This is a genomic window from Lacihabitans lacunae, from assembly GCF_042649125.1.
In the GTDB taxonomy this organism is placed as follows: domain Bacteria; phylum Bacteroidota; class Bacteroidia; order Cytophagales; family Spirosomataceae; genus Leadbetterella; species Leadbetterella lacunae.
Genome location: NZ_JBHRYQ010000001.1, coordinates 1,960,830 through 2,018,500 on the forward strand (window position 1 = coordinate 1,960,830; position 57,671 = coordinate 2,018,500).

Consider the following 57,671-nt stretch of genomic DNA (forward strand, 5'->3'; position numbering starts at 1 on the left):
AGCATTGGCTTATCGTTCGCTTTTTTAAAGTCAGTATCAGACTCTAAATAATAAGGAGCGTTTTTCCAAACTTTGTAAGCTTCAAAGTGATAATATGCACGTAAAAAAGTAGCTTGACCTATTACTGAATTAACAAATTTAGTATCAGCTGGATTATTTTTCAAATAGTCATTTGCTGTATTGATGGCCGAATTGGCTCTAACAACACCTTCGTAAGTTGCAATCCATTTTGATCTGATATCGCCATCAGATGGGTTCCACTGATACAACTCAAATGCAAGCTGTGAATCGCCATCACCAGGCTCAGATCCTTTATGAAATTCGTCAGATGCAATGTTAAACACCCAGTTAGAAGGAGCAGTACCCCAAGCAGTTTCGTTCCAGTTACCAGTCCATCCTACTAAACCTTTGTATGCAGAAATCAAAGTTGAGTTTACTCCATTTTGATTTGAAGCAAGGGTTGAGTTTGAAAGAGATGCCTGTGGCGGAGTGTCCAAAAATGAATCTTTACACGCGTAAAGCCCTGTTGTGAGCACTACCGCGGTTAATGATATTTTTATTAAGTTTTTCATTTTTATGTAATATTTTTTTTAATTAAAATTCAAGTGATACACCAACGTTCACCATCTTGTTTGATGGATAGTTACCATTATCAACTCCCATACTTGTATCATTGTATTGACCTGAATTACCAATGTTTGCGTTAGATATCGCAGGGTCAGTACCTATGTATTTCGTGATTGTTAATAGGTTTTGTCCTTGAACATAAACTCTTGCATTTGACATTCCAAGTTTCTTAACTAAATCATTAGAAAGGTTATAGCTTAACTGTAAGTTATTCAGACGTAAATAAGAACCTTTCTGAATATAGAAGCTAGATGAGTTACGAGAAGAAGCATCCAATTGGTTGATTTTTGGATAGTTTCCAGTTCCTTCTTTCTCTAAGATATCGTTCAATACGTTAGAGTTAAAGTTCATGAAATAAGATTGAATCCAATATCCAGTAAAGATATCGTTACCCAATGATCCAAATACGAATGCACTTAAATCGAAGTTTTTGTAATTAACAGCTAAGTTAACACCACCAGTAAGTTTTGGATGCGGATTACCAATGATCGTGATATCATCAGAGTTTACTTTTCCATCTCCATTAATATCCTTAAACTTCAATCCACCGATATACGCAGCACCTGTACCTGATTGAGCAGCTACTTCAGCTTCTGTTTTAAGTAAACCATCAACTACGTATCCATTGAATGAAGAAATTGGATATCCAACTTTGTTTATGATTGAGATACTACCGTTTGGTAAACGACCGTTTAGACCACCTGAACCGTCAGAATAGAAGAAGTCGTTGTCACCTGAAACGCTTTTTACAGTGTTTTTGTAGTGTGACAAGTTAACTGAAGCATTAAAGCCTAAATCGTTGTTAACTTTCTTTCTGTATGAAATCGAAAGGTCAAAACCTTTATTTTCCATTGCACCTACGTTAACAAACGGAGGCGAAGAAGAACCTGCTGTCCCTGGAAGTTGAGGGTTAAATAATAAGTTATTAGTAGATCTGGTGTATACATCTAAAACAACATTAATTGCATTGTTAAACAAAGAAGCGTCAAAACCTATGTTTTTGTTTATTGACGACTCCCAAACTGTTCCAGCATTACCTCTTGATCTTAAAGCATAACCTGTTGAAGGGCTTGAGTTTGTTCCGTTGATATCATAGAAAGTACTACCAACTGAACCACCGTAGATACTTGCAAAGTTGTAATCTCTCAACTGTTGGTTACCTAGTTCACCATACGATGCTCTAAGTTTCAAGTCAGATAACCATGTAAGATCTTGCATAAAGCTTTCTTGAGAAATTCTCCATCCAGCAGAGAATGCCGGGAATATACCGTATCTCACATCAGATAAGAATCTTGAAGATCCATCTCTACGAACTGTAGCAGAAAGGATATATTTGTCATTAAAGCTGTAATCCACTTTAGTGAAGTAAGAAGATAAACGTGACTCACCACCGCTAGAGTTAACCGATCTTGATGCAGGATCCGCAAGTGCAGTTTGTAAATACCATGCGTTAATATCCGTAACGAAGAAGTTTGCAAGTGAACCTGAAATACTTCTACCTTTACTAGCAACTGCCTCTTGACCAACTAAAACACCTACGTTATGCTCACCAAAAGCTTTGTTGTATTGTAATGTATTTGTCCAGTTCCAAGAATAGTTTTGGTTCCAGTTTTCATTAAATGAGTTAGCAGTCTTGTTACCCTCTACTCTGTAAGGTTGTGGATATGTAAAACCTCTGCTCCATCCATTTCCTAAATCACTACCAAAGTTTGTTCTAGCTTTTAAGCCCGATATGATATCAAACTCAGCATAAATGTTACCCAATAGTCTTCTGTAGGTATTATTGTTGTTTTTGTTATCAATTAATCTTTGAGTAGGGTTTGTAAAGTTACCTGTCTGTGCAGTCAAGTGACCACCGGGACCTCCGTTAATATCATATACTGGTACAACTGGAGTTGCTTTGATCAATTCTCCTAAAATACCACCTTCGTTGTTATTACCACCTGATGAACCAATACCTACACCATAGTTACCCGCATACATTAGGTTTTCGCCGATTTTTAATCTTTTCCCTATTTTGTGGCTTGAGTTGGCACGGATAGTTCCACGATTAAACACTGTATGGTTCAAAATACCTTCTTGGCTTAAAAATGATGCTGAAACGTTAAATACAGACACTTCATTTCCTCCTGAAAGGTTAATGCTGTGATCATGTACTTGAGCTATTCTTGTCATTTCATCCCACCAGTTAGTACCTGCTTGGTTTGTCAAACTGATTTGGTTTGTCAATGGATCGTATGTATTCAAATCCACTGAGTTAGCCATTGGCTGAATGTACGTAGTCAATTTACCTGGAGTTTGAGCAAATGCAGGAACTGCAGTTGGATCGTTACCAAACTTACGTCTCATTGCTTCAGCATAATATTCTGAAGACGTATTCAATACTTTGTCATAACCTTTTACAGCTGTAGCGAAACCGATTGAACCGTTGTAAGTCAATTTTGCTTTTCCTGACTTACCTTGTTTTGTTGTGATTACAATTACACCATTCGATGCTCTTGATCCATAGATAGAGGCTGCAGAAGCATCTTTCAAAACCTGCATAGTCTCGATATCATTTGGATTGATTGTGTTCTGGTATTTATCCAAAACTGGAACTCCATCAATTACATATAAAGGATCATTTGAAGTAAATGAACTTATACCACGAATACGAACGTTGGTGGCATCACCAGGAGATCCTGATGTAGAAACCGTAAGACCAGTAGCTCTACCTGCAAGGTTCTGAATAAATGAACTTGATTTTACTCCTTTCAATTCATCCGAATTTACAATAGTTACAGCTCCTGTGATATCTTTCTTTCTTAATTGCTGATATCCAGTAATTACAATCTCTTGTAGAGCTTGTGCATCTGTCAAAAGCGAAACATTAAGGATTGATTGATTTCCAAGAACAATTTCTTGAGACTTGTATCCAACGAAACTGAATACCAATGTAGACCCACTGTTAGCCTCGATTGAATAATTACCATCTGGATCCGTTGCCGTTCCTTTGGTAGTGCCTTTTACTAATACTGTAGCCCCAGGAACAGGAACACCATCTCCTGCGTCTACTACCTTCCCACTAATTTTCCTTGCTTGAGCAAATGCAGAAGTTGACCATGTGGCCGCACTGAGCATTACTACCAAGAAGGCTCTCAAATAAAGTTTTACTTTCATAGAACTTGTTGGTTAAAATGATTAAATAAAGATTGAAATCTTCAAACTTATTGTTTGAATAGTGCAAGATAATATTAAAAAATGAATTGTTAATATAACAATTAAAAAAAAATGCACTTTTATTAGAAAAAAAGTGATTTAACTTAAAAATGAATGATTTAAGAAATAAAAATTAAGACTTTTTTAATTTGACAATTAATAAATTATTTTAATAAATAAAAAATAATCCTAATTCAAATCAATATTTTCATAGATTAATAGTAAAAAATTTATTACTATTTTAGCATGTATTTGATTGTAGAATCTATAATGAGCCCAACACTACTTTTGAAAAATAAGTAGTAATATTATTACGTGTAAGTTTTGTGATTTTCGCCAGATAGTATCCGACAGGAAGTAGTTGACCCGCGTTATTTTTTCCATCCCAAACAAAGGCACCTTTGGTGGACAATAATGCTGACTTGGCTAAAGATTTAACTAATACGCCATTTTTGTCGAAAATCTCAACTGTTGCTTGTCCTCCAGGCTCGGCAAGTACATAGGTAAGATTTGCAACTTCATTTCCAATACCATTATGAGGATTAAATATAGGGGGCTCAAAAACAAAGCTATCTTTACTAACATTGATTGAATCTGCCTTTTGAGAATTTTCAAAACCAGGAGTTGCAAAATTAAATTGGGCAGAACTTGAAAGCCAATTACCAGGAAAGTTAGTTGGACTAAAAAATGAAGCTCTTTCTAATGAAACACCTTTCGGATTTTTTATCATTATATTATGTAAAGATTCCGAATAGTCTAACTCATCCATTATTTCTTTGCTGGCATTCATCAAAATCACCGAGCCTGCATCTAAATTATAGGCAGGCAAACTCGCTATCTCAATAATATTCTCTTTCCCGATTCCAGAATAAGTAGAAAGCAATTCGTTTTTGTTTGTGGTAAAGGCTAAATATGATTTTGGATTTAAATACAAATCTGAAGTACTAAGTGTTTTTGTACTCGATATTTCGCCTAGGTTATTTTTATTTGCCAAATACCAATTTTTAAGATTTAGTTTTTTGCTACTTACATTATATATTTCCACAAAATCATGATTTCCAGAAAAAGGATTAAATAAAACCTCCGACAATAAAACGTCGCCACTATCCGCCGGCACCAAATTAAAAAGTGAGATTTTGATGTCTTTTGCCAAATTCCCTACACAATCTTCAATACCGGAAATCTGAACTTCAAAAGAATCGTTTAACCGAATTTGATTTTTTAAATTTAGGGTAAGAGTCTTCCTTTCATATTTATCAAAAGAGATATCTTCCACTTGGTAGTATGAATCTGAAGAAACGAAACTTGAATTATCAATTGGTAGCTTTAACTTTTCATTGAAAAATAACTGCAAGTTTCTACCTCCTAAACTAAAACTATTTAATTTAGGCCCTTCCATATCTATTACTATAGATTGGTTCGAATTTACTTGCCCCGGCGTGCCGCCTAATGGGTTTACAGAAGACGACCAATTAGATTTTTCTAAACAAGGTTGATTCAAATCTTTCATTTCTAAAGAAACACCCTGGTCCAAACCTGGTGAATACCAAGAAAAATCATAATTTACAAAATGTGAAAGTGTTTTGTCCGCTTGTTCTAAGACTAATAAGGTCCCAGAATTTAAAAGCGAAAAATTTAAAAGGGGAATAACTTTGCCATAGGAGCTAAATTCAGACTCATATCCTTTGCGGCAAACAATTGCATATTCTGAGGGATTTAAAACAACATCTGGAAAAACAGCATTGGAACTGCTGTATCTTAAAGTATATCCGGATAATGAGATTACGGAGTTGGTATTGTTATAGATTTCGATAAACTCTTTTTCAGGGAGACCTTTGCTTGGTGTGGGATCGGCAAATATTTCGGTAATAAGAACGGAATTATTTTGGGCATTAGCTAATGATAGGTTAGCAAAAATCAGTACCCAAAATAAAACCTTAATATGAGTCATCAATAATTTCGAAAATTTACTTTGAAGCCTTTTTTTCTTCTTTCTTCCAAACCTTTGGCTCTTGCTTTTTTGTAGCTTTCAATGCTTTCTTCGCATTTTTATCTTCTTTCTTTTTAACTTTAATTATTTTCTTAGCAATAATTTTAGCAGCTTTTTGTACCGCTTTCTTTAAATCTTTTTTGTGTGCACCGATTGAGCCCAAAGATTCTAATTCCTTTGTTACTTCTACCTCGATTTGTTTGAGTTTATTTTTCATACTGAACTTATTTTATTTGTAATCACAAAGAATTAACAAAAAAGTAATATTAGCAAAAAATACGTGTTAAGTTTTTTATCACTTTCCAAAAAAAGGAAGATTTTGCTATTGAACAAAAATTAGACCAAAAACTTATTAAACGGGCACAAAGCCCTCATTTCTTCAAAGAACAAGGCTAATTCTCTCTTTTGATTACTTTAAATTAACCGCAATTTAGATATCAAAATCAGGCATGATTTTTGATTTATTATTATCATTCACAGTTATTGAGTTGGAATATAATAAGTTATCATAGAGCATGTCCTACAAAAATATATTAAATAGCATAATCGGTTTTACTGCACTAATGGTGTGCAGTCACATTGTTAATGCACAATATGTTACGCCTCCAAAGCCATCAATTTGCACACCTACAGGTAAGCCTGCGGGATACATAATTGCTGGTAAATTCTCATTAACACCCGGTGTAGCTTGTTATGACGGCAGTAACCCTTTATCCGTTGAGGCGGAAGTAATTAAAGACCCTAATTTCAATAATATTATTTTGGACAATCCAGTACTTTATACAAATATTGACAATAATTTTAATTTAACCACCGCGACTGGCACACCATTTCCAGCAAATAAAAAATTAAGTGTTGTACCACAAATTGGAATTAATTGGTATTTAGTAACTGGTGAAAAAAATGGTCAAAAATATTTAACTTGTCTAACACACAAGATGTTTAACACATTAGCACCAAAGGTAACTACTAAAATCTGCCCTGGCCAACCTGCCCAAATAACAATTGAGCCAGCATACGAAAACAGCTATGATAGATATCAAATAGATTGGGGAAATGGTAGTTTTGGACCTGAAATAAATACTGCTTCAGAAAGTTTACCTATTACGAGAGTCCAAAGCATTCTTTTACCATCATCTACTTCTCAAGTAACAGTTACTGGCAGGTACAACAATGGAGAGTGTCAAAATAGTATCAAAACTTTTCAAGCACCTGCTGCAGGAGCACAAGTACCTACGCTAATAACCACCTTAGAAGGTAAAAACTTAGGTGAAAGTGCTTTAATTACATTCAAAAACTCAATTCCTCAACCAGGAAAGGTATTTAAAATAGAAGGAAAAGTAGATGATGGACTAGGCGGCGGAACTTGGTCAGAATTGGCCGATGGCGTTAACGAAACTGCCACCCTAACTGGCTTAGATCCAACCAAAAGATATTGCTTCAGAACCAAAGTAATAAATACTTGTAATACCGCAGAGTATTCGAAAAATGAAATTTGCAGTATAAACCTCAAAGCAACGCTAAATAGTACCACAGAGGCGGACTTAAGATGGAACTTACCTACTTCTCCAGCTGGAATACCTCTAACATTAAAATTACAAAAAGACCAAGACGGATGTACCACATGCGGAAGCTCCCCACCATTGGCTACAAAAACTACTCTTAATTACACGGATAAATTTATTAATTGTACCAATAAATATAAATATTTTATCTCGGCAACCTATCAAAACATTGCTTTGGGAACAACTAGTTACCCAATAAAAGTGATTTCACCACAGATAACGGTAGACCCAAAATCTATGGCTACTTCAATAAAGCCTGATTACTTATTTAATGTATCTTATGATATAATAAATGACAAAGACGTTAAAGCCATTATTAATATCCCCACTAGTAGCAGTACTGGAGCGAATAAATACACATTTTTCAGAGCAGAAAATAATAGCCAAAATTTTATACAATTAACTACAACTAACGTCAATTCATATTTGGATGTATCTATTACCGATACAGAAAAAGCGTATTGTTATAAGTACAAAATTGAAGACCAATGTGGAATCACTTCTGATTTTTCAGACCCTGCTTGTACAATCCTTCTAACATCACAAACAAAGAATTTCGTTAACTGGACTCCTTATGAAATTCCAGCTTCTATGTTTACAAGTGCTACACCTCAAACTTATGATGTGGAACTATTTGATGAAGATGTGAATGCTTTCGTAGTAAAAGGAATTACAGGTGATTTAATTTACGATATTGCAAAAATTATAGAACTATCAAAATTTTCGGAAGTAAAATTCAGAGTAAGGGGTGTACAATATTATGACACAAAATACGGTAGTAACCAACAGACATATTCGTACTCAAACACTATAACCGTAAAAGTACCACCGGGCATATTTGCACCAAATGCATTTACTCCAAATGGAGATGGCAATAACGAGACTTTTAAAATATACACGAAATTCTTAGCAAGTGGTTCGTATACCATTTATGACAGATGGGGAGGCACTATTTTTAATGCCAATGCATTGACAGACGAATGGGATGGGTCAGAGAAAAATGGTGTAAATAAGGCTCCTGCTGGTGTATATAACTACGTTATTAAAGCTACGAGTGATACAGGAGACGCTGTTAAATTAGCAGGCTCTCTCCTACTATTGAGATGATTTCTTAAAGCGAATGTAGCTTTAGCTGATAAGTCTTAGGATTGATATTTGTCTTTTTAAAAAATTGTCGGTTAAAATTAGACATGTTTTGAAAGCCACTTTCATACGCCACATCGGTGATTGACTTTAGCGGATCTTGTAAAAGTGAAAGTGCGTGAGATATACGGACTTCATTTAAAAAATTAACATAAGTTTGCCCTGTATTTTTCTTAAAAAACTTACAAAAAGCATTTTCAGAATAGCCCGCTAAATCAGCCACTTCGCTAAGAGATATCTTGGACTTGAAGTTTTCAAAAGTAAACAGATACAACTTCTCCATTTTTGGATTGGGCTCTTCCATTTTATAAAGCACGTCTATTGCTAAAGCTTTATTTTTGGAAGCAATTAGGCTTTCTATAATTTCAAGAAAACATACGATTCTAGAGAAACCTTCTTTTTGTGGCAAATCACTCAGTATTTCTTTTTTGCTAAAAGAATTAAATTGCAAACCTGCTTTTGTAAGGCTTATGAAATCTTTGAATGCCGAAAGTTCTTCAATAAAAAGAATTTTATCAGAGAAAAAATCGGGAGTAAAAAAAACATTTACTGACCGAACACCCAACTGCTGGTCAGTAAAATATTTATCATCAGACATAAAAACATGGGGCAAATGACTGCCTAAAACAAACATATCGCCTTCTGCAAATCTACCGATTTTGTTTCCAATCAAATAAGTACCCGTGCCTTTTTCTATATATGTGAGCTGATTTTGAGGGTGATAATGGTATTTATTATAAAAATAGGGCAGCTCGTCCACTTGCACTCTAAATGGAACCTCAAACTGGTCTATTTTAAAATAATGTGCCTTCAAAAATCAATAATTATCTATTTCGTCATTTAAACCAAAATCATCGCTTCCTAACATACTATCGAGCAAATCCTTGAAGACCAAACCTTCATCTAACTGTTGTTTTGAAATCAATGAAAACTCTGCAATTCCATGCAGAGCAAACTCCATTAAAAATACTTTTTCGGCAGGAGTAACTTTCCCAACTATGTTATCTACCAAGTCAGAAAGCCCAGTAACGCTATTCAACTTTTTGAGGAAATCTTTCTGTGGTTCATTCGAAAGCAAATCCAAGGTATTGCCTGCACCAAACCACTCTACTACGTTTTTATACAGATTGACGCTATTCTTTGCTTTTTTGTTTTTTTCAATATCAGGAAAAACCTTCAGAAACTCTTCCCTAACAGCCTTTCCTATCAAACTTTGAGCTACGTAAGTTGGTCCTTCTAATTCACCTTCATAAACCAATTCTATTTTTCCATTTATAGCAGAAATAGCACCATAAACATCCGCCACACGAGCAATGGCCGTCTTTTCGTTATTTTGAAGTGCTCGTAACTCAGCCGAACTCAAAAGGTTTTCGAAAGCAGAAATAGTCATACGAGCCGAAACTCCTGACTTTCCATCTACATATTCGCTGCTTCGGGCCTGAATAGCCACTTGTTCTATGAGGTTATGTAATATTTCATGTACTTGCACCGTCTTTTGACCTTCTTTTACTTTGGCCTCTTGACGGGTTATATGCTTCCCTATTTCTAGCGTTTTAGGATAGTGAGTTATAATCTGCGAATCTATCCTGTCTTTAAGTGGGGTAACTATGCTCCCACGGTTGGTATAATCTTCAGGATTGGCCGTAAACACAAACTGAATATCAAGCGGTAATCTTAGTTTAAACCCTCGTATTTGGATATCACCTTCTTGCAAAATATTAAACAATGCAACTTGTATACGAGCCTGTAAATCAGGTAATTCGTTGATTGCAAAAATACATCTATTTGAACGAGGAATAAGTCCGAAATGAATAACACGTTCGTCAGAATAGGGAAGCTTTAAAGTGGCTGCTTTGATTGGGTCCACGTCACCTATTAAGTCTGCCACTGATACATCAGGCGTGGCTAATTTTTCATTGTATCTTTCTGAACGATGCACCCAAGCTATTGGAGTTTCATCACCCATTTGATCTACCGTATCTTTTCCAAATTTAGAAAGTGGAGCAAAAGGGTCATCGTTAAGTTCGCTTCCTGCCACTATCGGCATATATTCATCTAGCAAATTGACCATCATACGGGCTATCCTAGTCTTTGCTTGGCCTCTAAGTCCCAATAAATTTATGTGGTGCATTGACAAAATCGCTTTTTGTAGCTCGGGAATAACCGTATTTTCATATCCCCAAATACCTTCAAAAACGTTTATGCCATTTTTTAGATTAAAAATGAGATTCTCTCTAAGTTCCTCTTTGATGTTTTTAGACTTATATTTTGCTTTTTTTAATTCGCCGAAAGTTTTGATAGAGGTCAAGTTATTATTTTCCACAGATTTATATTGATTTTTATTTTTAAACGCAGTCGCCCTTTAAATGGTTTAAAAATACGCATCATTCAAATGCAAATATTAAAAAACGAATGAATAGCATTAAATAAAACTGAATTCGTGGTATTTTTGCAAAAAAAATAAAAACGATGTTGACTCGAACACTTGCCAAAAATAAAAGAATAGCAATGATAGCTCATGACAATAAAAAACAAGAGCTAATGGAATGGTCCAAATACAACAAAGTCACCCTGCAAAAACACGAAATATTTGCTACTGGCACTACAGGTAATTTATTGGAAGAAACACTTGACATGCGAGTAACCAAAATGTTAAGCGGCCCTTTAGGCGGTGACCAACAAATAGGGGCACTGATAGCCGAAGGCAAAATCGACATTTTGATATTTTTTTGGGACCCCATGGCAGCTCAACCACACGATCCAGACATCAAGGCTTTATTGAGATTAGGCGTAACATGGAACATCCCCATTGCTTCTGATAGATCAACTGCTGATTTTTTATTAACCTCATCGCTTTTCCATGAAACATATGAGGTCAAAATCCCGAATTATTCAGAATATCTCAAAAGAAAATTGTGAAATGACTTTATAAAAAATTTAAGTATTAATTTTGCACAAAATTTTTATTCCTTGAAATACATAATTTCCATATTATTAATCTTTAGTAGTCTCATAAACGCCTTCTGTGAAACAGTTGGGCCGAAAAATGAATATGTGGTACTTCAAGATTATAAATATCTTTGGACTACCTACGACTCCGACTTAAAGTCATTTACGCCCTATATCAAAGAAAATTCGCAAGACACTGAGGTATATTCCCTAGAAATTCCAATTTCAGATTTTCATAAAAGTTACCTTTTAATAAAATCAGATTTAGATAACACCTATTTATTTTTAGATTACAAACTAAGCGAAAAGCTAAAGAAGGATACTTGGAAGATTTTACCAATAGAAAGTTTACTTAAAACATATAAAAAACCTAAAGTAATTTTGAGCGTTTTTGGACATCAAAATCCGGAGCGAATCCAAGTTTACATGGCCTATCCAAAAAACGAGACCTCGATAGCCGCAGCTACAGCCAAGAAAAATCCGTTTAATTTCTTACCAAGAAACATTACTCCATACTTTAGTAGTTTGGTACTAATATTCATTATCACCACCACTATGATGACCTTTTTATCAAATAACTACACCAAGGCTTTCAGAAGGTTCTACAGTTTCAAAGACCTTACATCTTTCATGATCAAAGAGACTAGTTTCTTGGTAAACAAACCTTTGGATAGACCAAACATGATGTTTGTGATATTCTTAAGTATGATTATTGGCTTTATAACTATGATGTCATCAAACAAAGGCCTTGACATATTTTCGAGTGGATTTATATTTCAAAGTGGTGATACATTTGGCGTATATATCACTAACTTTTTCAAGGTATGTATACTTATATTTACACTTTTTGTACTTAAGTATTTCTTTATAAAAATAATCGGAAAATTATTTAATATCGAAAAAGTGGTAGACATCCATTTCTTTAAACTTATCCAAACTTCTGTTTTCTTTTTCAGTGGACTACTAATTGTATTTTTATTTGCCCAAAATATTTTTATCCCCTTAAAAGAAAACTTCCTTACAATAGCCACAGCTGTAATTTCAATATTTTATTTATTAAGAGTCTTGGTAATCTATTTTACCATAAATAGAACAAGCAATATTAAAACTCTTTATTTAATTTCTTATCTTTGCATTGTTGAATTGTTACCTACTTTAATTGGTTTAAGGTACATAACAACAAGTTTAAACATAGTTAACACTTAAATTCTTAAAAAATCTGAATAATGCATTAATGCAATTCATTCGGATTTAAATTTCAAATTTTTTCTGCATGAGCGAAACGACCGAAAACCAAACAGATAGGCTTAAAAAAGTTGAAAGCATACTGATTACACTTGACAATCCTGGAGATAGCTCCTTAACATATAATGACCTAACCGAGAAGTACAACATGAAGGTGGACTTCCGTAACTTCATAGATGTCAACAAAATAGACCATAGAGAATTCAGAAAACAAAAGATAGACATCCTTGAGCATACGGCCATAATTTTCACTAGTAGACATGCCGTAGATCACTTCTTCAAAATCTGTGAAGAGCTTAGGATAGAAATACCTATTGACATGAAGTATTTTTGCGTGACCGAACAGACCGCAAACTACCTTCAGAAATACATTACAATTAGAAAAAGAAAGATATTTTCTGGAATAAAAAAAGCGGCAGACTTAGAGCCTTATTTCTTAAAAAATAAAAACGAGAAGTACCTTTTTCCATGCTCAAATATTAGAAACAACTCGGTTCCTAACATTATGGAAAAACACAAGCTTAAATATACAGAAGCTGTCATTTACGAAACTGTACCAGCTGACTTGTCAGATCTTACAGAAGTATTTTATGATATTATCTGTTTCTTTAGCCCTTCTGGCGTACATTCGCTTTTACATAATTTCCCAGAGTGGAAACAAAACAATACACGTTTGGCGGCATTTGGCTCAACCACTGCTAAAGCTATTCGTGACCTTGGCCTTACCCTTGATATAGAAGCTCCACTTCCAAATGCCCCGTCTATGGCTGGTGCATTGGAGTTATATGTTAAAAAGGCAAACAATTTGTAGATTTTGAAGTTTCGTAATAATAAAACTAAGATTTTTTAGTTCTATTTTTACGGAATTGCGTAGATTCCTAATAAACTGTAAAAAATGAGAAAAATCACATTGACTATTTTCCTCGTTTCCGTTTCTCTTTTGGGAAAAGGACAGTCTGGCATGCAGTTTACCCAATACATTTTTAATCAGTTTTATCTAAATCCGGCTGCGGCTGGTTTATCTGGAAAAACAAATATTCAAGTTATTGGGAGATCGCAATATTCTTCTTACAATGCAGACATAGACCCAGGTGGGAGCATTTTAAACTCAGTAATATCGGCAGACTTACCCCTTACCAAACTAAATGGTGGATTAGGACTTTACTTTTCAAATAACAACACAACCAAAGTACAGAGCAATCAGGAGTTTCATTTAGCGTATTCGTTTTACAAAAAACTCAGAACCAATGTCTTGAGTTTTGGCATTGCGGGAGGTCTAAATAATAATAAGCTCAACGGTGAAAATTACCGCCCGAGAGATAAAAACGACCCTCTGATTCCGAGTACTACTTTAAATTCTTTTACACCAAATTTCAATTTAGGTGTGATGTTGTTTAATCCCAATTACCAAATTGGTTTATCAGCACGGAATATTTTAAGTTCTAAACAAACAGTTGCAGACAATCAAAGTATCACCACTGATTCAAAACAATACACACTATCCGGCAAAATGGATTTTGGAGTTACTTATACGTTAGATGTTAGTCCCATGTTTATAGTTAAAAGTGACCTAAATACCGTTTCAACAGAAATTGGTGCCTTGGCTACTTACAATCAAACCTATTGGGGCGGCCTAAATTATCGTTGGCAAGACGCTGCATCGGTATTGGTAGGAGGAAATTTTTTAAGAAATACAGTCAAAGTAGGATATGCAATAGATTTTGTAACTTTTGGAGCCTATGCCAAAGCACCATTATCCCAAGAAATTTTTCTTCGATATGGATTAAATGCTCCAAAGTTTGGAAAGAAATCGATAATTAAGACGCCTAGATATAGCTTCTGATTAAACGGCATCATTTTTGCAGACTTAAGAATACTGAAAGGATTATTAACGTTATAATTTAAAAGAGGTTGGCATGATTTATGATTTACATAAATAAGGCTTTCTTTTTTTGTTGGCATATTCAGCTAAAACACAATAAATTAAAACCCAAAGTCGTTTTTAGGCAGTTATATTTTTACATATTACAATATATTAATCATCTTGTTTTCGATTATGAACAAGCAATTTTCAAAAATTCTAGTAAAGACCCTCATCATTGTCTCTCCCTTAATGATGTTACAATCCTGTAGTTTTTTCAATAAAACTATGGAAAAAGTGGGCTTAGGTAAAGGAAAAAGCGGAGGAAGTAGCACAGACCCACTAGATGGTATTCGAAATGGAGAAGTGGTTGCAACTGCAAGAAAAGGCTTTAAACAAACCACACCTAGCGGAATGGTTTTGATTCCTTCTGGCTCATTTACTATGGGGCAAACAGATGAGGATATCATGTCAGCGAGAATAACGCTTAATAAAAGAATCACTATTTCTCCATTCTACATGGACGATACAGAGATTTCTAACCATGAATACAGAATGTTTGTAAATTCTATCATGGCAGATTCAATCTCAGTATTGGGTGAAGAGTTCATTATGACAAAACTTTATCCGGACACTACAGTTTGGAAAAAAGATTTCACCTACCATAATGGTGACCAACTAACAGAAAACTATTACAACAACCCCGCTTTTGATATGTACCCAGCTGTGGGTGTAAGTTGGGATGCTGCACAGTATTTCTGCAAATGGAGAACTCAATTATACAATAACTACAGAGCTGAAAATGAGCAATTTAAATCTCCAAGATTTAGACTACCATCAGAAGCAGAGTGGGAATGGGCTGCCAAAGGCGGTAAAGACGGTGCCAAATATCCATGGGGTAACCCTTACGTAGCAAACGGAAAAGGATGCTACTTAGCCAACTTTAAACCTTACAGAGGTAACTACCAAAAAGACGGCTACCAATACACCGCTCCTGTAAACGCATTCAATGTTAACGATTATGGCCTTTATAATATGGCGGGTAACGTAGCAGAATGGACACAAGATGCTTATTCAGAATCTTACATGCCTATCACTTGGGATTTAAATCCTCAGTATGATATCGAAGAAGAGCCTAGAAAAGTAGTAAAAGGCGGATCATGGAAAGATGTAGCTTATTTCTTAGAAACAGGTACTACAACTTTCGAATATAGATCAGCTACTCGCTCATACATAGGTTTTAGATGTGTAATGGATAGATTAGGATCAGTACCAGGAAGAGAATAAAAAAAAGTAAAATTAAATAATATTAAAAAAAGAAAATCATAATTAACTATGGCAGCAAGTAACGGTCCAAGCTTTTTTTGGGACAAATTCATACCTTTCTTTTACAGTATCGGAGCAGCAGTTGTAATTATCGGTGCAATGGGTAAAATCATGCACTACGACTGGGCAGGTATTGCACTTCCAGTTGGACTAGGAACTGAGGCGGTAATTTTCTTAATTTATGCATTACAGTCATTTTTAAGACCAACAACTGAATACCAATGGGAAAAAGTTTATCCTGAACTATCGACTGATTACAAAGGAGAACTTCCAACTAGAACTGTAGCAAGCACTCCATCTGCTGGTTTAGGTTTAACTGCCAAAATGGACGACATGCTTTCTAATGCTAAAATTACTCCAGACATTTTTGATGGATTAAAAAATAGTTTCCAAAGCCTATCTTCAACGGTTTCAAACATGGGCGAAATAGCGAATGCTACCGTTGCTACTAACGAATATTCATCTAAAGTCAAAGAAGCTTCTTCTAAGCTAACTGAAATGAATGGTTCTATAAGCACGGCTGTTAATTCGGTTATCAGCATGTCAGACGCTACCAAAGATGCTCAAGAATATAGAAATCAGTTTCAAAAGATTTCACAAAACATGGGTGCACTTAATGCAGTTTATGAACTTGAATTACAAGACACAAACAAGCATTTGAAAGCGATGAATGCTTTTTATTCTAACTTATCTTCTGCTATGCAAGACATGTCAGACGCTTCGAAAGATACGCAGCAATTCAAAAGCGAACTTGGTAAACTTACCAACAATTTGTCTAGCTTAAACAATGTATATGGATCTATGCTTTCTGCAATGAAAGGAAGCAATTCTTAATACAAACAGACACAAAAAACAACCCTTTATTTTTATTCAAAATTCAAAAATAGACAAATATGGCAGGTGGTAATGATAGTCCACGTCAGAAGATGATCAACATGATGTATCTTGTTCTGACTGCGATGCTAGCCCTTCAAGTCAGTAATGCGATATTACAAAAGTTTGTTTTGCTTAATAACTCTTTACAGCAAGCAAACAAAGCCTCTGATGACTCCAACAACAGAACATTGGCAGCTATGGACGAAGCTGTTCAAAAAGCAGGTGGTAAACCAGAATATCGCCAGTTATATACTAACGCACAAGATGTTAGAAAAAAAACAGGAGAATTAATATCTTATATTGAGGGATTAAAATCAATTATAATTCAAGAAGCTGGGGGCGGTATTGATCCAGAAACTGGTAACATTAAAAACTTAGCAGAAGAAGAGAAAGTTGCTAACATTTTTGTGGGACCAACCAAAAGTGGTAAAGGTTACGAGTTAAAAAAGAAATTAATCGACTATGTAGCTGACATTAACAAATATGTACCTTCAATGAAACTGGGTTCTTTGGCTTTAGATGGTAAAGATGACCCAGCAATGCAAAGTACCGATGCAATAACAAAAAGTAAAGATTTCGCTGAACTGCTTTTTGCTCAAACTCCGGTTCCAGCTGCATTGGCAGGTTTAAGTCAAAAGCAATCTGAAATTAGAAGATACGAATCTGAAGTTTTAGACAATTTGGCTCAACAAGTAGGTGCTAAAGAAATTAAGTTTGATAAAATATTTGCAGTAGTTATACCAGACGCAAGAACAGTAGTTGCTGGACAGACCTACAAGGCTGATATCGCGATCGGTGCTTATTCAAGTGCGATTGTACCAAGAATAAGTATTAACGGTTCTGCAATAGCAGTTAAAGAAGGAAAAGGAACCTATGAAGTTCGTACTTCTGGTGGTGCATTTGATGTAAATGGTCAATTAAAGAAAAGCTACATGGCTACCATTTCATATCCTAAACCTGATGGAACTACAGAAACCGTTCAACAACAAGAAGAATATACTGTATTAAAGCCTTCGGTACAAATTATGTCATCTTCGATGCCTCCTTTGTATTTCAAATGTGCGAATAGATTACAAGTTTCATCTCCAGGATTAGGAAACTTATTTAAACCTACATTTAATGGTTCTGGTGCTGAATTTATTGCTGGAGGTGGTGGTAAAGTTACGGTAGTACCAACATCTGCAAAGGTTAATATGGATGTTAATAACGATGGAATTACGCTAGAAACATTCCCTTTCCCAGTAAGAAAAGTACCGAAACCAACAATAGTTGCCTCTGCTAACAATTCAAGAGTAACAGATGACGTTATTAAACGTGGACTTGGAGCTACTTCTACCAGAATAATAAGCGTTTCTGCAATTTCAGATGAGGACTTTAAGATTACTAACCCAGAAGATGCTCAGTTTAGAGTTTCTAGCTTTAGTGTTTTCCTCGCAAGAGGTACTAGACCTGTAGATAAAATGGAGAATGTGTCTGGAAATGTTAACATTAGTCGTTTGGCACAACTAGCTGAAGCGGGTGATAGACTTCTTATAGTGGTTAATAAAGTAGAAAGAAGAAACTTTAAAGGAGAAATAGAAGAAGTGAATGTAGGTGAATTCAACGTCAACATTCCTCTTAAATAAATTTTAAAATTTGTCAAAAATGAAGAAAATAAAAGCATTATCTGTTCTTGCAGCCCTACTAGTAGCTAACGCTGTAAGTGCTCAAGAGAAGTCTGACAACGGCATAAACCCGCTATCGCTTAGACCGATACATGAGTCGAATGTAATGTATAAACTTACGCTTTGGAGAAGATTAGACCTAAACGAAAAGCAAAATCAGCCGCTTTTTGCACGTGGATCTGAAATCACCAAACACCTTATTGATGGTGTTAAAGCTGGAGTGTTAGAGCCTTACGATAGCGATTCTGTTAGCACTAAAATAACTTTGGAGGAATTTAACAAAAGACTTGCAAAGAAGTTTGAAGGTGGTGGTTTATCTCAAGAAGAGATAGATGCTGGATTTACAAACGACACCGAGGACGACGGCTGGGGAGGCGGTGGTGAAACCACAGCTAATACCACAGAAACAAAACCTGCAGCTACAACTGCTGTAGATGGATACGAAATGTTTGCAAGTGACTTGTATATCATTGAAATCAAGGAAGACTGGATATTTGACAAACAAAGATCAAGACAGTACTTTGATATTCAATCAATCACTATCAAAATACCAGCTGAAGCAACAAGTGAAGGTTTAGAAAAGACTTTGGCTTCGTTTAAATACAAAGAGTTAGAGTCGTATTTTAGATTAAACCCTAATTGTATTTGGTACAATGCGGCTAACACAGCTAAGCATATTAACCTTGCAGATGCGTTTGAACTTAGGTTGTTTAACGGTAGAATCGTAAAGAAATCGAATGCATTAAACAAGTATTTGGATCAAGTTTACAAAAATCCAAAACAAGCTCTTCAAAAATCTCAGGAGCTAGAGTATGAATTAATGGAATTTGAGAATAACCTTTGGGAATATTAAGATTATAAGTTTCAGAAAGATATTAAAGGGCATAGCTTCACAGCTTTGCCCTTTTTGTTTTCACATTTATGACTATTTACATATAGATACATTGGGCAAAAAAAGTTATTTTTGTCAAAATTATGAACATGGAATACGATATCGTTATAGGTCTTGAAGTACACTGTCAACTAGATACAGAAAGTAAAATTTTTGCTTCTGACCAAAATAAGTTTGGAAACGACCCAAATACCAACATCAGTGTAATCACATTGGCACACCCTGGAGTATTGCCTAAACTAAACGAAAAGGCAGTAGAATATGCGATTAAACTAGGCTTAGCATTTAATTGTGAAATAAATCAATTCAACTATTTCGATAGAAAAAATTACTTTTATCCGGACCTTCCGAAAGGCTACCAGACATCGCAAGACAAAGATCCGATATGCCTAGGCGGCGAAGTAAAATTTAAAATTAAAAAAGGAAAGACATTTACAGATCATAGCGTAAAAATCCACCATATACACATGGAGGAAGATGCCGGAAAGTCTATACATGACCTTGATCCTAATTTTACATATTTGGACTATAACCGAGCTGGCACCCCTTTGCTTGAAATGGTAACAGAACCTTGCATTGGCAGTGCCGAAGAGGCGGGTGCTTTTTTGGCAGAGGTTAGAAAAATGGTGAAGTTTCTTGGCATAAGTGATGGAAACATGGAAGAAGGTTCGCTTAGGGCTGACCTTAACGTTTCAATTAAACCCAAAGGCTCATCTACTTTAGGAACCAAAGTTGAGATTAAAAACATGAACTCTATCCGAAACCTGCAAAAGGCAGCAGATTATGAAATAGAGCGACAAACTAAAATGTTAGAAGCAGGTGAAACTATCATTCAGGAAACCAGAAGTTTTGACCCAGACTCAGGTAAAACTTCAGGCATGAGAGTGAAAGAAACCATGAACGACTACCGATATTTCCCTGAACCAGACCTCGCTCCTATTGTTATTTCAGACGAAGACTTAAGGTTGGCCAAAGAAAAAATGCCAATGCTTCCATATGAATTGTTTAAGAAATTGAGCACCGAAATGGGATTATTGGAAGAGCATGCATTTACCATAACGGAAGACAAAGCTTTTGTGGATTATTTTTTAGAAGCATGTGATTATACTAAAAACTACAAAGCAGTTTCAAACTGGTTGGTCTCAAATATTAAAGGATACCTAAACGAGAACAATCTATTATTAGAAAACTTTAGTGTAAAACCAAAGAAACTAGTAGAGCTAATAAACGCCATAGATTCAGGAGAAATAAGCAATACCGCTGCTCAAACGTTAATGACTTTGTTAATTGCCTCTCCTGATGGAAACATTTTGGACTTGGCAACGTCTAATAATTTGATACAACAAAAAAATACGGGTGCTTTAGGTGAATGGGCAGATGAAGTAATCGCTCAAAATGCACAAAAAGTAGCTGAATTTAAAAAAGGTAAAAAAGGACTAATGGGCTTTTTTGTGGGTGAAGTCATGAAAAAATCAAAAGGTTCAGCAGACCCCAAAATGGTCAATGAAATATTGACAGAAAAACTAAATTAAAATGAAAAACATCAAAAAAACAGCCTTAGCACTTTTATTTTTTGGATTATGCACTGCTTGTAATTCGCAAGTAAGTGACAGTAAGTTGCCCTTAAATATTAACGGAACCCTTACGAATGCCGTAAGTGGAAAAGTGTATTTAGAAAAAATGAATGAAAGAAACATTGGCACTAAGGTGGACAGTGTGGAAATAACAGGAAATTCTTTTAAAATAAAAACCTCAATACCCGAAGCAGGTATTTATCAGCTTAACATTGCAAATGAGCAAATCATTGGCTTAATATTAGACGGTGGCGAAACCCTTACAATTAAAGCTGACGGCTCCGCAACCCCAGACAAAGCCGCGACTTTTCAAGTGGACGGATCGCCAAACATGATGAAGTTTAACGAAGTTATGGCTTCTATGCAGGTGTTTGGTCAAAAAAGAGCCGACCTTGAGACTAAGTTTCAAGCGGCAAAAAATGAAAATGAAAGAAGTGCTTTGAGACAACAATATCAAGCTGCTGAAATAGAAAACAAAAACATTATTCTTCCAAAAATAAAAGAACTAGGAACTTCATTGGCGGGCATAATAGCTGCGAATAATTTCCTTAATCCTGAGGTTGACTTTGAATATTTGACTGAATTAAAAGATAAACTAGAAAAAGAAAATGTCAATCATTTCTTTGCAAAAATGTTTATTCAATCTATCAATCAAAAAAGTGTGGGCACCGTAGGTTCTTTGGCCCCTGATTTTGAGTTGGTAAACCTACAAGGCAAAAAAGTTAAACTATCGGACTATAGAGGCAAAACTGTTATCCTTGATTTTTGGGCTACTTGGTGTGGGCCGTGCATCATGTCATTTCCTGGAATGAAAATGGCGATGGACAAATACAAAGACAACCCAAATGTAGTATTCTTGTTTATTAACACGTTCGAAAGAGTAGGCGAAGATAAATGGGTTAAACATGTAGCTGACTTTACAAAAAACAGAGGATTTGCTTATCTAAATCCAGTATTAGACATGGGTAACCAAACGGCCATGGCATACGGTGTAGAAGGAATTCCTGCCAAGTTTTGTATTGACAAAGACGGAAAAGTAAAACACAAAGGTGCTGGCTTTGCGGGCAGTGCAGATGCCGTTTTGAAAGAAATGGTAGAATGGATTGAAAATTAAGATATTTAAATAAAACCACTAAATGCTGAATCGGAAACTATTCAGCATTTTTTATGAATACAATATGAAGATTGCAATAGTAGGATGTGGAAATATGGGAATGGCCTTCGCTAGGTCGTTTATTCAATATAATTTAGTTAAAAAAGAGGAGCTTCTTTTAATAGAAAAAAGCAAAGAAAGAAGTGAAACGCTTAAAGCCTCCAAAGAGGGAATTGTGGTAGATACCATAAATGAGCAAATCGGAGATTATGACTTGGTAATTCTTTCGGTAAAGCCACAGGACTTTTCGATGGTAGCCGCAGAATTAAGAACGGTGTTGAAAGAACCACAAATAGTACTCTCAATAATGGCCGGTATTAACATAGATCGGATTCAGCAAGAGTTGGCACACAAAATGGTAGTAAGAGCCATGCCAAACACGCCAGCTATGCTAGGAATGGGAATTACGGGCTTTTCGGCCGATGAAAGTATAGGTTTTTCGAAATTGCAAAAAATAGAAAATTTAATAAACGCAACCGGAAGGTCGGTATACATAGAAGACGAGCAAATGCTAGATGCCGTTACTGCATTGTCTGGTAGTGGTCCTGCCTATTTTTATTATGTAGTAAAACACATGATAGAAGCCGGAAAACAAATGGGTTTTGAAGACTCTATGGCTCAGCTATTGGTAAAACAAACCATGTTAGGTGCCTATCACTTGATAAACTCCGCAGAGATGAACATAGACGAATTAATTAAAGCTGTGGCCTCAAAAGGTGGCACTACCGAAGCTGCACTTAAGACTTTTGGTGAATCAGGAGTAGATACAGGATTAGTAGCAGGAATATTAAATGCAGAAAAAAGAGCAAAAGAACTTTCAAAATGAGAACATTATCACGCCTTAGTTTAATCGTATTATTTTTTGGAATCGCATGCAGACCTTCAGATGCTCAACTTTCAGTGCAAAGTGATGAACTAAAAGTTGAAGCCATTACTAAGAATGCCTATGTACACAAATCTTACCTACAGACCGAAAGCTTTGGCAAGGTGGAATGCAACGGAGCTATATTCGTTTCTAAAAACGAAGCTTTAATTATGGACACGCCGTCTGACTCTGCTACCGCGGTTTTGTTAATCGCTTTTCTTCAAAAAAATAACATTAAAATTAAAGGCGTAGTTGTTAACCATTTTCATGGCGACTGCCTTGGAGGCCTTTCAGCTTTTCATGCCATCGGCGTGCCATCTTACGCTTCAAATCTGACTATAGAGGCCGCAAAAAAAGCGAATGTAACTGTGCCACAAATTGGCTTTGATAAAATTCAAACGCTAAAAATAGGCAATAAAGAAGTTAAAAACATGTACTTAGGCGAAGCCCATACTTCCGATAACATTGTGACTTATTTTCCTTCTGAAAAAACACTGTTTGGGGGTTGTATGGTAAAAGAAGTAAATGCCACCAAAGGGTATTTGGGAGATGCCAACATTGCTTCTTGGCCAAAAACTATAGAAAATATCAAAAAGACACTTTCCGAAGCACAGTTTATTATTCCGGGACATGGTAAAATCGGCGGTCAAGAATTGCTCAACTACACCATTACGCTTTTTAGTGAAAAATAAATTTTTATTTTTTTGGGATAATAGTCTAAAATCAATCAGTTCATTATATATATTTGTCTGAATTTAATTTTCTGACAGAATATTTTTCTATGAACAATATAGATCCGGTAGATTTAAAGATTTTAAAACTTCTTAAAAAAGATGGTTTAATGACCAATAAAGAGATAGCTGCTGAGCTAAATCTTACTACTACTCCCGTACACGAAAGAATCAAAAGATTGCGAAGAGATGGCTATATTGAAAAATATACAATTGAGTTAAATCACAAAAAACTAAATAAGAATCTAATAGTCTTTTGTAATGTTTCTTTAAAAGAACACGCCCAAGCATTCTTGACAAAATTTGAAGAAGATATTCAATTAGTACCTGAAGTGGTCGAATGTTTTTGTGTGTCCGGAGGTTCTGATTTCTTGCTAAAAGTAATTGTTTCTGATATGGAAGAATACAAGCATTTTATCTTAAATAAACTCGCGGCCATTTCTAATATTGGCAGTGCACAGTCTCACTTTGTGATTACGGAAGCTAAATGCTCTTCAATTATTGGGGAGTAAGTTTCTTTTTGAATAATTTTCTGATTAGCCAAAAACAAAATAATAGGCTGATTATGCCTACGAAAAGTGGCAGCCAAAATGCCGCAAGAGAAATAATGGTAGCGGCTACGTTTTCTATAGAGGCAAATATAGAATTACCCAAACCACCCGTAAACTTGGTAGAGCCTAACCGCAAAAGCGAAGTCCCCGCCTGAACAGTTCCAGCCACTCCTCCCCCAGCCAATATCCCCAATCCCCAAAGCAACATTGGGTCGTCAACTTTAAGAAACTGAGTAGTGAGCAAAGTACCCGCAACAACTGAAGCAGGGAGTGCTATGGTATCTAGAAGATTATCTATGAAAGGAATGTAATAAGCTCCAATCTCAAAAACGCATGCCACTAAAAGCACAACTGTGGTGGTATTGGAAGCCATCCAGGCAAAGTCAGGTGAAACACTAACTAAGCCAAACTTGGTAAAAAGATTGGAGATTAAAAAAGGAACAAAAATACGGAAACCACTACCTGCACTCAATGCAACACCCAGAAATAACCCAGGAATCCATGCCAACAGTGTTTCCATATCCTTACAAAATATTCATGGTTTGCTCTTTGATTTTTTCTAGTTCATCTTTCATCTGAACCACCAAACGTTGGATTACCGAATCGTTTGCTTTTGAGCCAATTGTATTTATTTCTCTGCCTAGTTCTTGAGCAATAAAGTTTAATTTTTTACCATTTGAAGCTTCAGAAAGTTCTTTTCTAAAATAATCAAGGTGATTTTTTAAACGAACTTTTTCTTCTGAAATATCAAATTTCTCTACATAATAAATCAATTCTTGCTCAAATCTATTTTGGTCAAAATTCTCATTATTAATAAAGTCAGCGACAGATTTTTCCAAACGCTCTCTTATTACAGGCAATCGCTTAGGGTCTTGCTCTATTACAGCATCTAAATGCGTTTCTATAATATCAATATATTCTTCAAACTTAAGTTTGGTAACTTGACCTTCTTGAAGTCGAAATTCTTGACACTTTTTAATGGCATCATAAATAACACCCGAAATCATTTTCCATTCATCTTCAATCTCCTCAGAGCTTGCAGCGTTTGTATTGTAGGCATTGGGCATCATTGAAGCCATACGTAGCACCTCAGTGGGACTTGCCTCAAAACCTAACTCGTTTGAAGTAGCCATTAAGTCTTTGAAGTAGGCCTTTACCAATGCTCGGTTTACGGTTGTACCTGCCGAATTTTCGTCTTTGGGCACTACATTAAGCACTAGCTCCATTTTACCTCTTTCAAGCTCTTTTTGGAGAATATTCCTTATCTCTATTTCTTTACTCGAAAAACTTCTCGGAAGTCTGCAGTATACGTCTGAAAACTTAGAATTGAGGGTTTTAACTTCTACCGAAACAGCCATCTTCTCATTTTCTTGAGAAGCAGCACCAAAACCCGTCATTGATTGTAGCATAAAATTGTATCTTCTTTTTCTGTAAAACTAAGGAATTAATCCATTGGTAAAGGCAAAGCATCACAAAAAAGTGTAATTTTGCAAGAATTATTAAAATAACGAAAGTTAAAATGGATATCGTAAGTAAGGTAAGCGGCATCGTAAAAGTTGCTCTTGAACAGGTTTTTGAGGTAAAAGAAGAGGTAACATTGCAGCCCACAAGAAAAGATTTTGAAGGCGACTATACCTATGTATTCTTTGGTTTGGTAAAAAGTCTAAGAAAAAGTCCAGCTGAAATAGGCCAAACGCTCGGAAAGTTTTTGGAAGAAAACAATACAGAAATTGAAAGCTTCAATGTTGTTCAGGGATTTTTAAACCTAAAACTGAATCCTAATATTTGGACCGCGGCATTAATAGATCTTTCTAAAACTACTCCGGGGCACAATATCGCCAAAAAAAACACAGGGGTTTTGGTAGAATATTCATCTCCCAATACCAACAAGCCACTGCACCTAGGGCACTTGAGAAATAACTTTTTAGGTTTTTCGGTATCCGAAATATTAAAAGCAGCCGGATATGACGTAACCAAAGCGTGTTTGGTAAACGACCGTGGTATTCATATTTGTAAGTCGATGGTGGCATATCAGCATTTTGCAAACGGCGAAACACCTGAGGCGGCAGGAATAAAAGGCGACCATTTGGCAGGAAAATATTATGTAGCTTTTGACAAAGCTTACAAAGAACAGATAGCGGAACTTATGGCAAGTGGGCAAACTGAAGACGAAGCAAAGAAAAATGCTCCGATTATGCTTGAAGCCCAGGCCATGCTAATAAAATGGGAGCAAAATGACCCAGAAACCATCGCCCTTTGGAAACAAATGAATGAATGGGTATATGCAGGATTTAATGAAACCTACAAGCAAATAGGGGTTAATTTTGATAAAACATATTATGAGTCAGACACTTATTTGTTAGGAAAAGACTTGGTAGAAGAAGGCCTAACAAACGGCATTTTCTATAAAAAAGAAGATAACAGCGTTTGGATAAACTTAGAAGAGGAAGGCCTCGACCATAAGTTAGTTTTGAGAGGTGACGGAACCTCAGTATATATTACGCAAGACTTAGGAACTACTGATTTAAAATTCAAAGATTTTAATTCTTCAAAGTCAATTTGGGTAGTTGGAAATGAGCAAGACTATCATTTTAAGGTTTTGTTTGCAATCATGAAAAAACTAGGCAGAACTTACGCTGACGGCTGTTTCCACCTTTCGTATGGAATGGTAGATTTGCCAACAGGAAAAATGAAGTCGAGAGAAGGAACTGTGGTAGATGCCGACGATTTGGTATCTGAAATGATAGAAACCGCAGCAGAAACTACCAAAGAAAGAGGAAAACTAGAAGACTTTGAGTCAGAAGAAGCTCAAAACCTATTTAGGATGCTTGCTTTGGGTGCATTAAAGTATTTCCTATTAAAAGTAGAACCTAAAAAAAGAATGCTTTTCAATCCAGAAGAATCGATAGATTTTCAAGGAAACACGGGTCCATTTATACAATACACGCACGCTCGTATCAAATCAATTCTTAGAAAAGCAGAATTTTCAGGTTCTTTAGAAATTAATCCTGAAGTAGTTTTAAACAAAGAAGAAGCGGAGTTGGTATTTTTATTAAATGACTATGATACCGTAATTCAAAAAGCGGCGGCAGAATATTCACCGGCACTTATTGCAAACTTCACATATGAGCTAGCTAAAACTTTCAATGGTTTCTATGCGGTGCATTCGGTTATGAACGAACCAAACGAGGATATTAAAACAATGCGTTTAAACTTAATAAACCAAGTGGCGGGTACTATCAAACACGCAATGAGCTTATTGGGAATTGGTGTTCCAGAAAAAATGTAATAGAAAGATATATTTATATATGCAAAAAGCGTTTGATCAAATTGAATTTGGTCAAACGCTTTATTATTTAAGGTCTTTTAACCCGGTTTAATTGAATTTTTTACTTTGCCCTGATGGCAATTACTGGATCAAGGTTGGCCGCCTGACTAGCAGGAATAATGCCCGAAACTATCCCAATGATAGACGAAATGGTAATTCCGAAAATGATATTTGAACTGGTAAGCACAATATCTAAAGTACCCAAATTGATAAAACTAGCCAAATAAACGATTAGTAAACCGAAAAATCCTCCTATCAAACAAAGGAAAATAGCTTCAAAAAGAAACTGAAATAAGATAAAGGTATTTTTAGCTCCCAAAGCTTTCTGGATTCCGATGATGTTTGTTCGTTCTTTTACTGATACAAACATAATGTTGGCTATTCCAAAACCCCCAATAAGCAAAGCGAAAAGTCCAATTACGAAACCGCCCGTACGTAAAGAGCCAAATATTGCAGTTAAAAATGAGGCAGCAGCATCAGGTCTATTTAAAGCGAAGTTATCTTCTTCTAATGGCCTCAAACCCCTTATAGTTCTCATCTTGCCTCGAATCTCGCTTTCAAGTTTCTCCATGCCTAAATCAGACTCATAGGCTTGGATTGATATGGTTCCGTATAAATTACCTGAACTAAACATACGTTTATGTTTCACAAAAGGAATATAGGTTTTCGTATCTGGATTTCCCCCTACATCTACCAGTTGCTTTCCTTTTTTCTCTTGCACGCCTATGACTGTAAAGTTTTCACCTTTGAGTTTAATCTGTTTTCCCACAGGGTCTTCATCACCAAAGAGCGTTTCAGCTACATCTCCACCAATTACGGTTACATTTCGCCCTCCATCTATTTCTGAAGTAGTAAAATACCTCCCGTTAATAATTGGCACATCCGAAATAATATTATAATCGTAGGTGATTCCCTGACAAAGGGAATTAAAACTACTATTTTCTCTTCGAGCTTGGGTAATCGTATAATCTAAAATGGTCACTGCTTGAGCATTTTCTAAGTTTTCTTTCAAATATTTAAACTCCGAATATTTAGGCTTTGGCCTTCTAAAGTATCTCCACCATGGATATTCGCCATCGCCAAACTGCCACGGAAACTTATCTACGTAGATGGTTCTTTCACCCACACTGCTTAAACTATTCTTAATATTTGATTCCAATGAGTCTACCATGGTGTAAACCCCAATAATCGAAAATATACCCACCGTTACACCCAATAATGAGAGTACCGTACGGAGCAAATTGGACCTTAGGGCTTGCCATGCAAAACGAATGGCTTCTATAGCTAGTTTTATAAACAACAACATAAATTTCAATCGTATTTATAGCGTAAATATCAGGGTAAATTTTGGTATTTTTTCTGGATAATTTGCCTACAATTTTACAAATGCCCTTAATTTATTAACTTAACGGTAAATATAGCTGACCGAAGGAATAAGCAAAATCAATAAACTTAAGACTATGAATAAAAAACTCGCAATTGTAGCCCTCTTGGTGCTAAATTTTGCCTCATGTAAAACGGGCAAAACCGTTACAAAAAACAACGAAAGCAAAGATCTTTTTAACCTTTTTGAAGAAGACCTAAATGTCAAACCTTTTTACTCAGACAAAAAAGGCGTAATGGGTAAAAACGGAATGGTGGCTTCTGCACATTTCGAAGCATCTCAGGCTGGGATTAATATTTTAAAACAAGGAGGAAACGCCATTGACGCAGCCATAGCGACTCACTTTGCATTAGCCGTAGTTTTTCCCTTTGCAGGAAATCTTGGAGGGGGTGGTTTTGCAGTTATCAGAGATAAAGCAGGAAAAGCTTATACGCTTGACTTTAGAGAAAAAGCACCTCTAAAAGCCCACAGAGATATGTATTTGGATGCCAATGGCGACGTAATAAATGGTCTAAGTACCAAAGGCCACTTGGCCAGTGGGGTACCTGGTTCGGTAGATGGCATGGTGGAGCTTCATAAAAAACTGGGTAAGCTTTCATGGGCAAAGTTGCTAGAACCTGCAATAACTTTGGCAGAGAATGGCGTAGTAATGACCGAAAGAGAAGCATTTGGTTTAAATAATAACACCATCGTATTTAAAGAGGTAAATGGAACCAACACGCCGTATTTCATCAAGCCTGATGGTAGTAAATGGGCAAAAGGTGACTTACTCATACAAAAAGACTTGGCGAAAACACTCAAACTTATCCAGGAACACAAAAGAGCGGGTTTTTATGAAGGTGAAGTAGCAAAAAAAATTGTAGCAGAAATGCAAAATGGCGGTGGAATAATTTCAATGGAAGATTTAACAAAATACCATTCTGTGTGGCGTACGCCCATAGTTTCTGATTACAAAAACTACAAGATTATCACCATGCCGCCATCGTCAAGTGGTGGAGTGGCTTTGATGCAGTTACTGAGATTAGTAGAACCCTACCCAATCAAAACATGGGGGTGGAACTCGCCAAAAACCACACAAGTGATGATTGAAGCCGAGCGTAGAGTTTATGCCGACAGAGCAAAATGGATGGGAGATTCTGACTTTATTAAAGTACCTATTACTGAACTTATAAGTAGAGCTTATTTAGAAAAACGTTTTTCTGACTTCAATGAAAACTTAGCTACTAAAAGTGCCGATGTGAGTGCAGGCGTAGTGCCAGGATATGAATCTGACGAAACCACGCACTATTCGGTGGTAGACAAAGATGGCAATTCGGTATCGATAACTACAACCTTAAACGGAGCCTTTGGTAGCAAAGTAGTGGTAAACGAAGCGGGCTTTTTAATGAACAATGAAATGGAGGATTTTAGTGTAAAAGCAGGAGTACCTAATATGTTTGGTCTTACAGGTTCAAAGGCAAATGAAATAGCACCAGAGAAACGCATGTTGAGTTCTATGACTCCAACTATTGTAGAAAAAGACGGGCAGTTTTTGATGGCCGTAGGAACACCCGGCGGCAGCACAATTATTACTTCGGTATATCAGACTATACTTAACGTGATAGAGCACGGCATGACCATGCAGCAAGCCGTAAATGCACTTAAGTTTCACCATCAGTGGTTACCAGACAGAACAGTTTTTGAAAAAAATGCTTTTACCGAAAAAACATTGGACGAACTAAAAAAGAAAAGCTATCAGATGGACGAAATGTCGGGAAGCTTAGGACGAATGGATTGTATCTTAAAAAGGCCAGACGGAATTCTAGAAGGGGCCTCAGACCCAAGAGCAGACAACACAAGTGTAGGATACTAAAAAACAAAAAAGCCGAGATTCTGAACCTCGGCTTTTTACTTATCTTAATATTTGTTCCAAATTAAAGAAGTGTCCAACTTCATCGCTACCGTTTACTATAACGCGATATGCTTTTGAGGTATCCGAATTGCTAAAACTAACTTTAACCTTTCCATCCGCATCCGTTTTTAGGTTTGTAGCCCAGTGCAAGGTTTTTCTTTTGTCAATCGGTCTATTTAAAACTCGCACCTTGTAAGTAGGCGAATAAAACTCTTTCGTAGCTGCGGCTCCTAGCCAAGTGATGGTTTTAGGAGATTTAAAAACGGTATTAACATTCTTATCTTTTTTGGTCAAAATATTAACCACAGAAACCGAAGTCTCCCCCATTTTTTTAATTTTAGCCGCATTGGTGATTTTATCAATCAAAATAATATCTGAAGGTTTTACTAACGTGATAAAATCCTGTGGCACTCGTTTACCATCCATATAAACAGCCGTTTTTAGCTTTGTCTTAGTGATAGAATCTGCAGTGGAAGGATGATTCAATTCCCCTACAAAATACTCCACCAAACTGATACTTCTATCAAACTTAGATAATTCCTCCGCATTTGGTACAAACTCTGCATCCGGAAGCCAAGCATAAGCTTTCCTTCTAAAATCATTCTTTAAATCAACTGTACTTTTAACTACTATTTCTTCAAGCTGAATGGCATTTGATTTCAAATCAGCTTCAGATAATGTCTCATCATCTATTTTTTCAAAAGCTGAATTATCATACGCTACCCCTGGAACAAACTCCTCGGCAAGTTTTAAGTCCAATTGTGTACCAAAAGCATCAGTAGCTACAATCTTAACAGAGTCCATCCAAAAACCAGCGACCTTAAATACCCCTCTACCATCAGTTTCGGCTACATATGAAGACCAACCCACTTTGTCTTGAAAAAATAAGTGGCAAAGTCCAGCACCGAAAGAACGGCCGTTTAGTGAAACTTTTCCTTCAAGCATAAGCGTTTTCTCGCTTAAAAACTTTTGATCACCTGATTTTCTTGGCCATTTTAAAGTCAACATAAGGTTATCCAAATAAAACTTAGATATAGTTGGTTCAAGTGATTTAATTGAGTCGGTATTTACCGAAATCTCACCTAGGTCAGCATCAAATTTTAAATATTTCTCTAAGCTTAAATCAGATCCATTTTTAGAATATGCAATATCCTCTACAGCTACATTAAGGTCAGCATCTGAAACCGCTTTTCCGCTGTTATCAGTAACTTCTAGGTCAAAACTCACACTGCCCTTAAAAACACGTGAATTTTTATAATTAATTATTTTAGTTTTAAATGGATTGTTTTTTCTATGATAAATCAATCTCTCGTTTAAAGTTTTGCCTGATTCATCCTTAATCATGATTTGTACAATGCCATCAAATGGGATATTTTTTCCATCAAGATTAAATCTATGGAGCGTAGAGGTAGTTTCAAAAGGAATCCTCGTTAAAACTTCTCCCCTTTGCTGTGCTATCAAAGTCAGTTTTTGGGGTTCGTTTAGATTAGAATACACATCTACTAGTGCACCATCTTGAAAAACCACATTGTCAACCGCCAATACAAAACCATAAGGCTCTGCTGCGGGCAGTTCGTCTTTATATTCTTTATCTCCAAGTTTATAAACCGCAAAATACTTTTCACCCGAAACAGGCTTTAAAAACATAGTAGACAAGCCCTGGGTATCAAAAAAGAAAGTAGTAACCATTGTACCTTTTGAGTCTACTATTTTCCCTTCAAAGGTTTTGGGTATTTTACCAAACTCATGTGCTTTTAAAGCAACCTTACAAGTCAAATTATCTACGATATGACCGCCTTCAGGAAAAAACAGGACTTTAGGATTAAGCTCATTTTTAGTAGCAACTGCTGCAGGAGTTGAATTCAAAGAAATGTCTTTAACAAAAAAGTACTTCTCTTCAAAATTACGCATCACGTTTGTATATGATTTTATTTGAATTTTAGTGCCGCTTTGATTTTTAGGAATTGGATAAAAAGCATCGCCCTTACCATTTTCTAGTTTTACTTTGAGGTGAGCCAAAGGTGCATTTTTTTCATTATAAACCACTATATGAGCGATACCGCTCTGAATAGAAGGCAAAAGTGAAGTTGCATCGTAGACAGATGCTGACATCCAAATAGTGTCTCCTTTTAGGTAAGACTCTCTATCGGTCTGAATAAATACTTTTTCGGTTTGATAAATGTCTTGAGCAACAAGCTTGGAAGCCATAATCAAGAGTATGGCTATTAGTTTTATTTTTTGCATATCAGGAAATTATTTTTAGAGAAAAACTATCAAATACCCATTAATTTACAAGCACTAATGTTTTCTCTCAGACACATCATTGCAAACAAAATGCCATACTATGTCAGCTAGCAGTTTTTTTAGTTTTCAATTATCAATAAAGATATGAACAGAACATAAAAAAACCCGATAAAGTCGGGTTTTAATGTTTTTATTATGCTTTAGATTCTTCAGTAGGCTCAGTATCAGATTCCTCCTTTACTTCTGCAACTACCTCAGGCAAAACATCTTTCTTATCTATAAACTCTTGATAAACCGTAGGCTTGTCAAATGGACGTTCGCCAATAATTTCCACAAGGTCATGTTGATATAATATTTCTCTTTTTAAAAGCTCTAAAGCAAGAATATTTAATTTCTCACGCTTATCTCTTAACATTTCGAGCGTTCTCACATAAGCCGTGTCTATTAATTTCTTAACCTCGTCGTCTATCAGCTGAGCTGTTTTCTCTGAGTAAGGTTTGGTAAACGAATACTCACTTTGGCCTTTTGAATCATAAAATGAAACATTACCAAGTTTGTCATTCATACCATATATGGTCACCATACTGTAAGCCATTTTGGTGATTTTCTCAAGGTCGCTCAAAGCTCCCGTGGAAATCTTCCCAAAAACAACCTCTTCAGCAGCTCTGCCACCCAAGGCCATACACATCTCATCAAAAAGCTGCTCTGTACGATACAGATATTGCTCTTTTGGCAAGTATTGAGCATAACCTAAAGCTGCTATCCCTCTAGGCACAATACTCACTTTTACAAGTGGATTGGCATGTTCAAGGAACCAACCTGTGATCGCATGACCTGCTTCGTGGTAGGCAACAATCTCTTTCTCTTCTGGTAATATCAATTTATTTCTTTTCTCCAAACCACCTATTTCTCTATCGATGGCGTCTTGAAAATCCACCATTTCTACTTGTTTTTTGCCTCTTCTTGCCGCAAGCAAAGCAGCTTCGTTACACACATTGGCTATCTCAGCACCTGCAAAACCTGGAGTTTGAGCCGCTAATTTTTTAGGATCAACTTCTGAAGCAAACTTAATTGGTTTCAAGTGGACTTTAAAAATAGCCTCTCTTCCTGAAATATCTGGAACGTCAACACTGATCTGACGGTCAAATCTACCTGCACGAAGTAAGGCAGAATCCAATACGTCTGGACGGTTAGTAGCAGCCAATATTATAATTCCCGAGTCAGACCCAAACCCATCCATTTCTACCAGTAGGGAGTTCAAGGTATTTTCTCTTTCGTCGTTTCCGCCCGGCATTGAGCCTTTTCCTCTTGATCTACCTACAGCATCTATCTCATCTATGAAAATGATACAAGGTGCTTTTTCTTTGGCTTGCTTAAACAAGTCTCTTACTCTAGCTGCACCAACACCCACAAACATTTCTACAAAATCAGAACCAGAAAGTGAGAAGAACGGAACACTTGCTTCGCCCGCTACAGCCTTCGCCATAAGGGTTTTACCAGTACCAGGAGGGCCTACTAAAAGGGCTCCTTTGGGTATTTTACCACCAAGCTCAGTATACTTGCCTGGTTTTTTCAAAAATTCAACTATCTCCGTAAGTTCTTCTTTGGCTTCATCTAATCCGGCTACATCAGCAAATGTGATTTTTACCTTATTGTCAGCATCAAAAAGTGCTGCTTTAGATTTCCCTATATTAAATAGTGCTCCACCAGGACCACCTCCACCTGCCATACGTGACATTAGGAAATACATCAATCCAAAAATAAATATAAGGGGCAACCAGTTGAGCAACATACTCATGTAGTCACTTCTGGTAACAGGTTTTGGATAAAGATTATCTTTTACCTGAGCAGGGAGTTCTGATTTATTCAAAAACTCATTAAAATCCTGCATGAAGGTATTTTCATTAACGATAGAAACCATCAAATGAGGGCCCGTCGAAAACTTATTGTTCCCTAGTTTTTCTTTGTATTCGCCTTTTGATAGGGCGTTAGAAGTTAAACTAATCTCTACAGTATTTGATCCTTTCACTACGAAAACCTCTTCTACATCACCAGCGGTTACCATTTTCTCTAGGTCTTTGTAATCGATACTGTTCAGACGAGCAGTATTATTAAAAAACACTAGACCAATAATAGCCATGATAAGTGCAGCCACCAGCCAACCTTGTAAGCCTCCTGGATTCGGTGTTAATTTTTTCTTTGGTTTGCCTAATGGCGAATTGTTATTATCAGACATAAAACTTAATAAAAAGTGTTGTTACTAATTTAATGGTACAGACGACGGCTTAAGCGTGTCGCCATAATATGCAATTTCAGCATCTCCCCACAGAGACTCAATGTCGTAAAACTCTCTACGGTCTTTTCTAAACACGTGAACAACTACATCCACGTAATCCAATAAAATCCATTCTTTGTTTTGAATCCCCTCTTTGTGCCAAGGATCCTGATTGGAGCCTTTAAAAACTTCTTCGTCAACAGAAGAAGCGATTGCATCTATTTGCGTATCAGAACTTCCAGAACATATCACGAAAAAGTCAGTAATAGAATTATGTATTTTTCTGAGGTCCATTCGAACGATGTCAAAGCCTTTTTTTTCTTGCATCCCATTTATTACTAAATCGCAAAGTTGCTCGCTCGAAATTTGTTTTGTTTTTTTCATTAAAAGATATCTAATTGTTTATTTTTGTGAGCGGTATGGAAGTAATTTTACCCTACATCACCAAAAACATAATAAAACGCTAATTTAAAAATATTTTGCTCAAAATTCAGCCCAAAAGTTCATTTGTTGGTAAAAATCAAATATATCTGACATCTTGTCATTCTACAAACGACATTGCTTCCGAAAAGATTCAAAACCGCGAGGCAATTGACGGAACTGTCATTGTAACCGACCACCAAACAGCCGGACGCGGACAGAGAGGCAATCAATGGCAAAGCGATACAGGTAAAAACGTTTTAATGTCGATAATAGTTTTCCCAGATTTTTTAAAATTTGAAAACCAATTTAATCTTTCTATTTGTACTGCTGTTTCTATTTTTGAAACTTTATCCTTTTTTTCTAACCAAAATATAAAAATCAAATGGCCGAATGATATGTATATCAACGAAAAAAAGGTAGGAGGAGTTTTGATAGAAACCGGAATTTCTGGACAAAAATTCAGCCATGCCATTGTTGGAATCGGCTTAAATATTCTACAAACAGAATTCGAAAACCCGAAAAGTACTTCCCTGGCAGTCCAAAACCCTGAAAAGTCCTTCAATAGAGACCGTATCATAGAAAAACTTTTAGGGGTATTTGAAGAAAATTATTTTTTATTAAAAGAAAATAAAACTAGTGTTTTGAAAGAAAAATACATGGACAATCTTCTTTGGCTTAACGAAGAAAAAAAGTTTTCGGATTCAAATGGCCCCTTTGGCGGAAAAATTGTGGATGTAATAAATGACGGAAGATTAAAAATAGAAGTCGAAAACAAAATAAAGTATTACGATATCAAGGAAATAACATACCTTTTTCATGATTAGAGTCATAAAATTTGCGATAAAGGCAATCGCTTTTATTTTTGCATTTCCTATTATCTAAGAAAAGACCTATGAATACAACCGAAGAACGAAAAAGATTATTAGAAAGACCGGACAATAAAGGTTGGAAAAAATGGGGCCCATACCTATCTGAGAGACAATGGGGAACAGTTAGAGAAGACTATAGTGTATATGGCGATGCCTGGGATTATTTTTCACATGACATCTCGAGATCAAGGGCTTACCGCTGGGGCGAAGACGGCATAGGTGGTATTTCAGATAACAAGCAACACATTTGTTTTGCTTTGGCTTTTTGGAATCACAACGACAAAATTCTAAAAGAAAGGCTATTTGGCCTGACTAATAATGAAGGAAACCACGGAGAAGACGTAAAAGAGCTCTATTACTATTTAGACTCCACGCCTACCCACTCCTACATGAAGATGCTCTACAAGTATCCGATTGCCGAGTTCCCTTATGAATTACTACAGAAAACAAACAAAAACCTCAGTAAAGCTCAAGACGAATTTGAACTGCTGGATACCGGAGTTTTTGAAAAAAATAACTACTTCGATATATTTATTGAATATGCCAAAGTAGACGCTAACGATATTTGTATAAAAATAACGGCCCATAACCGAAGCTCCAAAGATGCTCCACTGACCATTTTACCAACCCTTTGGTACAGAAACACCTGGTCATGGGGCTACGAAGAGTTCGAAAAAAAACCAATTCTATCTGGCATTGCAAATAGTCAAATTGAAGTATCGCACCGTTTGTTTGACCGCATGAAACTCTACTGCAAAGATGCAGATGAGCTTATATTTTGTGAAAACGAAACAAACAAAATGCGAGTATTTGGCCGTGAAAACGATGAGCAGTTTCTCAAAGACGGCATTAATGAATATATAATAGGAGGTAAAAAAACTGCGGTTAATTCAAATAAAATAGGCACTAAGGCTTCTGCCAAATATCAAAAAAAGGTAAAAGCAGGCTCTTCTGTAACGATAGAACTTCGTTTTTCGGACAAAACCAATCTTAAAGATCCATTTGCCGATTTTGATAAAACATTTGAAGATAGACTAAAAGACGCTGACGATTTTTACGAAAAAGTACAAAAAGATATAGCTTCGCAAGAAGAAAAAGATATACAGAGACAGGCCTTTGCAGGTATGATGTGGAGTAAGCAATTTTACTATTACAACATAGAGCAATGGATGAACGGCGACCCAAAAATGCCGTTTGAGTTTAGAGGAAGGGCTTTTGAAAGAAATGGACCGTGGAAACACGCCTACATGGCAAACATCCTCTCTATGCCTGACAAATGGGAATACCCGTGGTTTGCAGCTTGGGACTTAGCTTTTCACACCGCCACTTTGGCTCGAATTGACCCTGACTTTGCCAAAAGGCAACTTGCCGTGGTACTTAGGGAATATTACATGCACCCGAATGGACAGATACCCGCTTATGAGTGGAATTTTTCTGACGTAAACCCGCCGGTACACGCATGGGCCACTTGGAAAGTTTACGAGACCGAAAAGAAAATGAACGATGGCGTGGGCGATGTGAAATTCCTGGAAAGGATTTTCCATAAACTACTGCTAAACTTCACTTGGTGGGTAAACCAAAAAGACGAAGACGGAAACAATATATTCGGTGGTGGTTTCTTAGGTCTTGATAATATCGGAGTATTTGACAGAAATGCACAGATACCTGGCGTAAAATTGCAACAAGCAGATGCCACAGGATGGATGGCGATATATACCTTAAACATGCTAAAAATAGCATGTGAAATCTCGCTAGACAGACCCGCTTATCAAGACATGGCCTCTAAGTTTTTTGAGCACTTCCTTTATATAGCAGCTGCCATAAACAAGCCCATGGACGGACAAGAAATGGGGCTTTGGGACGAAGAAGACCAGTTTTATTATGATAAAATACATACGCCTCATGCAAACACGCTGTTTCTTAAAATAAGGTCATTGGTGGGTTTAATACCGCTTTGTGCGGTGGAAGTGATAGACGAGGACTTGTTGACTAAGCTGCCTGACTTCAATAGAAGACTAGAATGGATTCTGAAAAATAGACCCGACTTGGCTTCCTTGATATCTCGCTGGCACGAACCCGGCAAAGGTGCGTCGCACTTACTTTCGTTGCTAAGAGGACATAGAATGAAAATGGTATTTAAGAGACTTTTTGACACCGAAGAGTTTCTGTCAGAATACGGCATACGCTCTATGTCTAAATTCCATAAAGAAAACCCATATCACTTTAACCTCCACGGCGAAAACCTTTCTGTAGCCTACACGCCTGGGGAGTCAGACTTGAGTATAATGGGTGGTAACTCTAACTGGAGAGGTCCAATCTGGTTTCCATTAAATTACCTTATTTTGGATTCTTTGCACAAGTATTCGCAATACTATGGCGATGATTATGAAGTAGAATATCCGACTAACTCAGGTGAGATAGTAACTATTAAAGAGGCCGCACTTAAGATTTCGCAACGATTAATAAATCTATTTAAAGCGAGTCAGGGTGGCATTAGCCCACACCATGGTAATGTCGAAACCTACCAAAAAGACCCGAATTTTAAGAAGTATTATCTGTTTTATGAGTATTTCCACGGCGATACCGGAAAAGGCCTCGGAGCAGCACACCAAACTGGTTGGACAGGCTTAGTAGCAGATTTGATTCAAGAGGTCAACGAAAACAAAAAGTAATAATTAGCCAAAGAGCCCGCCTAGCGTGGGCTCTATAAATATTTTCTTATCCGTAATTCCTGCTCTATTTTCTTCTAAAAACTCAGTAAAAAGCTCCATTTGGTGCAACATTAAACCAAAATCGAAATTATCTAAAGTGTAAACTTCCTGGTGGACTTCATTAAAATCGTAGATAATGTACTCCATTTGCTTACACCCTTTTTGAGCTAAGCCATATAAATATAAAGTCTGAAAATTAAAGGCAAATTTCTGTGGCCGATACTTGGAAGTAGTTTTGATATCAATCACTCTCCCCTCGCCTACCACATCTGCAAAGCCATAAAAGCGGATATTTTTATGAATAAAGCTTACTTTTAATTGCGTCACTTTTACCTCAGGAAGCAAAAGTTTAACTTCGTCTACCATTTTTTGGTCAAAAGCATGTGCTTTGTTTTTCAAAACAGCATCTTCAAAAGATGAACCTTTTGCAAATTTCTTTCGTGTCTCAGCATCAAAATCATTCACCCGATTTATTCTATTGAGCAGCGTAGTTTTATTATCAGGAAAAGGGGCTGCCAAATAAGTACCAAAGGCATTTAACAACGTTGGATAAAGTTGATATTTGACTTCCTCCATTATAAATAGCTTTCTAGTTCAGCCTTTTGTTTTAAATGATGTCTGGTGTGCATTTCGAGGTTCTGAAACCACTCTTTGGCATTTAAATAGCCCAATACGGGATGAGCAACTTTATACGTTTCGCTGGCAAGCTCTACTTGTGCTGTCATGGCATCTACGCCTTGCAAAATCTCTTTTATCTCAATTTTATATTGCTCTTTGGCTTGAGGTATTATTTCGGGTTCACCAAAAACTTTAGGAATTTTTATTTTCATATCCGGAAAACTCCCAAGTTTGTACATCCCAATTCCATATTCGGTCATTTCGCCGCCATCTTGACCTTTTCGCTGATCAATACACCGCTGCACATTGGCTAAGAAAAATTTCTTTGAAGCACTGCTAATATGCTCATACATTTGGCCCAAAGACCACGTACTTTCATCTTTTTTGGAAAGAAAATCAGAGTCAGAATACGAATCCAAACTTTGGTAAAGATCTGTAAATACCCGGTGAAGATCTTTTTGAATTTGATGCAGTTCCATATTATTTTAAGGTTATTTTAGTAAAAAAAGACTACTAGGCTGGCTTTCGTTATTGAGCCTATCTAGGGCTGTGACTATATAATAATAGCCCTCTGAACTTTTTGCCTCCTTGTCATTGTAACTCAATATACCTACGTTTCTAATAATTTTAATAATTTTTGAAGGATCATTTAAATTAATTCCTTCAAATTCAGAAAATCTATAAATCACAAAACTATGGACTTCTTCTTGGTCATCTGCCAAAATAGGCATTTCCCACTTTATGCTTACTTCATTTTGCCCGATTCTCTGGGCCGCCACATTTTGTGGACTATTTGGAGCCACATTGTCAATCCATGGCATGGTGGGCTGTAGAGCGGTGTTTCTATAAAACATTTTTAGAGTATCACTCAAGCCTAAGTTATTTTTCATGAGCGAAGAAGTATTGTAAAATATACTCCCTTTCAACCCTAACTCCCTGTTGATACGAAGTTGATTCCCCATTTGATTTGGATTTCTCCAGCCCAAATCTGAAGTATTGGCATCTACTCGATATGTACTATGCCCTACGTACAAATACCTTCCACCTGAGTTTTTATTCCACCATTTGACTAAAGGTTCATAAGGTACTTTTTGATTTTCTAAAGAAAAGTAAACCTGCGGAGCTACATAGTCAACCCAATTGTTTTCGACCCATTTTTTAGTATCGGCAAACAGATTATCAAAAGAATTTAGGCCGCCATAAGTCGGAGAACCTTTGCTATCGTCTGATTGATTTCGCCACACCCCGAACGGACTAATGCCGAACTTTACCCATTTTTTTTCTTGTTTTATGGCCAAAGACAAATCTCTTACTAAAATATTGATATTTTCACGTCGCCAATCTTCGATGGTACGAAAACCAGCACCATATTTCCGAAAAGAATTCTGATCTTTAAAAACCTCACCCGCAACCGGATACGGATAAAAATAATCGTCGAAATGAATGCCGTCTACATCATAAGACTTCACAATATTTACCACCACATCAATTATGTATTTCCTTACCTCCGGAATACCAAAATCGTAGAGTTTATATCCGTCGTATTCTATAAACCATTCAGGCTTTTGTTTGGTGATATTATTGTCTGAAATAGACCTGGGGCCTTTATGCACACCTCTGTTTAGATTTAACCAAGCATGAAACTCCATGTTACGAACATGCGATTCCTCAATCATAAATCGCATGGGATCATAATATGGCTCTAGCAATTTACCTTGCTGACCCGTTAACCACTCAGACCAAGGCTCAGAACCTCGTGCATAAAAAGCATCTGAAGCGGCTCTAACTTGCACCAAAACTGCATTCAAACCAATTTTTTGATGATTATTTAATATCGAAATAAACTCATCTTGTTGTTTTTTTGAAGTAAGATTTTTTTGAGAGGGCCAATCTACATTGGCGATTGTAGCCACCCACGCCCCTCTAAATTCTCTTTTGGGTGCACCCACATATTTATAAGTACCTACCGGAACTGGTTTTACGGCTGGTTTAGTCGTTGACTCAGAAACTGGCTTTGGAGTTGGCTTAGGTAGTTCATTACTAGGGATTTTAACAACTTTTTCGGCAGGCAACTTTGTCTCTTTTTTTTGAGGAACTTTCTTTTTTGAGCATTCAGAAAGAAATAAAACAACGAAAACAAAAAAACAAAACCGTATTACCTGCATATTGGCGTATTAAAATAAAGAACAAAACTACCTCAATTTGAGATTATTCCAAATAGAATGTTTTACTAAAGGGAACATTGTTTTGGGTTATGCCATTAACGGTAACTTTTATTTTTTGTTTTGGAAAATCCGATCTATACATCACACGGGCCGTACCTTTTTGATCAGTTAAGACCTCCGCATTCCAATACAAAGTCGGTTTGTTTTCGGGTTGAGTCATCTGAATTTTAGGAGATTCGAAAGGCAAAGGATTTACAAGTCCATCTACCAAAACTTTAGTAGAACCCTCGATATCCGGAATACCGTCTGAACTGATCTCGTCTTTTGTAAAAAACGAAACAATACCATTTCTACTCAAATCGCCGTACATGTTATTTACACCTGCTACAACTTCTATTTTTTCTATGGCATTAGGATTGAGACTTGACCAAGAAGCCCCTGGAATTCCATCTACCAAAATCAAAGCCGCATTGGAATTAAACGCCGAAGTAGCTCCACCTCTAATTATAAAATCACCTTGACTGTATTGCATACTGGGCACTTTCTTCAAAATACTATTGACAATTCCTGTAAGTCCGTTATTGGCATTTAGTTCTTTGTTAGCCACCGTATAGTCTGGCCTTCCATAAAGCATTTTCTTAAGGTTTTCCTTTTTAAAAGTCGAGTCTTTGGTATTTTTAGACAAATCCTTTATTTTCTGAAAAACAAGCGTATCTAGTTTAGTTTTATTTATTTCAATCGAATTCGTCAATAATTTAATTTCCGGCTTATTTTGGTCATTTTTTACAATGAAAATATTATCCTTTTGTTTTTTAGAACTTGGTTGAAGCCAAAGCACAGATTCTCCATAAAACATCAGGTTTTCTAATTTAAAATTACCGCTTTCATCAGAAACTCCTTCCACGAAGTTTTGGAATCCATTTACAAAAACATTGAAACTGCCTTTAAAAGGCGTTCTTTTTTTGTCTAAATATATTCCTTCTACGTTAATTCCTTTTTCCATTCCAAATGTCTTTTTACTTATACCCAAAGACTCAGGGCTCGGTATTTTGTACAAATCCTCCATTTTAGGTTCAGTGCTTAGTTGAGGATCATACGTTGGATTGGTAATAGAAACCGAGAAATTACTCATAACAGGCACGCCGGCTTGGTTTTTAAAACTAAATGCTAAAGCGGATATTTTACCTCCGAGCGAATCTGACTTAGTGATGTTAACCTGCACTGTTTTCTCCATTTCATGCTCTTCCTCAACTGACGATTGTGAAGCTGCAAAGTGCTCTTTATGACCTAAAACCGGTATAAGTTGCTCAAAACTAAACTTAGGATCGAAGTTTTGCATATAGTTCGTATATGCTTTCAAATAATAATTACCCGGAACCAAATCTTCCGGCAAAACCATATTTCCGTAGGCAAAGCCATTCGATATCTCTAGTTTTTGTGATTTTATAACACTTTTGTTTTGATCCACTAACATTACATGCAAAATCTTGCTTGAAGAGTCCGCGTAGTTTCTGAAGTTATAGTTGACGTATGTTTTATACCAAATATTGTCTCCGCCATAATAGGCAGACCTGTCTGTGTGGAGCACTACTTTTTCTACCATTGCTGGTTTTTCAAACTTCAAAAAATATGCATCATTTGCATTTGATTTTGGATCATAGTCTATCGGTAGCATTCCGGCTACTTTTAGATAATCCATATCTCCAGACACCAAAATATCCTGGGAGTTAGTGGGAACACCTTGTAGATCCACTTGCACCATACCCTTGGCTGCCGTAAGCCAACTCACCGCATATGGAGTATCCGCATAAGTTTTAAGCTCCGTTTGGGCATTTTGATTGTGAATCTCAAGATTGCCTGCAATCATTATTCTTTTGAGGTTTGGGTCTGTCGTTAACTTCACCATGTCTTTGGCAACATACGGAATCACCGACTTGCCTAGTTCTACATCAAAATTATCGCTTCTGAACTCATTGATATTTTGACCCGGTTTTTCGGCATAAAGTTGATATCCGGTCTCATCTAATTTACCATCTAAAATAGATTTAAATAACGAAACGTATGACCTCTTGTAGGCTTCGGCTCTTCTTTTAAGCCACTCTTCTAGCTGTTCTTTAGTGGGAGGCTCTTGCTCCGAAAACCTAAACGTGCCTTTTATTTTATATGCATCGTTTTCAACCAAAAAGTCTTGCAAGTTAACCTCCAAATTATATCCTAAGGTATTATTTTTTATTTGGAGAGGCTGATTGGCTATTGCCTTAAAGGTGTTTTTTTCTTCTTCAAAATCTAATACCCAAGCATTTACAATCTCGCATTTGTCTGCAAAGTAACTATACCCAAAAAACTGCTTTGAAAACTTCTTGAGTTGCTTCTCCCATTTTTTATCTCTCTTTGACTTAACCTCTATTTCAGAAAGCTGAAAATCTAAAGGCTTTAAGGCCACATCTAATAGAATCTCATCTCCATCTTTTGCTATAATTCTTTTTATAAAAGACTCATAACCAATATATGAAAACACCAAGTCGAATTCTTTGAATGAGGTAACGGTCATTATAAAATTACCGTCAAGGTCTGCTCCTGTGCCAATTGTACTGTTGTTTATGTACACATTACACGCAGGTAATCCTTCTTTTAAAACAGCATCGGTTATTTTACCTTTTATTGTGATTCCTTGAGAAAAGGCAAAAAGTGAAACGAGAAATAGTGTAGTTGTAAAAATGAGACGGTGGATTGTAAATTTCATTTAAATTGTAATTTAGTTTTTCTCAAAAATATCAGAAAAATAACGCTTAAAAAAATTATTATTTCAATAATTGACACTCATAATCAAAAAAAAATGAGTCTTATGCCATAATAGTTCTATTATTTAAAAAATAGGATATCAATTTAGGGTATATTTTGCTAATTTTGCATACTTTTTATTGCAATTCAAAAATACGAAATATGCTATTAAGCGAGCAAGAGATTCTTAGAAGACAGAAAAGAGAGGAGTTAATGAAATTAGGGATAGATCCATATCCTGCAGAAGAATTTCAAACAAACACCAAAGTAAGAGATATATTACAACACTGGACACACAATAAATTCGATTTTATGGATGTGACCGTGGCCGGCCGAATGATGGGTTTTAGAATCATGGGTTCTGCCTCTTTTGCAGAACTACAAGACGAAACGGGCCGAATTCAGTTATACTTCAAACGCGACGATATATGTCCGGACGAAGACAAAACCATGTACAACACTGTGTTTAAAAAACTTTTAGACATTGGTGACATCATAGGTGTGCAAGGTTTTTGTTTCGAAACACAAACGGGCGAAATCTCGATTCATGTTCGTTCATTCAAAATTTTAACAAAGTCTCTAAGACCTCTTCCGGTAGTTAAAAGAGACGAAAGTGGCCAAGTGCACGATGGCTTCACTGACCCTGAGCAGCGTTTCCGTATGCGATATGTGGACCTTATCGTGAATCCTGAAAACCGTGATATATTTGTAAAAAGAGCCAAGATAATATCTACCATGCGTAGAGTATTTGACGATAGAGGTTGGTTAGAAGTAGAAACTCCGATTCTTCAGTCGGTTCATGGAGGTGCCACCGCCAGACCATTCAAAACTCATCACAACACGTTGGATATGCCTTTATTTATGCGTATCGCCAACGAACTATACCTAAAAAGACTTATAGTAGGTGGTTTTGATGGTGTGTATGAGTTTGGCAAAATGTTTAGAAACGAAGGTATGGACCGTACCCATAACCCTGAGTTTACGGCTCTAGAGTTTTACGTAGCATACAAAGACTACGAGTGGATGATGAAGTTTACCGAGGAACTATTTGAAAAAGTAGCAATGGCGGTTCACGAAAGCACCAAGTTTATGTTAGGCGAAACCGAGTTGAACTTTGCGGGCCCTTTTATTAGATTATCTATTACAGACGCTATTGAAAAATATACGGGTGTAAATGTAGAAAAAGCTACAGAAGAAGAACTTTTAGCAAAATGTGCCGAATGGGGTATCGAGACAGACAGCACCATGGGTAAAGCCAAGTTGATTGATGAGATTTTTGGAGAAAAGGTAGAAGAACACCTAATACAACCTACATTTATTATCGATTATCCAGTTGAAATGTCTCCATTGACCAAAAAGCACAGAAGCAAGCCAGGTTTGGTAGAACGTTTTGAGCTTTTTGTAAACGGGAAAGAAGTAGCAAACGCATATTCGGAACTTAATGACCCTCTTGACCAAAGAGAGCGTTTTGAGGAGCAACTAAGACTTGCTGAAAGAGGCGACGAAGAAGCCATGGCGATGGATGAAGATTTTATTAGAGCCTTAGAATACGGAATGCCTCCTACGTCGGGTATTGGTATCGGTATAGACAGGCTTACTATGATGCTTACTAACAATGTGAGTATACAAGAAGTATTGTTTTTCCCTCAAATGAGACCTGAGAAAAAAGTAGAAATGGCTACTGTAGCTGACTACGAGGCTGTAGGTGTGCCTGCAGTTTGGGTTCCTGCTTTACAAAAAATGGGCTTTTTTACAATACAAGCACTAAAAGAAGGAAATGCAAACAAGGTATTTAATGACCTTGGAGGAATGCGTAAAAAATTAAAAATAGATGAAAAAATGCCAAGCAAAGAAGAAGTAGAAGCTTGGATAAATCAATAAATACCTATGAAGTTTAAGTCGATTTTAGCAGTTACTCTATTAGCGAGTTTGTTTTCGTGTAATTCAAACAAAGACTGGGATATTGAAATTCCGGAAGCTATAAGTGCTTCGTCGCCTGTGGCGGTCGACTTAAATGATGATGGTATTAAAGACATAGTGATGGGGGCAGGTGGCCAAGAATGGGCAGAAACCCAAAATGGTATTCTGGCTCTAAATGGTGCCGATGGTAGTGTTCTTTGGAAAGCACCTGCCCGAAATCAAATAGTAGGCACAGCGGTATTTGCTGATTTAAATGGTGATAAAACGCCAGATGTAATTATTGGTGGTCGATCGGCCGAACTTCAAGCCAGAAATGGAAAAACAGGTGAGCTTTTGTGGGAAATTTATAGTAAAAAAGGCATGTTTTCCGCTAGAGCAGATGGCTGGTTTAACTTTTATAACGTACAAATCCTTCCTGATCAAGACCAAGATGGCGTTTCGGATATCTTAGCTAGCAATGGTGGTGATGCCATTATTCCTCCTGGAATGAAGGATAGACCCGCAGGAAAACTGTTTATTTTTAGTGGAAAAACAGGTAGAATTATCGCTAATGATGAAATGCCTGACAAACAAGAGACTTACTTTTCGCCTATTTTATTAGATGATTCAAACGACCCTCAGTTTATTTTTGGAAGTGGCGGAGAAAGTAAGGCAGGGCATTTGTATTTATGCAAACTCTCTGACCTAAAAAACAAAAACTTAGCAAAGTCCACCATTTTAGATTCGACAATAAATAAAGGCTATGTATCTCCTCCTATTTTGGCCGATTTTAATAGTGACGGCAAAAAAGATATTGTGGTGTGCACTGCCGAAGGCAAAGTAAAGCTAATAGATGGCAAAAGTCTGAAAGTAGTTTGGGAACAAAGCCAAGAAGGCACCGAAATGTACGCACAAGCAGGCATCGGGCATTTCTATGGAAATGATAAAACCTTAGATGTGATGGTGACCTTTGCCAAAGGCACCTACCCTGATTATAGCAGCACAGAGCGAGTGCTTTTGGACGGAAAAACTGGCAAAGTAGTAAAATCATTTCCAGATAAATATTTCACGTATTCGTCACCTTTGGTAGTTGACCTTGACAACAACGGCACTGACGAAGTGATTTTCAACACCGTGAAAGACACCCTGTTAAACGGCAAAGAGAGATCGTATTACCAACTGACGGTTTATGACTTTGCTAATAACACTACTCAGATTTTAGACAAAAAACATATCGGTGGTTGTTTTGCTTCAACTCCTTGGCTAGGTGACTTAAAAAACAACGGTACACTCAGTTTGATATATTCTGGCAGCCCCGCAACTTCGCCATTTTTTCCTGGAAACACTACATTTGAGAGGCCTGAGTTAAAACTTTTTGTTCATAAAATCACACTGAAAGACGTAAACCCAAAATCTGTAAAGTTGGGACAATATATGGGCTTAGAAGGTAAAAGCTGGTATTAAAAAATGAGATATTAAAGTATAAAATAATTCGAAATTTTATTCATTTTTATTGATTGACTTGTAGAGAAAGTGCATCCAAACAAAAAACACCAGGAAAAACAAGGAAATATAAAGCATCACTTTAGCCCTATATAAATTTTCGAAAAGGTCTTCTTTAAAAACCAATTCTCCGCTTTTTCTCATCTCTATTATTCCCATATTCCGGCCATCAAACCGCGGAATTAAAAATCTATCTAGCGTTAGTTCATATAAAACTTCTTCCTCTATATCTACTAAATACTGACTAGTACTTGCCTCAGATTCGGTTCCTAAATAAATACCATATATTTGGCCTTTGTCTTTAAACTTTAAGTCTACAAAAAAACTTGGCCTATCTCTCCATCTGCCACCATCCTGAGAACTGCTAACCACGGTTTTATAATCAAGCACTGCCGATTCGTGTTTATAAAACGATTCAGGCTGATATGCTTTAAATACTAAAACAAGAGAAAATAAGAGAGAAAAAACACTCAAAAACAAGAATACAGTACGAGCCTTTTTTATATTTGATAGATTATATTGAGCCATTTATAAAACTTATTTTTGCTTAAATTCCAAGCCATTTCAAAATGGGTTCGCTCCAATAATGCTTCCAAAAAACTTGGGTTGCTAAACCAATAAAACCAATCATGGCGAGCATTAAAAAAGAACCAATTGCTGCTAAATATGACTTTGTTACAAATACTTTTTTTCGGATAAAAAACTCTGCGACTAATAAATTGGGTAAGTAAAAGAAAAAGTCCATGAAGTAGTCAAAAGGCCCTGAAAATGTATCGGTGTGCCCAACTAGACCTGTGGCTGCATGCCAAAAGCCATATTCCATGCGATACAACCAAGAACCAATAGCTAAGGCATACAAACGCAAAGCCCATGCCCTGTGGTTTACAAAGTCTTTCGCACGAGCAAAACGAACCGTTTGAATAGCACAAACAAACATCAAAACGCCATATCCTGCAAAACCAACATCCATTAACCAACCGCCAATAGTACCTTTCTGAATAATAAAAATCAAACCACCAATAGATGCAAAAACACTTGCAAAAATATAAAGTCGCCCTACCCATCTATGCACCTGTGGGTAGCTTTTTCGAATTGATTTAATAAACTGAAGACTTCCTAAAATTAAAATCAACCCACCTGCGGCGAAATGCAAACCGATACCTTGGGTGGCTTGTGGCGTACTTGAGTCATACAAACCAGGCAGCACCTTATTCCACTGATCAGAATTACCATTTGTTAATGCCAATGCATAAAAAGTAAGTATATATAAGCCAAAAAGCCCAGAACTGAGCCAAACCACAACACTTAAGATTTTACTTAAAATACCAAAAAGTTTAACGCTCATTTCCGTAGATTAAATGAATACAAAAAATTTAGGGTTAAACTTATAAAAAAATACACTTAAACATAAAAAAACCGACCATTAAAATGATCGGTTTCGAAGATTATCTTTTTGTATCTCTATTTTTATTGAAAGGCCTGTTCCCTTTTGCTGCTGCTGGTCTATTTCCGCCTCCACCGCTAGGTCTTGGCTTACCGCCGCCTCCTCTGTTATCGTTTGATCTCGGAGGTCTTTGTCCGCCGCCCATTTTGGGAGGTGGCTGACGATCTACTTCTAAAGGCTCAAAACCAGAAACGATTTCAACTGGAAGTTGTAAGTCTAGCAGCTTTTCTATGCCTCTCAAGTAGTCTATTTCTTCGGCACATACCAACGAGACAGCCTCGCCACTAGCACCTGCCCTACCCGTTCGGCCAATTCTATGGACGTAATCTTCGGGCACATTTGGCAACTCATAGTTTACCACATGTGGAAGTAATGGAATATCTAAGCCTCTCGCAGCAATGTCTGTAGCTACTAAAACTCTGATTTGACCTTTCTTAAAGCCATCCAAAGCCTTTGTTCTTGCATTTTGAGTTTTGTTACCGTGTATGGCAGCCGAACTCATGCCGCTTTTTTCAAGCTTTTCGCTAAGTTTGTTAGCTCCATGTTTAGTTCTAGTAAAAATCAATACTTGCTGCCAGTCGCCTTCATCGATAAGTTTAACAATAAGGTCATTTTTCATGCCTTTGTCTACACGAATCACATTATGAATCACTTTCTCTGCAGTAGTATTCTCTGGGGTAGCTTCTACCAATTCCGGATCAAAAAGAATACCCGCAGCCATTTTCTTTATTTCAAGTGAGAAAGTAGCTGAGAATAATAAATTCTGTCTTCTTTCAGGAAGAATAGCCATTATTCTATTGATATCTTTTGCAAAACCCATGTCTAACATACGGTCTGCTTCATCGAGAACTAAGATTTCTACTGAACCAATATTTAATAATCGCTGCTGATGAAGGTCTAACAAACGACCGGGCGTAGCGATTAGAATATCAATACCATTTTTTAGGGTAGCTACTTGTGGGTTTTGATTAACACCACCAAATATTACGGTAGAGCGAATATCTAAATATGTACTGTACTCGCGAACATTTTCTAAAATTTGAGCAGCAAGTTCACGGGTTGGGGTTAATACCAAAGCCCTTATTTTTCTCCTACCTGCAGGAGGATTTTGTGATAATATCTGAAGAATAGGCAGCGTAAAACCAGCAGTTTTACCTGTTCCTGTTTGAGCCGAAGCTAATATATCTTTTCTATCTAAAATTACCGGAATGGCTTTTTCTTGTATGGGAGATGGAGTAGTATAGCCTTTTTCTTCAATGGCTTTTAGGATAGACGGAGATAATCCGAGCGTATTAAATGACATAAATTAAGTTTAAGAACAACCAAAAGCGGTTGCCTGAATAATAAAGACAAAGGTACGGCTTTAATTTAACAAAATATTATATACTAAGTAGTACTTAAAAATCAAGCCTTAATTTCATGTACAATTTAATAAAATTAAACACAGAATATCAACTCCGCCATTTAAACGCCTTAGAATCAACAGCTCTCATGGTACACAAAATGCCGTCTATGTGATCATACTCATGCTGCAAAAGTTCCGAAAGGTCATCTTCGAGGTGCCATTCGTGCTCTTGCCAATTCATATCCCTAAATTTTATTTTTAGGCTTTTATGCCTTTTTACTTTGACCAAAAGATTAGGAAAACTCATGCAGTCATCCCAAAGTTCGAATTTTTCAGGACTTAAAAAAGTAAAAACAGGATTTATAAACACCACAGGCTCATCGATATTCATATAAATCAGTCTTTTCATAATACCCAATTGAGGAGCGGCTATTGCTCTGCCAAATCCATATTTAGCCCTTACTTCAGACATTACATTGTCTAAGTCCTCCACCCAGTTTTTTACCTCCGCTAGTTCCGACTCCAGAACTTCCTCACAAGTCTGATAAAGACGCGAATCTCCTAATAAAATTAAATCAGCGAGCGTTTTCATTTTTATATTTTTTTTCAAAAATAAGCCTTAACCTTCTAAATAAAAGCAATAATTAAATTTTAAAACCACTCTTTTAAGTCTAAAAAAGTGAAATTAAACCCACTTGAGGTCAAAACTAAATATAAGCAATACAATTCCTGAATTTATGGAGAAATTTAGTTACCTTTATAAATTGTAAAAATCACCAAAATTACCCCTCAAATGAGTACAGGCACAGTCAAGTTTTTTAATGATACTAAAGGTTTCGGATTTATCACCGAAGATGGAAATGGTAAAGACCATTTTGTTCACGTATCTGGACTTGAAGACGAGATTCAAGAAGGAGACAGTGTTTCGTTCGAATTAGAACAAGGCAAAAAAGGATTAAACGCAATAAAAGTAAAGCAGTTATCTTAATAAATAACCCGCCTACTGTATATAATTCAATAGCCTATCAGCCTTGATGGGCTTTTTTTTTCAATTAAACCAAGCAAATAAGTATTTATGGGCAGATCGCAAGAAACATTTAATAAAAAAGAAGTTAGAAGCAAGAAAGAGAAGAAGAGAAAAGACAAAGAACAAAAGCGATTAGAGAAAAAAGACATGGAAACTACCTCAAAACTAGAGGATATGTTAATCTATGTAGATGAAATGGGAAATCTAACGGAGACTCCGCCAGATCCTACTCAAAAACGTAAAGTTAAACTTAGTGATATCGAAATCAGTGTTCCTAAAAAAGACAGCCTTGAAGAGGAAGACCCAACTAGAAAAGGGGTTATTACGCACTTCAATGACTCAAAGGGATACGGCTTTATCAAAGATTCTGAGAATCAAAACTCGGTATTTTTCCATGTGAACAATACCCTTGAAGAAGTAAAAGAGAACAATATGGTTACTTTTGAAATCGAGATGGGACCTAAAGGTGCCACCGGAGTTAAAGTAAAACCCATAAGGTCATAAATAGATATATTTTCAAAGCCCGATAACGTTAAGCTATTGGGCTTTTATTTTGTCTATTTCTTATTGCTTATCAAATCTACCTAAACAGGACCTTCATCTAACTTATCGTACAAAAAAAATGCTAGCCCATTTAAGCTAGCAAATTTTGTATGCCATTTTATATCACATTACATATCTACAGCCAACTTGTAGGTTGGGTCTTCTATAATATTTACATCTATAAGTTTTTCGGCGTTTTTAAGCAAACCAATACAGTCTTGACTCAGATGTTTTAAATGCACCGTTTTATCTAAAACTGCATATTTCTCTGTCAGTTTATTCAATGCTTCTATTGCACTCATATCAGACACTCGGCTTTCTTTAAAGTCAATGATAACTTCTTTTGGGTCGTTTTCGATATCAAACTTATCGTTAAAAGCTGAAATAGAACCAAAAAACAATGGTCCGAAAATTTCATAATGCTTTACGCCTTTCTCATCTATAAATTTTCTAGCACGAATACGTTTAGCACTTTCCCAAGCAAAAACCAAAGCAGAAATAATAACGCCCACCAATACGGCTAGAGCCAAGTTATGCATAAAAACCGTAACCAACATAACCACAAACATTACCAAGATATCAGACTTGGGCATTTTGTTGAGTACTTTTACACTTACCCACTCAAAAGTACCTATGGCCACCATGATCATTAAACCCGTAAGTGCTGCCATCGGAACTTTCTCTATTAAAGACGAGCCAAACATTACAAAAACGAGAAGCATTACAGATGCAAAAATTCCTGAAAGCCTTGCCCTAGCTCCAGCTGAAATATTAATCAAACTTTGACCGATCATAGCACAACCGCCCATACCAGAGAAAAAACCTGTAACTACATTGGCCACCCCTTGTGCCAAGGCTTCTTTGTTTCCTCTCCCACGGGTTCCTGTTATTTCGTCTATAAGGTTTAGCGTAAGTAAGCTTTCAATCAAACCAACTCCAGCTACTATTAAAGCATAAGGAAAAATTATTTGTAAAGTCTCCCAAGACAAATCTATACTCGGAATATGGAAGGGAGGAAAACCACCTTTTATAGAAGCGATATCGCCAACTGTGGCTGTGTCGATATTAAAACCTACAACTAAGCCGAAAATAACTAAAATAGAAGCCAACGAAGCCGGAATCACTTTGGTGATTTTAGGCAATCCCCAAATGATTAGCATCGTTAAAAACACCAAGCCTAACATTATATACAATTGATTTCCTTGCATCCAAGTAGAGGTACCAGCAGCAGACTCAGCTTTAAACTGGCTCAACTGTGACATGAAAATCACAATGGCAAGGCCGTTTACAAAACCATACATAACAGACTGAGGCACCAAACGGATAAACTTACCCAATCTAAATACACCTGCCAATATTTGTATAATTCCCGCAAGCACAACTGTGGCAAACAGATACTCAACGCCGTGAGTTTTTACAAGTGCCACTATAACCACAGCCACTGCACCAGTAGCACCGGAGATCATTCCGGGTCTACCACCAAAAATAGAGGTAATCAATCCCATCCAAAACGCAGCATAAAGACCCGTTAGTGGGCTAACTTCGGCCATAAATGAGAACGCTACTGCTTCAGGAACCAATGCTAAAGCTACTGTAAGACCAGAAAGCAACTCATTTTTATAGTTTACTTTTTGGTTAAAATCAAAGAAATTTAGGTATTTAGTCATATTTACTAATTATTCAATTTTAAGGCTAAGTGCCTAACTAGAAGACCGAAAACTATTAATTCATGGTTTTTTTGGCGTTTTCGAAACGCAAAGGTACGTCCTTAATATTTTAAAAGCCAAGATTCATAGGATTAGCCAAATTTGGCAAAGCATTAATCACTATATTTTTAAAGATTTTATTTAAATAGTCTTTTTTTTAAAAAAAATAATAAAAAAACTAGGGTTGAAATGCTCGATAATTACACGTAAGTTTATATTTGTTAGTGATTAAACCCTTGTTAGACCTCCTAATATCATAAATTAACATAAAACTAGATGAAATATAAACTAAGCAATAGCCAAGTTTCTACCACTTTGTCAGGCGACTCCGTTATTCTGAATCACAAAAAAGGTGAGTATTTTACATTAAATGAGGTTGGGAGTTTTGTTTGGGAGCAAATGCAAATGGGTCCGAAAACCAAGGAAGAACTGATTTCGGCCGTTCAATCCGAATATGAGATTTCATACGATGAATGTAAAAGCGACATTGAAAGCCTATTAAAAGACCTCACGAACGAAAACCTTGTAGAAATTGCTTAAAAAATTCTTTGGCATAAGTTATAATGAAAAAGTCACGGCCATTCGGATATTGACCAGAATGTCTTTGATTTTTTTTATGCTAAAAATCCTAAGATTTGAATATTTCAAAAAGTGGTATTCTCATTCACTCCCAAAAAACAAAAAAGCAATAGACCAAAACCTACTGATTAAGTACATTAAATCTATTGGCTCAAGACTTAATTTTACTTGTTTGCCTCAAGCACTGACGTTGAAATATTTTTTAAATAGTCAAACAGAACTGATAATAGGAGTGCAAAAACAAAACGAAAAGTTTGAAGCTCATGCGTGGGTTCAGCAGGAAAATGAGATATTAATAGGCGAATCTCCAAATGACCACTTTACCCCTATTTGGACATGGAAATGAAATACCACTTATACGGCACAAATATCACGTCCGATTTGGAACTAGACGCTCCAATGTCTAAAAATGAGTCACAGCTAAAAATTATTGAGGGAACTTTTGTAACTCCAAAGACACTCAAAACCAAGATTTACAGAGCCGATTGCAGGGCTGAAATTTATATCAATTCAGCATTTGTCATTTTACATTGGCCAGGTTTGGTGACTTTTAAAATAGATAAAAACACTATCATATATCAAAAGTTAGATTCCAGTTTAGACGAAGGACTTTTACGAATATTTATTACAAGCGAGGCATTGGGTATATATCTGTTTTTAAATGGCAGCTTCCTGCTCCATGGAAGTGCGGTTATGATAAAAAACAAAGCACATGTTTTTTTGGGAAAACCCGGTGCTGGCAAGTCAACCACAGTGGCGGCTTTTGCTAAAGCGGGATTTGAAATCATGGCAGATGACATGGTGGTAATAAAACTAAATGCCCAAAACCAACCAGAAGTACATTGGGGAGGAAACAGCATTAAAATTTGGGATAAAACCGCCGAAGGCTTAGAAATAGATATAAAAAAACTGCCGCCAGCTTGGGAAGGAAAAAACAAGTTTATTTTTGAAACAAAAAAACATTCAACTTTTGATCCGAAAGCACTTAAAAGTATTGTAGTGTTAAACGCTCCGAATACTCGAAAAAACTTGGGGAACTTGCCGCTTATTATGAGCCCTACTTTGCTTTTGCAATATTTCCCACTTGCACACCAGTTACTTAAAGATGAAAACCTCAAACGGCATTTCGAAACAAGCATTTTCATTGCCCAAAATTGTATAATTTCACAGATAAAAAGACCCAAAAATTTCAATAAGCTAGAGCAATACATTAAAACATTTTTATGAAAAAAATAATATTTCTGATTTTAATTTCATTTTCCTCTTTTGCTCAAAAAGACAAAAATGAGCTTACGGAAACAATAAATACTTTTTTTGAGGGATTAAATAAAAAAGACACAAGCCTGTTATCACGCGTTATTCATGAAGACTGTAGCCTAAATACGGTGCTAATAAAAGCAGACAATAACTCAGAACTTAAGAAAGAAGAAATAGCTAATTTCTTAAAATCCATAGGATCTATACCGGCTGGCATGAAAATAGAAGAACGAATACTGAGCATAGAACTAATGCAAGACGAAGCCTTGGCAAGTGCTTGGGTTCCGTACGAATTTTATGTAAATGACAAATTTTCGCATAAAGGCACCAACCTAATAACATTAGTAAAAACAAACGATTTCTGGAAAATAACCGCAATAATAGACACTCGAAAAAAATGAAGAAACTTTTTATTTTCGCAGCCATACTTTTAGCAAGTATCAGTTGCAAACAAGAACCAAAAGAAAATGCCAAACTGTCGGACTTATTTGACCGATATTATGAAGAAAAACTATCTTTTTTCCCTTTAGAAGCTACTTCGCAAGGTGACAATAGATTTAACGATCAGCTTCCGATTGATATTAGCACAGATTTTAGAAATAAAATAAGTGGATTTTATTCAAAATACTTAGGTGAACTTGATGAAATAGACCCAAAAACACTATCCGAAGAAGAACAGGTATATTACAACACCTTGAGGTTTGAACTAAATTCGCAATTAGAAGGACTAACTTTCCCTACTAACTTAATTCCTTTTAACCAATTTTGGGGTTTGCCGCTTACTATTGCTCAGTTAGGAAGTGGAGCCTCATCTCAGCCATTTAAAACTACCAAAGACTACGAAGACTGGCTCGTTAGGATTGACAAATTTACAGTTTGGGCCGATACCGCAATTGCGAATTTTAATGCAGGAATAAAACAACAATACGTTTTGCCAACCTCTCTGATTAAAAAAATGATACCTCAGATGAACGACTTGGCTAACACATCAGTAGAGAAAAGCCTGTTTTACGGCCCAATAAATAATTTTCCTGCAGATATGGACTCGCTTACAAAAGTGACCTTAACAGAAAAATATAAATCTGCGATTACGGAGAAAATAATTCCTACTTACAAAAAACTGGGGAGCTATTTAAGCAATGTATACCTAAAAGCGGGTCGAGCATCTAGTGGCGTGGGCATGCTACCTAAAGGCCCTTCTTTTTATGCCTATTCGGCTTACAGCTGGACCACCACCACCAAAAAACCAGATGAAATTATGCAATTAGGCTTCGGTGAGGTTTCCAGAATAAAAAAAGAAATGGAAAAGGTAAAAGAGCAAGTCGGCTTCAAAGGCACACTTGAAGAGTTTTTCACCTCCCTCAAAAACGACCCTAAACTTATGCCATACAAAGAGCCTGAGGAGATATTGGAGGCATTTAGACAAATACAAAAAAAGATAGACCCGAATTTATCTAAAATGTTTAACC

Annotated in this window: 48 protein-coding genes (2 of these 48 cut by a window edge); 27 read left to right on the forward strand and 21 right to left on the reverse strand. The window is 36.4% G+C overall.

Going from position 1 to position 57,671, the window contains the following annotated elements; translation table 11 throughout:
- The 4 genes from ACFOOI_RS08540 to ACFOOI_RS08555 form a co-directional block, all read right to left on the reverse strand.
- A protein-coding gene (locus ACFOOI_RS08540; protein ID WP_379837039.1) for a RagB/SusD family nutrient uptake outer membrane protein crosses the window boundary here: on the reverse strand, positions 1-572 show its start. It extends 1,120 nt beyond the left edge of the window; the window shows 572 of its 1,692 coding nt (coding positions 1-572); it begins with the start codon at positions 570-572; its stop codon lies off the left edge, out of view.
- A 22-nt stretch (positions 573-594) separates the two neighbouring features.
- Positions 595-3,786, reverse strand: coding sequence for a SusC/RagA family TonB-linked outer membrane protein (locus tag ACFOOI_RS08545; protein ID WP_379837041.1), 3,192 nt, complete (start codon positions 3,784-3,786; stop codon positions 595-597).
- A 304-nt stretch (positions 3,787-4,090) separates the two neighbouring features.
- Complete coding sequence (locus ACFOOI_RS08550) at positions 4,091-5,776, reverse strand: lamin tail domain-containing protein (protein ID WP_379837043.1); 1,686 nt, start codon at positions 5,774-5,776, stop codon at positions 4,091-4,093.
- Between the two features lie 16 nt (positions 5,777-5,792).
- Positions 5,793-6,032: a hypothetical protein gene (locus ACFOOI_RS08555; protein ID WP_379837045.1), complete on the reverse strand. Its 240-nt coding sequence runs from the start codon at positions 6,030-6,032 to the stop codon at positions 5,793-5,795.
- Positions 6,033-6,330: 298 nt separating this feature from the next.
- On the opposite strand from ACFOOI_RS08555, the gene ACFOOI_RS08560 reads away from it, so the two are divergent.
- Entirely contained in the window at positions 6,331-8,487 is a 2,157-nt protein-coding gene (locus tag ACFOOI_RS08560; protein WP_379837047.1) for a T9SS type B sorting domain-containing protein, read from the forward strand.
- Positions 8,488-8,491: 4 nt separating this feature from the next.
- On the opposite strand, the gene ACFOOI_RS08565 is transcribed toward ACFOOI_RS08560, so the two are convergent.
- Both ACFOOI_RS08565 and ACFOOI_RS08570 read right to left on the reverse strand, forming a co-directional pair.
- On the reverse strand, positions 8,492-9,337 hold the full coding sequence (locus ACFOOI_RS08565) for an AraC family transcriptional regulator (RefSeq protein WP_379837049.1): 846 nt from the start codon (positions 9,335-9,337) through the stop codon (positions 8,492-8,494).
- A gap of 3 nt (positions 9,338-9,340) precedes the next feature.
- The gene (locus ACFOOI_RS08570) at positions 9,341-10,846 is read right to left on the reverse strand and encodes a magnesium chelatase (protein WP_379837051.1); all 1,506 of its coding nucleotides are present in this window, start codon (positions 10,844-10,846) and stop codon (positions 9,341-9,343) included.
- A 146-nt stretch (positions 10,847-10,992) separates the two neighbouring features.
- Here ACFOOI_RS08570 and ACFOOI_RS08575 point away from each other — a divergent pair, with 146 nt between their 5' ends.
- The 13 genes from ACFOOI_RS08575 (at position 10,993) to ACFOOI_RS08635 (ending at position 24,171) form a co-directional block, all read left to right on the forward strand.
- Positions 10,993-11,442, forward strand: coding sequence for a methylglyoxal synthase (locus tag ACFOOI_RS08575; protein ID WP_379837053.1), 450 nt, complete (start codon positions 10,993-10,995; stop codon positions 11,440-11,442).
- Positions 11,443-11,493: 51 nt separating this feature from the next.
- Positions 11,494-12,678 (forward strand): DUF4271 domain-containing protein, encoded by a 1,185-nt coding sequence (locus tag ACFOOI_RS08580; protein WP_379837055.1) that lies wholly within the window; start codon positions 11,494-11,496, stop codon positions 12,676-12,678.
- A 67-nt stretch (positions 12,679-12,745) separates the two neighbouring features.
- Positions 12,746-13,528, forward strand: coding sequence for a uroporphyrinogen-III synthase (locus ACFOOI_RS08585; RefSeq protein WP_379837057.1), 783 nt, complete (start codon positions 12,746-12,748; stop codon positions 13,526-13,528).
- An 84-nt stretch (positions 13,529-13,612) separates the two neighbouring features.
- Entirely contained in the window at positions 13,613-14,560 is a 948-nt protein-coding gene (locus ACFOOI_RS08590; RefSeq protein ID WP_379837059.1) for a PorP/SprF family type IX secretion system membrane protein, read from the forward strand.
- A gap of 213 nt (positions 14,561-14,773) precedes the next feature.
- On the forward strand, positions 14,774-15,865 hold the full coding sequence (gene porK, locus ACFOOI_RS08595) for a T9SS ring complex lipoprotein PorK/GldK (RefSeq protein WP_379837061.1): 1,092 nt from the start codon (positions 14,774-14,776) through the stop codon (positions 15,863-15,865).
- Between the two features lie 48 nt (positions 15,866-15,913).
- Complete coding sequence (gene porL / locus ACFOOI_RS08600; protein ID WP_379837063.1) at positions 15,914-16,738, forward strand: type IX secretion system motor protein PorL/GldL; 825 nt, start codon at positions 15,914-15,916, stop codon at positions 16,736-16,738.
- 101 nt (positions 16,739-16,839) lie between these two features.
- A complete protein-coding gene (gene porM, locus ACFOOI_RS08605) occupies positions 16,840-18,405 on the forward strand; it encodes a type IX secretion system motor protein PorM/GldM (protein ID WP_379837065.1) in 1,566 nt (521 codons plus the stop codon).
- Positions 18,406-18,424: 19 nt separating this feature from the next.
- Positions 18,425-19,297, forward strand: a complete 873-nt coding sequence (gene porN, locus ACFOOI_RS08610; RefSeq protein WP_379837067.1) for a type IX secretion system ring subunit PorN/GldN — start codon at positions 18,425-18,427, stop codon at positions 19,295-19,297.
- A 128-nt stretch (positions 19,298-19,425) separates the two neighbouring features.
- Positions 19,426-20,868: an Asp-tRNA(Asn)/Glu-tRNA(Gln) amidotransferase subunit GatB gene (gatB, locus tag ACFOOI_RS08615; protein ID WP_379837069.1), complete on the forward strand. Its 1,443-nt coding sequence runs from the start codon at positions 19,426-19,428 to the stop codon at positions 20,866-20,868.
- Position 20,869: 1 nt separating this feature from the next.
- A complete protein-coding gene (locus ACFOOI_RS08620) occupies positions 20,870-22,024 on the forward strand; it encodes a redoxin family protein (protein ID WP_379837071.1) in 1,155 nt (384 codons plus the stop codon).
- Between the two features lie 64 nt (positions 22,025-22,088).
- Positions 22,089-22,889, forward strand: coding sequence for a pyrroline-5-carboxylate reductase (gene proC, locus ACFOOI_RS08625; protein WP_379837073.1), 801 nt, complete (start codon positions 22,089-22,091; stop codon positions 22,887-22,889).
- On the forward strand, positions 22,886-23,620 hold the full coding sequence (gene bla, locus ACFOOI_RS08630) for a subclass B1 metallo-beta-lactamase (RefSeq protein WP_379837075.1): 735 nt from the start codon (positions 22,886-22,888) through the stop codon (positions 23,618-23,620). Before proC ends, bla begins: the two co-directional genes overlap by 4 nt.
- Before the next feature lie 89 nt (positions 23,621-23,709).
- On the forward strand, positions 23,710-24,171 hold the full coding sequence (locus tag ACFOOI_RS08635) for an Lrp/AsnC family transcriptional regulator (RefSeq protein ID WP_379837077.1): 462 nt from the start codon (positions 23,710-23,712) through the stop codon (positions 24,169-24,171).
- Here ACFOOI_RS08635 and ACFOOI_RS08640 read toward each other — a convergent pair.
- Positions 24,158-24,730 (reverse strand): DUF4126 domain-containing protein, encoded by a 573-nt coding sequence (locus tag ACFOOI_RS08640; RefSeq protein WP_379837079.1) that lies wholly within the window; start codon positions 24,728-24,730, stop codon positions 24,158-24,160. The genes ACFOOI_RS08635 and ACFOOI_RS08640 overlap by 14 nt on opposite strands.
- A gap of 4 nt (positions 24,731-24,734) precedes the next feature.
- Positions 24,735-25,619 (reverse strand): YicC/YloC family endoribonuclease, encoded by an 885-nt coding sequence (locus ACFOOI_RS08645; RefSeq protein WP_379837081.1) that lies wholly within the window; start codon positions 25,617-25,619, stop codon positions 24,735-24,737.
- Between the two features lie 110 nt (positions 25,620-25,729).
- Between ACFOOI_RS08645 and argS the strand changes: the two genes are divergently transcribed.
- The gene (argS, locus tag ACFOOI_RS08650) at positions 25,730-27,499 is read left to right on the forward strand and encodes an arginine--tRNA ligase (protein WP_379837083.1); all 1,770 of its coding nucleotides are present in this window, start codon (positions 25,730-25,732) and stop codon (positions 27,497-27,499) included.
- Positions 27,500-27,599: 100 nt separating this feature from the next.
- Here argS and ACFOOI_RS08655 read toward each other — a convergent pair whose 3' ends face one another.
- Complete coding sequence (locus tag ACFOOI_RS08655) at positions 27,600-28,841, reverse strand: ABC transporter permease (protein ID WP_379840213.1); 1,242 nt, start codon at positions 28,839-28,841, stop codon at positions 27,600-27,602.
- A gap of 157 nt (positions 28,842-28,998) precedes the next feature.
- Between ACFOOI_RS08655 and ggt the strand changes: the two genes are divergently transcribed.
- Positions 28,999-30,774, forward strand: coding sequence for a gamma-glutamyltransferase (ggt, locus tag ACFOOI_RS08660; RefSeq protein WP_379837085.1), 1,776 nt, complete (start codon positions 28,999-29,001; stop codon positions 30,772-30,774).
- 39 nt (positions 30,775-30,813) lie between these two features.
- Here the strand turns inward: ggt and ACFOOI_RS08665 are convergent, their stop codons facing one another.
- From ACFOOI_RS08665 to rsfS, 3 genes are all read right to left on the reverse strand, one after another.
- A complete protein-coding gene (locus tag ACFOOI_RS08665) occupies positions 30,814-33,057 on the reverse strand; it encodes a hypothetical protein (protein WP_379837087.1) in 2,244 nt (747 codons plus the stop codon).
- A 193-nt stretch (positions 33,058-33,250) separates the two neighbouring features.
- Complete coding sequence (gene ftsH, locus ACFOOI_RS08670) at positions 33,251-35,293, reverse strand: ATP-dependent zinc metalloprotease FtsH (RefSeq protein WP_379837089.1); 2,043 nt, start codon at positions 35,291-35,293, stop codon at positions 33,251-33,253.
- A gap of 24 nt (positions 35,294-35,317) precedes the next feature.
- Complete coding sequence (rsfS, locus tag ACFOOI_RS08675; RefSeq protein WP_379837091.1) at positions 35,318-35,716, reverse strand: ribosome silencing factor; 399 nt, start codon at positions 35,714-35,716, stop codon at positions 35,318-35,320.
- A 95-nt stretch (positions 35,717-35,811) separates the two neighbouring features.
- On the opposite strand from rsfS, the gene ACFOOI_RS08680 reads away from it, so the two are divergent.
- Both ACFOOI_RS08680 and ACFOOI_RS08685 read left to right on the forward strand, forming a co-directional pair.
- Positions 35,812-36,579 carry a biotin--[acetyl-CoA-carboxylase] ligase gene (locus tag ACFOOI_RS08680; RefSeq protein ID WP_379837093.1) on the forward strand — a complete coding sequence of 256 codons (768 nt, stop codon included), beginning with the start codon at positions 35,812-35,814 and terminating at the stop codon, positions 36,577-36,579.
- A gap of 68 nt (positions 36,580-36,647) precedes the next feature.
- Positions 36,648-39,296 carry an MGH1-like glycoside hydrolase domain-containing protein gene (locus ACFOOI_RS08685; RefSeq protein WP_379837095.1) on the forward strand — a complete coding sequence of 883 codons (2,649 nt, stop codon included), beginning with the start codon at positions 36,648-36,650 and terminating at the stop codon, positions 39,294-39,296.
- Between the two features lie 3 nt (positions 39,297-39,299).
- Here ACFOOI_RS08685 and ACFOOI_RS08690 read toward each other — a convergent pair whose 3' ends face one another.
- The 4 genes from ACFOOI_RS08690 to ACFOOI_RS08705 all read right to left on the reverse strand — a co-directional run bounded on the left by ACFOOI_RS08690 (position 39,300) and on the right by ACFOOI_RS08705 (position 44,861).
- Positions 39,300-39,911: a hypothetical protein gene (locus ACFOOI_RS08690; protein ID WP_379837097.1), complete on the reverse strand. Its 612-nt coding sequence runs from the start codon at positions 39,909-39,911 to the stop codon at positions 39,300-39,302.
- Entirely contained in the window at positions 39,911-40,432 is a 522-nt protein-coding gene (locus tag ACFOOI_RS08695) for a DinB family protein (RefSeq protein WP_379837099.1), read from the reverse strand. Before ACFOOI_RS08695 ends, ACFOOI_RS08690 begins: the two co-directional genes overlap by 1 nt.
- 12 nt (positions 40,433-40,444) lie before the next feature.
- The gene (locus tag ACFOOI_RS08700) at positions 40,445-42,025 is read right to left on the reverse strand and encodes a glycoside hydrolase family 10 protein (protein ID WP_379837101.1); all 1,581 of its coding nucleotides are present in this window, start codon (positions 42,023-42,025) and stop codon (positions 40,445-40,447) included.
- A 136-nt stretch (positions 42,026-42,161) separates the two neighbouring features.
- Positions 42,162-44,861 carry a carboxypeptidase-like regulatory domain-containing protein gene (locus ACFOOI_RS08705; protein WP_379837103.1) on the reverse strand — a complete coding sequence of 900 codons (2,700 nt, stop codon included), beginning with the start codon at positions 44,859-44,861 and terminating at the stop codon, positions 42,162-42,164.
- Positions 44,862-45,061: 200 nt separating this feature from the next.
- On the opposite strand from ACFOOI_RS08705, the gene lysS reads away from it, so the two are divergent.
- Together lysS and ACFOOI_RS08715 are read left to right on the forward strand one after the other, a co-directional pair.
- Positions 45,062-46,780, forward strand: a complete 1,719-nt coding sequence (gene lysS / locus ACFOOI_RS08710; RefSeq protein WP_379837105.1) for a lysine--tRNA ligase — start codon at positions 45,062-45,064, stop codon at positions 46,778-46,780.
- Between the two features lie 6 nt (positions 46,781-46,786).
- Positions 46,787-48,262 (forward strand): outer membrane protein assembly factor BamB family protein, encoded by a 1,476-nt coding sequence (locus tag ACFOOI_RS08715; protein WP_379837107.1) that lies wholly within the window; start codon positions 46,787-46,789, stop codon positions 48,260-48,262.
- Positions 48,263-48,298: 36 nt separating this feature from the next.
- Here ACFOOI_RS08715 and ACFOOI_RS08720 read toward each other — a convergent pair whose 3' ends face one another.
- The 4 genes from ACFOOI_RS08720 to ACFOOI_RS08735 all read right to left on the reverse strand — a co-directional run bounded on the left by ACFOOI_RS08720 (position 48,299) and on the right by ACFOOI_RS08735 (position 51,682).
- The gene (locus tag ACFOOI_RS08720; RefSeq protein ID WP_379837109.1) at positions 48,299-48,829 is read right to left on the reverse strand and encodes a hypothetical protein; all 531 of its coding nucleotides are present in this window, start codon (positions 48,827-48,829) and stop codon (positions 48,299-48,301) included.
- A gap of 19 nt (positions 48,830-48,848) precedes the next feature.
- Positions 48,849-49,646 (reverse strand): DUF2306 domain-containing protein, encoded by a 798-nt coding sequence (locus ACFOOI_RS08725; protein WP_379837111.1) that lies wholly within the window; start codon positions 49,644-49,646, stop codon positions 48,849-48,851.
- A 100-nt stretch (positions 49,647-49,746) separates the two neighbouring features.
- On the reverse strand, positions 49,747-51,048 hold the full coding sequence (locus tag ACFOOI_RS08730) for a DEAD/DEAH box helicase (protein WP_379837113.1): 1,302 nt from the start codon (positions 51,046-51,048) through the stop codon (positions 49,747-49,749).
- Positions 51,049-51,196: 148 nt separating this feature from the next.
- Positions 51,197-51,682 (reverse strand): peptide deformylase, encoded by a 486-nt coding sequence (locus ACFOOI_RS08735; RefSeq protein WP_379837115.1) that lies wholly within the window; start codon positions 51,680-51,682, stop codon positions 51,197-51,199.
- Positions 51,683-51,883: 201 nt separating this feature from the next.
- Here ACFOOI_RS08735 and ACFOOI_RS08740 point away from each other — a divergent pair, with 201 nt between their 5' ends.
- Together ACFOOI_RS08740 and ACFOOI_RS08745 are read left to right on the forward strand one after the other, a co-directional pair.
- Positions 51,884-52,078 (forward strand): cold-shock protein, encoded by a 195-nt coding sequence (locus tag ACFOOI_RS08740; protein WP_379837117.1) that lies wholly within the window; start codon positions 51,884-51,886, stop codon positions 52,076-52,078.
- An 87-nt stretch (positions 52,079-52,165) separates the two neighbouring features.
- Entirely contained in the window at positions 52,166-52,621 is a 456-nt protein-coding gene (locus ACFOOI_RS08745; protein WP_379837119.1) for a cold-shock protein, read from the forward strand.
- A 167-nt stretch (positions 52,622-52,788) separates the two neighbouring features.
- Here ACFOOI_RS08745 and ACFOOI_RS08750 read toward each other — a convergent pair whose 3' ends face one another.
- Entirely contained in the window at positions 52,789-54,327 is a 1,539-nt protein-coding gene (locus ACFOOI_RS08750) for a SulP family inorganic anion transporter (protein WP_379837121.1), read from the reverse strand.
- 315 nt (positions 54,328-54,642) lie between these two features.
- Here ACFOOI_RS08750 and ACFOOI_RS08755 point away from each other — a divergent pair, with 315 nt between their 5' ends.
- The 5 genes in view from ACFOOI_RS08755 to ACFOOI_RS08775 are tightly spaced (each overlapping or abutting the next) and all read left to right on the forward strand, a layout consistent with a single transcriptional unit that may run on beyond the window.
- Positions 54,643-54,906 (forward strand): PqqD family protein, encoded by a 264-nt coding sequence (locus ACFOOI_RS08755; protein ID WP_379837123.1) that lies wholly within the window; start codon positions 54,643-54,645, stop codon positions 54,904-54,906.
- The gene (locus ACFOOI_RS08760) at positions 54,899-55,291 is read left to right on the forward strand and encodes a lasso peptide biosynthesis B2 protein (RefSeq protein ID WP_379837125.1); all 393 of its coding nucleotides are present in this window, start codon (positions 54,899-54,901) and stop codon (positions 55,289-55,291) included. The genes ACFOOI_RS08755 and ACFOOI_RS08760 overlap by 8 nt, the downstream gene beginning before the upstream one ends.
- Positions 55,288-56,172, forward strand: a complete 885-nt coding sequence (locus ACFOOI_RS08765) for a hypothetical protein (protein ID WP_379837127.1) — start codon at positions 55,288-55,290, stop codon at positions 56,170-56,172. Before ACFOOI_RS08760 ends, ACFOOI_RS08765 begins: the two co-directional genes overlap by 4 nt.
- Entirely contained in the window at positions 56,169-56,603 is a 435-nt protein-coding gene (locus tag ACFOOI_RS08770) for a nuclear transport factor 2 family protein (protein ID WP_379837129.1), read from the forward strand. The genes ACFOOI_RS08765 and ACFOOI_RS08770 overlap by 4 nt, the downstream gene beginning before the upstream one ends.
- Positions 56,600-57,671: the 5' portion of a DUF885 domain-containing protein gene (locus tag ACFOOI_RS08775; RefSeq protein WP_379837131.1), read on the forward strand. 701 nt of this gene lie beyond the right edge of the window; 1,072 of the gene's 1,773 nt are visible here — the first part of the coding sequence; it begins with the start codon at positions 56,600-56,602; the stop codon falls past the right edge of the window. Before ACFOOI_RS08770 ends, ACFOOI_RS08775 begins: the two co-directional genes overlap by 4 nt.

Coding starts and splice junctions, on each gene's coding strand:
- ACFOOI_RS08750 (WP_379837121.1), bottom strand. CDS start 54,327: ATGACTAAATACCTAAATTTCTTTGATTTTAACCAAAAAGTAAACTAT.
- ACFOOI_RS08555 (WP_379837045.1), bottom strand. CDS start 6,032: ATGAAAAATAAACTCAAACAAATCGAGGTAGAAGTAACAAAGGAATTA.
- ACFOOI_RS08690 (WP_379837097.1), bottom strand. CDS start 39,911: ATGGAGGAAGTCAAATATCAACTTTATCCAACGTTGTTAAATGCCTTT.
- porK (WP_379837061.1), top strand. CDS start 14,774: ATGAACAAGCAATTTTCAAAAATTCTAGTAAAGACCCTCATCATTGTC.
- ACFOOI_RS08665 (WP_379837087.1), bottom strand. CDS start 33,057: ATGCAAAAAATAAAACTAATAGCCATACTCTTGATTATGGCTTCCAAG.
- ACFOOI_RS08620 (WP_379837071.1), top strand. CDS start 20,870: ATGAAAAACATCAAAAAAACAGCCTTAGCACTTTTATTTTTTGGATTA.
- ftsH (WP_379837089.1), bottom strand. CDS start 35,293: ATGTCTGATAATAACAATTCGCCATTAGGCAAACCAAAGAAAAAATTA.
- ggt (WP_379837085.1), top strand. CDS start 28,999: ATGAATAAAAAACTCGCAATTGTAGCCCTCTTGGTGCTAAATTTTGCC.
- rsfS (WP_379837091.1), bottom strand. CDS start 35,716: ATGAAAAAAACAAAACAAATTTCGAGCGAGCAACTTTGCGATTTAGTA.
- ACFOOI_RS08740 (WP_379837117.1), top strand. CDS start 51,884: ATGAGTACAGGCACAGTCAAGTTTTTTAATGATACTAAAGGTTTCGGA.
- porN (WP_379837067.1), top strand. CDS start 18,425: ATGAAGAAAATAAAAGCATTATCTGTTCTTGCAGCCCTACTAGTAGCT.
- gatB (WP_379837069.1), top strand. CDS start 19,426: ATGGAATACGATATCGTTATAGGTCTTGAAGTACACTGTCAACTAGAT.
- ACFOOI_RS08645 (WP_379837081.1), bottom strand. CDS start 25,619: ATGCTACAATCAATGACGGGTTTTGGTGCTGCTTCTCAAGAAAATGAG.
- ACFOOI_RS08715 (WP_379837107.1), top strand. CDS start 46,787: ATGAAGTTTAAGTCGATTTTAGCAGTTACTCTATTAGCGAGTTTGTTT.
- bla (WP_379837075.1), top strand. CDS start 22,886: ATGAGAACATTATCACGCCTTAGTTTAATCGTATTATTTTTTGGAATC.
- ACFOOI_RS08550 (WP_379837043.1), bottom strand. CDS start 5,776: ATGACTCATATTAAGGTTTTATTTTGGGTACTGATTTTTGCTAACCTA.
- ACFOOI_RS08560 (WP_379837047.1), top strand. CDS start 6,331: ATGTCCTACAAAAATATATTAAATAGCATAATCGGTTTTACTGCACTA.
- ACFOOI_RS08590 (WP_379837059.1), top strand. CDS start 13,613: ATGAGAAAAATCACATTGACTATTTTCCTCGTTTCCGTTTCTCTTTTG.
- ACFOOI_RS08695 (WP_379837099.1), bottom strand. CDS start 40,432: ATGGAACTGCATCAAATTCAAAAAGATCTTCACCGGGTATTTACAGAT.
- ACFOOI_RS08585 (WP_379837057.1), top strand. CDS start 12,746: ATGAGCGAAACGACCGAAAACCAAACAGATAGGCTTAAAAAAGTTGAA.
- proC (WP_379837073.1), top strand. CDS start 22,089: ATGAAGATTGCAATAGTAGGATGTGGAAATATGGGAATGGCCTTCGCT.
- ACFOOI_RS08640 (WP_379837079.1), bottom strand. CDS start 24,730: ATGGAAACACTGTTGGCATGGATTCCTGGGTTATTTCTGGGTGTTGCA.
- ACFOOI_RS08735 (WP_379837115.1), bottom strand. CDS start 51,682: ATGAAAACGCTCGCTGATTTAATTTTATTAGGAGATTCGCGTCTTTAT.
- ACFOOI_RS08575 (WP_379837053.1), top strand. CDS start 10,993: ATGTTGACTCGAACACTTGCCAAAAATAAAAGAATAGCAATGATAGCT.
- ACFOOI_RS08745 (WP_379837119.1), top strand. CDS start 52,166: ATGGGCAGATCGCAAGAAACATTTAATAAAAAAGAAGTTAGAAGCAAG.
- ACFOOI_RS08635 (WP_379837077.1), top strand. CDS start 23,710: ATGAACAATATAGATCCGGTAGATTTAAAGATTTTAAAACTTCTTAAA.
- ACFOOI_RS08725 (WP_379837111.1), bottom strand. CDS start 49,646: ATGAGCGTTAAACTTTTTGGTATTTTAAGTAAAATCTTAAGTGTTGTG.
- ACFOOI_RS08545 (WP_379837041.1), bottom strand. CDS start 3,786: ATGAAAGTAAAACTTTATTTGAGAGCCTTCTTGGTAGTAATGCTCAGT.
- ACFOOI_RS08755 (WP_379837123.1), top strand. CDS start 54,643: ATGAAATATAAACTAAGCAATAGCCAAGTTTCTACCACTTTGTCAGGC.
- porL (WP_379837063.1), top strand. CDS start 15,914: ATGGCAGCAAGTAACGGTCCAAGCTTTTTTTGGGACAAATTCATACCT.
- ACFOOI_RS08705 (WP_379837103.1), bottom strand. CDS start 44,861: ATGAAATTTACAATCCACCGTCTCATTTTTACAACTACACTATTTCTC.
- ACFOOI_RS08685 (WP_379837095.1), top strand. CDS start 36,648: ATGAATACAACCGAAGAACGAAAAAGATTATTAGAAAGACCGGACAAT.
- argS (WP_379837083.1), top strand. CDS start 25,730: ATGGATATCGTAAGTAAGGTAAGCGGCATCGTAAAAGTTGCTCTTGAA.
- lysS (WP_379837105.1), top strand. CDS start 45,062: ATGCTATTAAGCGAGCAAGAGATTCTTAGAAGACAGAAAAGAGAGGAG.
- porM (WP_379837065.1), top strand. CDS start 16,840: ATGATGTATCTTGTTCTGACTGCGATGCTAGCCCTTCAAGTCAGTAAT.
- ACFOOI_RS08765 (WP_379837127.1), top strand. CDS start 55,288: ATGAAATACCACTTATACGGCACAAATATCACGTCCGATTTGGAACTA.
- ACFOOI_RS08770 (WP_379837129.1), top strand. CDS start 56,169: ATGAAAAAAATAATATTTCTGATTTTAATTTCATTTTCCTCTTTTGCT.
- ACFOOI_RS08720 (WP_379837109.1), bottom strand. CDS start 48,829: ATGGCTCAATATAATCTATCAAATATAAAAAAGGCTCGTACTGTATTC.
- ACFOOI_RS08730 (WP_379837113.1), bottom strand. CDS start 51,048: ATGTCATTTAATACGCTCGGATTATCTCCGTCTATCCTAAAAGCCATT.